This is a genomic window from Mycolicibacterium obuense (assembly GCF_055397605.1).
In genome coordinates this window covers 453,203-510,873 of record NZ_AP043663.1, presented here as the reverse complement: position 1 = coordinate 510,873, position 57,671 = coordinate 453,203, and the positions used below count along the sequence as shown (strand labels likewise).

The 57,671-nt window shown below is 68.0% G+C and carries 48 protein-coding genes and 1 tRNA gene (1 of these 49 cut by a window edge); 23 read left to right on the top strand and 26 right to left on the bottom strand.

Annotation, left to right across the window (positions count from 1 at the left end; all coding sequences use genetic code 11):
- Window positions 1-20 precede the first annotated feature (20 nt).
- Genes ACZ50N_RS02355 through ACZ50N_RS02345 form a run of 3 tightly spaced genes read left to right on the top strand, consistent with a single transcriptional unit; the run spans window position 21 to window position 2,816 of the window.
- Complete coding sequence (locus ACZ50N_RS02355; protein ID WP_046364426.1) at window positions 21-692, top strand: GAP family protein; 672 nt, start codon at window positions 21-23, stop codon at window positions 690-692.
- Window positions 693-728: 36 nt separating this feature from the next.
- The gene (locus tag ACZ50N_RS02350; RefSeq protein WP_464474531.1) at window positions 729-1,889 is read left to right on the top strand and encodes an FAD-binding oxidoreductase; all 1,161 of its coding nucleotides are present in this window, start codon (window positions 729-731) and stop codon (window positions 1,887-1,889) included.
- Between the two features lie 24 nt (window positions 1,890-1,913).
- The gene (locus ACZ50N_RS02345) at window positions 1,914-2,816 is read left to right on the top strand and encodes an aldose 1-epimerase (RefSeq protein ID WP_464474530.1); all 903 of its coding nucleotides are present in this window, start codon (window positions 1,914-1,916) and stop codon (window positions 2,814-2,816) included.
- On the opposite strand, the gene ACZ50N_RS02340 is transcribed toward ACZ50N_RS02345, so the two are convergent.
- From ACZ50N_RS02340 to nthB, 7 genes are all read right to left on the bottom strand, one after another.
- Window positions 2,809-4,068: a DoxX family protein gene (locus ACZ50N_RS02340; RefSeq protein ID WP_464475748.1), complete on the bottom strand. Its 1,260-nt coding sequence runs from the start codon at window positions 4,066-4,068 to the stop codon at window positions 2,809-2,811. The two genes, ACZ50N_RS02345 and ACZ50N_RS02340, sit on opposite strands and share 8 nt — an antisense overlap.
- Before the next feature lie 68 nt (window positions 4,069-4,136).
- Complete coding sequence (locus tag ACZ50N_RS02335) at window positions 4,137-5,225, bottom strand: substrate-binding domain-containing protein (RefSeq protein WP_048424404.1); 1,089 nt, start codon at window positions 5,223-5,225, stop codon at window positions 4,137-4,139.
- Window positions 5,226-5,302: 77 nt separating this feature from the next.
- On the bottom strand, window positions 5,303-5,755 hold the full coding sequence (locus ACZ50N_RS02330) for a MarR family winged helix-turn-helix transcriptional regulator (protein WP_464474529.1): 453 nt from the start codon (window positions 5,753-5,755) through the stop codon (window positions 5,303-5,305).
- Between the two features lie 65 nt (window positions 5,756-5,820).
- Window positions 5,821-6,387 carry a DUF1097 domain-containing protein gene (locus tag ACZ50N_RS02325; protein WP_236694339.1) on the bottom strand — a complete coding sequence of 189 codons (567 nt, stop codon included), beginning with the start codon at window positions 6,385-6,387 and terminating at the stop codon, window positions 5,821-5,823.
- Window positions 6,344-6,718 carry a nitrile hydratase accessory protein gene (locus ACZ50N_RS02320; protein ID WP_048424406.1) on the bottom strand — a complete coding sequence of 125 codons (375 nt, stop codon included), beginning with the start codon at window positions 6,716-6,718 and terminating at the stop codon, window positions 6,344-6,346. The genes ACZ50N_RS02325 and ACZ50N_RS02320 overlap by 44 nt, the downstream gene beginning before the upstream one ends.
- Before the next feature lies 1 nt (window position 6,719).
- On the bottom strand, window positions 6,720-7,316 hold the full coding sequence (gene nthA, locus ACZ50N_RS02315) for a nitrile hydratase subunit alpha (protein ID WP_048424428.1): 597 nt from the start codon (window positions 7,314-7,316) through the stop codon (window positions 6,720-6,722).
- Window positions 7,317-7,339: 23 nt separating this feature from the next.
- A complete protein-coding gene (gene nthB, locus ACZ50N_RS02310) occupies window positions 7,340-8,038 on the bottom strand; it encodes a nitrile hydratase subunit beta (protein ID WP_048424407.1) in 699 nt (232 codons plus the stop codon).
- 251 nt (window positions 8,039-8,289) lie between these two features.
- Between nthB and ACZ50N_RS02305 the strand changes: the two genes are divergently transcribed.
- From ACZ50N_RS02305 to ACZ50N_RS02295, 3 genes are read left to right on the top strand one after another with little or no spacing between them, the layout of a single operon-like run.
- Window positions 8,290-8,505, top strand: a complete 216-nt coding sequence (locus ACZ50N_RS02305) for a CbtB domain-containing protein (protein WP_048424408.1) — start codon at window positions 8,290-8,292, stop codon at window positions 8,503-8,505.
- A gap of 13 nt (window positions 8,506-8,518) precedes the next feature.
- On the top strand, window positions 8,519-9,277 hold the full coding sequence (locus ACZ50N_RS02300; protein WP_464474528.1) for a CbtA family protein: 759 nt from the start codon (window positions 8,519-8,521) through the stop codon (window positions 9,275-9,277).
- On the top strand, window positions 9,264-10,265 hold the full coding sequence (locus ACZ50N_RS02295) for an acetamidase/formamidase family protein (protein WP_048424410.1): 1,002 nt from the start codon (window positions 9,264-9,266) through the stop codon (window positions 10,263-10,265). The genes ACZ50N_RS02300 and ACZ50N_RS02295 overlap by 14 nt, the downstream gene beginning before the upstream one ends.
- A 3-nt stretch (window positions 10,266-10,268) precedes the next feature.
- Here the strand turns inward: ACZ50N_RS02295 and ACZ50N_RS02290 are convergent, their stop codons facing one another.
- From ACZ50N_RS02290 to dnaK, 4 genes are read right to left on the bottom strand one after another with little or no spacing between them, the layout of a single operon-like run.
- Window positions 10,269-10,658: a heat shock protein transcriptional repressor HspR gene (locus ACZ50N_RS02290; RefSeq protein ID WP_110798010.1), complete on the bottom strand. Its 390-nt coding sequence runs from the start codon at window positions 10,656-10,658 to the stop codon at window positions 10,269-10,271.
- Complete coding sequence (gene dnaJ / locus ACZ50N_RS02285; protein ID WP_048424411.1) at window positions 10,640-11,818, bottom strand: molecular chaperone DnaJ; 1,179 nt, start codon at window positions 11,816-11,818, stop codon at window positions 10,640-10,642. Before dnaJ ends, ACZ50N_RS02290 begins: the two co-directional genes overlap by 19 nt.
- A 39-nt stretch (window positions 11,819-11,857) precedes the next feature.
- Window positions 11,858-12,457: a nucleotide exchange factor GrpE gene (gene grpE / locus ACZ50N_RS02280; RefSeq protein ID WP_464474527.1), complete on the bottom strand. Its 600-nt coding sequence runs from the start codon at window positions 12,455-12,457 to the stop codon at window positions 11,858-11,860.
- Window positions 12,454-14,319 (bottom strand): molecular chaperone DnaK, encoded by a 1,866-nt coding sequence (gene dnaK, locus ACZ50N_RS02275; RefSeq protein WP_046364440.1) that lies wholly within the window; start codon window positions 14,317-14,319, stop codon window positions 12,454-12,456. The genes grpE and dnaK overlap by 4 nt, the downstream gene beginning before the upstream one ends.
- Window positions 14,320-14,595: 276 nt before the next feature.
- Between dnaK and ACZ50N_RS02270 the strand changes: the two genes are divergently transcribed.
- From ACZ50N_RS02270 to ACZ50N_RS02235, 8 genes are read left to right on the top strand one after another with little or no spacing between them, the layout of a single operon-like run.
- Window positions 14,596-15,135 carry a hypothetical protein gene (locus ACZ50N_RS02270; RefSeq protein ID WP_048424414.1) on the top strand — a complete coding sequence of 180 codons (540 nt, stop codon included), beginning with the start codon at window positions 14,596-14,598 and terminating at the stop codon, window positions 15,133-15,135.
- A 27-nt stretch (window positions 15,136-15,162) separates the two neighbouring features.
- Entirely contained in the window at window positions 15,163-16,539 is a 1,377-nt protein-coding gene (locus ACZ50N_RS02265) for a mycothione reductase (RefSeq protein ID WP_464474526.1), read from the top strand.
- On the top strand, window positions 16,536-17,933 hold the full coding sequence (gene zwf / locus ACZ50N_RS02260) for a glucose-6-phosphate dehydrogenase (protein WP_464474525.1): 1,398 nt from the start codon (window positions 16,536-16,538) through the stop codon (window positions 17,931-17,933). The genes ACZ50N_RS02265 and zwf overlap by 4 nt, the downstream gene beginning before the upstream one ends.
- Window positions 17,926-19,719: a glycoside hydrolase family 15 protein gene (locus ACZ50N_RS02255; RefSeq protein WP_464474524.1), complete on the top strand. Its 1,794-nt coding sequence runs from the start codon at window positions 17,926-17,928 to the stop codon at window positions 19,717-19,719. Before zwf ends, ACZ50N_RS02255 begins: the two co-directional genes overlap by 8 nt.
- Window positions 19,720-19,733: 14 nt before the next feature.
- Entirely contained in the window at window positions 19,734-20,357 is a 624-nt protein-coding gene (locus ACZ50N_RS02250; RefSeq protein WP_046364445.1) for a TIGR03085 family metal-binding protein, read from the top strand.
- A 15-nt stretch (window positions 20,358-20,372) separates the two neighbouring features.
- Window positions 20,373-21,305, top strand: coding sequence for an LLM class F420-dependent oxidoreductase (locus ACZ50N_RS02245; protein WP_046364446.1), 933 nt, complete (start codon window positions 20,373-20,375; stop codon window positions 21,303-21,305).
- 40 nt (window positions 21,306-21,345) lie between these two features.
- Window positions 21,346-21,798 (top strand): hypothetical protein, encoded by a 453-nt coding sequence (locus ACZ50N_RS02240; RefSeq protein ID WP_318257639.1) that lies wholly within the window; start codon window positions 21,346-21,348, stop codon window positions 21,796-21,798.
- A 25-nt stretch (window positions 21,799-21,823) separates the two neighbouring features.
- Entirely contained in the window at window positions 21,824-22,336 is a 513-nt protein-coding gene (locus tag ACZ50N_RS02235; protein ID WP_073682073.1) for a hypothetical protein, read from the top strand.
- Here ACZ50N_RS02235 and ACZ50N_RS02230 read toward each other — a convergent pair.
- The 5 genes from ACZ50N_RS02230 to ACZ50N_RS02210 form a co-directional block, all read right to left on the bottom strand.
- Complete coding sequence (locus ACZ50N_RS02230; RefSeq protein WP_464474523.1) at window positions 22,272-24,065, bottom strand: Hsp70 family protein; 1,794 nt, start codon at window positions 24,063-24,065, stop codon at window positions 22,272-22,274. The genes ACZ50N_RS02235 and ACZ50N_RS02230 overlap by 65 nt on opposite strands.
- A 49-nt stretch (window positions 24,066-24,114) precedes the next feature.
- The gene (locus ACZ50N_RS02225) at window positions 24,115-25,596 is read right to left on the bottom strand and encodes a dynamin family protein (protein ID WP_048424468.1); all 1,482 of its coding nucleotides are present in this window, start codon (window positions 25,594-25,596) and stop codon (window positions 24,115-24,117) included.
- A 28-nt stretch (window positions 25,597-25,624) separates the two neighbouring features.
- A complete protein-coding gene (iniA, locus tag ACZ50N_RS02220) occupies window positions 25,625-27,454 on the bottom strand; it encodes an isoniazid-induced dynamin-like GTPase IniA (RefSeq protein WP_464469584.1) in 1,830 nt (609 codons plus the stop codon).
- A gap of 90 nt (window positions 27,455-27,544) precedes the next feature.
- Complete coding sequence (locus ACZ50N_RS02215) at window positions 27,545-28,633, bottom strand: IniB N-terminal domain-containing protein (protein ID WP_464474522.1); 1,089 nt, start codon at window positions 28,631-28,633, stop codon at window positions 27,545-27,547.
- Between the two features lie 244 nt (window positions 28,634-28,877).
- A complete protein-coding gene (locus ACZ50N_RS02210; protein WP_073685524.1) occupies window positions 28,878-29,423 on the bottom strand; it encodes an Rv0340 family IniB-related protein in 546 nt (181 codons plus the stop codon).
- 237 nt (window positions 29,424-29,660) lie between these two features.
- Here ACZ50N_RS02210 and ACZ50N_RS02205 point away from each other — a divergent pair, with 237 nt between their 5' ends.
- From ACZ50N_RS02205 to ACZ50N_RS02185, 5 genes are all read left to right on the top strand, one after another.
- Entirely contained in the window at window positions 29,661-31,454 is a 1,794-nt protein-coding gene (locus tag ACZ50N_RS02205) for an Hsp70 family protein (RefSeq protein WP_464474521.1), read from the top strand.
- Between the two features lie 8 nt (window positions 31,455-31,462).
- Window positions 31,463-34,003 carry an isoniazid response ATPase/transcriptional regulator IniR gene (gene iniR, locus ACZ50N_RS02200; RefSeq protein WP_464474520.1) on the top strand — a complete coding sequence of 847 codons (2,541 nt, stop codon included), beginning with the start codon at window positions 31,463-31,465 and terminating at the stop codon, window positions 34,001-34,003.
- Between the two features lie 133 nt (window positions 34,004-34,136).
- The gene (locus ACZ50N_RS02195; protein WP_464475747.1) at window positions 34,137-37,226 is read left to right on the top strand and encodes a heterodisulfide reductase-related iron-sulfur binding cluster; all 3,090 of its coding nucleotides are present in this window, start codon (window positions 34,137-34,139) and stop codon (window positions 37,224-37,226) included.
- Window positions 37,227-37,377: 151 nt separating this feature from the next.
- Window positions 37,378-38,283, top strand: coding sequence for a nucleoside hydrolase (locus ACZ50N_RS02190; RefSeq protein WP_464474519.1), 906 nt, complete (start codon window positions 37,378-37,380; stop codon window positions 38,281-38,283).
- A 45-nt stretch (window positions 38,284-38,328) separates the two neighbouring features.
- Complete coding sequence (locus ACZ50N_RS02185; protein ID WP_166429144.1) at window positions 38,329-39,597, top strand: pyridoxal phosphate-dependent aminotransferase; 1,269 nt, start codon at window positions 38,329-38,331, stop codon at window positions 39,595-39,597.
- Here ACZ50N_RS02185 and ACZ50N_RS02180 read toward each other — a convergent pair.
- Complete coding sequence (locus tag ACZ50N_RS02180; RefSeq protein WP_464474518.1) at window positions 39,581-40,252, bottom strand: DUF4304 domain-containing protein; 672 nt, start codon at window positions 40,250-40,252, stop codon at window positions 39,581-39,583. The genes ACZ50N_RS02185 and ACZ50N_RS02180 overlap by 17 nt on opposite strands.
- Window positions 40,253-40,371: 119 nt before the next feature.
- Between ACZ50N_RS02180 and ACZ50N_RS02175 the strand changes: the two genes are divergently transcribed.
- On the top strand, window positions 40,372-41,604 hold the full coding sequence (locus ACZ50N_RS02175) for a YibE/F family protein (protein WP_464474517.1): 1,233 nt from the start codon (window positions 40,372-40,374) through the stop codon (window positions 41,602-41,604).
- Here ACZ50N_RS02175 and ACZ50N_RS02170 read toward each other — a convergent pair.
- From ACZ50N_RS02170 to dcd, 9 genes are all read right to left on the bottom strand, one after another.
- Window positions 41,601-43,784, bottom strand: coding sequence for an NHL repeat-containing protein (locus tag ACZ50N_RS02170; protein WP_464474516.1), 2,184 nt, complete (start codon window positions 43,782-43,784; stop codon window positions 41,601-41,603). The two genes, ACZ50N_RS02175 and ACZ50N_RS02170, sit on opposite strands and share 4 nt — an antisense overlap.
- A gap of 32 nt (window positions 43,785-43,816) precedes the next feature.
- Entirely contained in the window at window positions 43,817-45,994 is a 2,178-nt protein-coding gene (locus ACZ50N_RS02165; RefSeq protein WP_464474515.1) for an NHL repeat-containing protein, read from the bottom strand.
- 81 nt (window positions 45,995-46,075) lie between these two features.
- Window positions 46,076-46,939, bottom strand: a complete 864-nt coding sequence (gene rfbA, locus ACZ50N_RS02160; protein WP_046365596.1) for a glucose-1-phosphate thymidylyltransferase RfbA — start codon at window positions 46,937-46,939, stop codon at window positions 46,076-46,078.
- Window positions 46,939-47,295: a nuclear transport factor 2 family protein gene (locus ACZ50N_RS02155; protein ID WP_046365595.1), complete on the bottom strand. Its 357-nt coding sequence runs from the start codon at window positions 47,293-47,295 to the stop codon at window positions 46,939-46,941. The genes rfbA and ACZ50N_RS02155 overlap by 1 nt, the downstream gene beginning before the upstream one ends.
- 19 nt (window positions 47,296-47,314) lie before the next feature.
- Complete coding sequence (locus ACZ50N_RS02150) at window positions 47,315-48,061, bottom strand: maleylpyruvate isomerase family mycothiol-dependent enzyme (RefSeq protein ID WP_048424461.1); 747 nt, start codon at window positions 48,059-48,061, stop codon at window positions 47,315-47,317.
- A gap of 4 nt (window positions 48,062-48,065) precedes the next feature.
- On the bottom strand, window positions 48,066-49,388 hold the full coding sequence (locus ACZ50N_RS02145; RefSeq protein ID WP_464474514.1) for a cytochrome P450: 1,323 nt from the start codon (window positions 49,386-49,388) through the stop codon (window positions 48,066-48,068).
- A 9-nt stretch (window positions 49,389-49,397) separates the two neighbouring features.
- Entirely contained in the window at window positions 49,398-50,723 is a 1,326-nt protein-coding gene (locus ACZ50N_RS02140) for a UDP-glucose dehydrogenase family protein (RefSeq protein ID WP_464474513.1), read from the bottom strand.
- A 165-nt stretch (window positions 50,724-50,888) separates the two neighbouring features.
- Entirely contained in the window at window positions 50,889-52,529 is a 1,641-nt protein-coding gene (locus ACZ50N_RS02135; protein WP_048424458.1) for a DUF7159 family protein, read from the bottom strand.
- A 205-nt stretch (window positions 52,530-52,734) separates the two neighbouring features.
- Window positions 52,735-53,307 carry a dCTP deaminase gene (gene dcd / locus ACZ50N_RS02130; protein ID WP_046366617.1) on the bottom strand — a complete coding sequence of 191 codons (573 nt, stop codon included), beginning with the start codon at window positions 53,305-53,307 and terminating at the stop codon, window positions 52,735-52,737.
- Window positions 53,308-53,757: 450 nt separating this feature from the next.
- Between dcd and ACZ50N_RS02125 the strand changes: the two genes are divergently transcribed.
- The 3 genes from ACZ50N_RS02125 to ACZ50N_RS02115 all read left to right on the top strand — a co-directional run.
- Complete coding sequence (locus ACZ50N_RS02125) at window positions 53,758-56,850, top strand: cadherin-like domain-containing protein (protein ID WP_464474512.1); 3,093 nt, start codon at window positions 53,758-53,760, stop codon at window positions 56,848-56,850.
- 74 nt (window positions 56,851-56,924) lie between these two features.
- Window positions 56,925-56,998: transfer RNA gene (locus ACZ50N_RS02120), tRNA-Gly, on the top strand.
- A 270-nt stretch (window positions 56,999-57,268) separates the two neighbouring features.
- On the top strand, window positions 57,269-57,671 hold the start of the coding sequence (locus ACZ50N_RS02115) for a hypothetical protein (RefSeq protein WP_464474511.1). Its footprint extends 4,082 nt past the window's final position; 403 of the gene's 4,485 nt are visible here — the first part of the coding sequence; it begins with the start codon at window positions 57,269-57,271; its stop codon lies off the right edge, out of view.

Genomic DNA, 57,671 nt, shown 5'->3' with positions numbered 1-57,671 from the left:
CGGCGGGGCTTTGCTATTTTTTGCCGGTGTCGTGGGGATCCGTGCTGGCCGAGCTCGTCCCGTTGGGCCTCGTCGTCGCGCTCTCCCCGCTGACGATCATCCCCGCGGTCCTGGTGTTGCAGACCCCGCGCCCCCGGCCCACCGGGCTGGCCTTCCTCCTCGGCTGGATAGTCGGGCTCGCGGCGCTGACCTCGGTGTTCCTCGAGCTGTCGAACCTGATCGGCGGTATCGGCACCAAGCCCCCGGGCTGGGCCTCCTGGCTGCGGATCGTCGTCGGCGCTGCGCTGATCGCCCTCGGCGGGTACCGCTGGATCAACCGCGCGAAGTCCGAGCACATGCCCGGCTGGATGACCCGGATGAGTTCCCTGACCCCACCCAAGGCCGCAGCGACCGCGCTCGCCCTGACCGTCGTCAACCCCAAGGTGCTGTTCCTGTGCGCCGCAGCCGGTTTGGCGATCGGCTCGGCAGGCATCGACGTCCCGACCGTGTGGATCGCCGAGGCCTGGTACGTGCTGGTCGCCGGGTGCACGGTGGCGTTGCCGGTGCTGGCCTACGCCGTGTCCGGGCAGCGGCTCGATCCGGCCCTGGCCAGGGTTCGGGCCTGGCTGGAGCGTCAACACGCAGCCCTGGTCGCCGCCATCTTCATCGTGATCGGAATCCTGGTGCTCTACAAGGGCATTCACGGCCTGTAAGGTGACCCGGCCGCAGGTGACCTAGGATCGTGCGGCGTGGGCCTGGAAGATCGCGAGTCGATGCACATCCTTCGGGATGCGCTCGACGTCGGCGACGATGCGCTGGTCGGCGACTTCTACACCCGCTGGTTCGCCACCGATCAGTCGGCGCGCGACCTCTTCCCCCCGGAGATGGCCACCCAGCGCAAGGTGTTCGGACACGCCCTGAGCTGGTTGTGTGACGAGCTGATCGCCCAGCGGGCCGAGGAACCGGTGTCGTTCCTCGCCCAGCTCGGGCGGGACCACCGCAAGTACGGCGTGACCTCCGGGCACTACGAGACCCTGCAGAGCGCGCTGCTGACGACGCTGCGCAACCACCTGGCCGACCGCTGGGACCGGCGGCTCTCCGAAGCGGTGAACGACGTCCTGTCGCTGATGGTGGGCGTGATGAGCGGCGCGGCCGACGCGGAGACCAGCCCCCCGTTCTGCGACGGCACGGTCCTCGAACACCTGCGGCCCACCCGCGACGTGTCGGTGATCCGGCTGAAGATGGATCACGCGCTGGGCTACCACCCCGGCCAGTACGTCCCCGTTCAGGTTCCACAGTGGCCGCGGCGGTGGCGTTACCTGAGCCCGTCGATCCCGGCGGATCCGGCCGGCTACGTCGAGTTCCACGTGCGGTCGGTACCCGGCGGCATGGTCAGCAGGGCCATCGTCGGAGAGGCGCGCCCCGGTGACCGCTGGCGGGTGTCCAACCCCCACGGGGCGCTCGAGGTCGACCGCGACGACGGCGACGTCCTGATGGTCGCCGGCAGCACCGGGCTGGCCCCGCTGCGGGCCCTGATCATGGACCTGACCAGGTTCGGGGAGAACCCGCGCGTGCATCTCTTCTTCGGCGCCAAGCACCCCTGTGAGCTCTACGATCTGCGCACGCTGTGGGAGATCGCGGCGACCAATCCGTGGCTGTCGGTGACACCGGTGTCGGAGTTCGACTTCGATCCGCCGTGGGCGGCGCAGTATCCGGACGTGACCCCGCCCCGCGGCCTGCACGTCCGTCAGACCGGGCGGTTACCCGAGGTGGTGACCCGCTACGGCAGCTGGGGAGACCGCCAGATACTGGTGTGCGGCCGGCCGGAGATGGTGGCCGCCACGAAGGCCGCGCTGATCGCGAAAGGCGCGCCTGCGCACCGAATTCGCCACGATCCCCTGGCGAGCTGACAGTACGTGGCAGGATCGCATGCCATGGACACGTTCGAAACCGTGACGCTTCGTGATCCGTCCTCCGCGCTGACCGCCACCTACGTTCCGGCCGCCGGGATGGTCGCCAGCTCACTGTCCGACGACGGGGTGGAACTGCTGGGCCAGCGGCGGGGTCTGCAGGCCTATGTGTCGAACCACAAGACCATGGGCATCCCGATCCTCTATCCGTGGGCCAACCGGTTGAGCAGCATGGGCTACGGAGTCGACGGCGCAGTGGTGACGTTGACGCCGGGCACGGGTGGGGTCCGCACCGACGAGCACGGGGTGCCGATCCACGGGACGTTGGCGGCATATCCGGACTGGACCGTGACGACGGCGCTGGAGTCCCAGATCACCGCCGAACTGGATTTCGCGGCGCGGCCCGCGTTGCTGACCACGTTCCCGTTCCCCCACCTGCTCACGCTGGATGCGACGCTGCGTGACCGCACACTGACCGTGACGACGACGGTGACGGCGACGACGGGTGCGCGGGTGCCGCTGTGTTTCGGGTTCCATCCGTACCTGCAGTTGCCGGGGGTGCCGCGGGCGCAGTGGCTCGTCGAGACGCCGGCGATGCGCTATCAACCCGTCAACGCCTGGGGAATCCCGACCGGACGCGTCGAAGCGGGGCCGGCGGCCTCAGAGTTGTTGGGCGACAAGTTCATCGACGAGGGTTTCGACGAGGTCGCGCCCGGCTCGGTGTTCGCGGTCTCCGGTGGGGGCCGCCGCATCGAGGTGCATTACGACGAGGGCTTCACGGCCGCACAGGTCTTCGCACCCGGTGAGGACGACGTGATCTGCTTCGAGCCGATGGCCGCACCCACCGACGCGCTGCGCCGCGGCGGGTACCGCGAGGTGGAGCCGGGCGAATCGGTCTCCGCGGTCTTCCGCATCGTCGTCAGCTGATCTGCCCGGCGAACCGCGGGTAGTCCTGCACCCAGCGGAATCCGTTGCTGTACAACGGGAACGACTGAGGATCGACTCTCTGCAGCCTCAGGGTGAGCGGGCGATCCGCGATCCGGCCGTCCAGCTCGAGCCGATCCGGGCCCTGCCGCAGGGGGCGCAGCTGCAGTCCGTCGGCCCTGATCGTGCCGTCGGGCTCGACGGAGATCGGCGCGTCGCGCAGTGCGCCGTCCACTCGTTGGTAGGTGAGCACGCCGGGGGCGTCGAACACCACACGGCGCCAATCGCTGTCCTCGACTCCGGGATCGGTGACCTCCCAGATGCCGTAGAGCTCGGGCTTCGCCCGGCCACCGCCGTAGTCCCGCCAGGCCGCCACACCGCTCACCAGGCAGCCGGCCAGCGCCCACACCCCCAGCACGGCCACCACGGCGGCGGCGAGCCGATTCCGGCGCGCGTCGGCGAACAACGGCGGCTGGGTCGCGGCCTGGGCGGGACGTTGGAGGATCAGCAGATCGGCGAGTCTGCGGGCCTGCGGCGCGAGCAGGAACATGCTCAGCAGGAGCAGGTGTGAGGACAAGATCTTGACGGGGACGTCGTAGCTCAGGTTGAGAAGGAACACCTGAGCCATCGCCATCGCGGCGAGCAGCGCGCCGAGCGTGGCCGTCCGATTCCAGAACAGCAGCAGCCCGGCCACGAGTTCGACTGTGCCGAGCGCGATCTCGTACGGCAGCGAGGTGCCGACCTGCAGCCACAGCACCGAGGCGGGGGTCAGCTCACCGAACGGCTGCAACAGCGCCGCCAGCGGCGGGGCAGGCATCTGGGTCGGGATCACCTTCGCGATGCCGTAGAACAGCAGCTGCCCGCCCAGACACAACCGGAGGAAGACGCAGAACCAGGCATGCAGGCGGGTGTAGTCCGGGCGGTGGCGATCGAGGACCGACCACACCGCCGTGGCCAGCATCGCGATCACCACGATCACGAACAGCATCACCCAGATGACGGCCTGGTCGCCGCTGCCCGAATCGCGATGCAGCACCGCGTGAACACCGAAGACGTGCTGTCCGACCCATGTCAGCGCCGGCTCGATCAGCGTCAACTGCCAGATCACCGCGTCAGCGGGCAGGATCCGGGTGAGGACCCCCGCATAGACGAAGACGATCTGCGCGAACAGCAGGCAGAACAGGCCGAAATAGACGACGCAGAACCGGAAGGCGACGCGTGTCATCAGATGCCAGGGTGTGGACACACAGTCCATCGTGGCGGGGACGGCGCCGGTGCTCAACCATGCCCGCCCCCGGCGCTGGTGGGGGTTACCCCCCGGGCTCAGGCCGCGGAGATCCGGGCGCGCACCTCGAAGTCCAGGCCCAACGCCTCGGCGACGTAGATGTCCTGGTTGAGCTGGTTGCCCGACATCGACACTTCGCCACGCGGGCTGATGTAGGTGAGGTTCTCGGCGGCCAGGGTCATCGCCGCCACGTCCAGCGAACCGGCCCGCCGCGCGAGGGCGATGAGCAACGTGATTGCCTCGTAACAGGATTCGCCGATGCTGTTGAGCGCGGGCGCCGCCGGCCCGAAGTGGCGGTAGTAGCGGGCCGCGAACTCCATCCCGGCCGCGGTGTTCAGCGCCTCGAAATAGCCTGCGGCAGCGAAGAGCCCGTCGTTGCTGTCAGATCCGCTGGCCAGAAGCATGTTCTCCTCGACGTGTGGGCTGAGCCGCGGCACCGACGCCGCCAGCCCGCAACCGGCGAACTGCCGGTTGAACGCGACGCCGTCGCCGCCGACCAGGAGAAGCACGACCCCGACCCCCGACGCACCGCTGATCTCGACCTGGCGGATCGCAGCGCTGAAGTCCTCGGTACCCAGCGGCACGTAGATCTCGTCGACCAGTGGCCGGCCCTGCGCGCGGGCGTGCCACCGGGCGGCCGCGCCGGTCTGCTTGGGCCAGATGTAGTCGTTTCCGATGACGATCCACCGGTCGACGCCGTACTCGGCGGTCATCCAGTCCATGGCGGGCAGGAGCTGGCGTGACGGCGTCTCCCCCGTCAAGAACAGCCCCGGGGTGCGCTCCCCGCCCTCGTAGAGCGGCCCGTACACGTATGGGATCCGTCCCGCCGTCACCTTCGCCAGCGCCTGCCGAACCGGCGAGATGTGCCAGCCGGTGACGGCGTCGATCATCCCGTGCGCCACCAGGGCGCCGACTTCTGCGGCCACCGCCGCGGGTGCTCGGCTGCCGTCGACCGGGATCAGCCGGACCGGCCGGCCCAGAAGACCCGCGGTGTCGTTGAGGTCGGAGATCGCCAGTTCGGCACACGCCTCGCACGAGGGACCGTAGATGCCCGCCGACCCGCTGCGTGGGATGACCAGCGCGATGTCGATGGTGTCCCGGCGCATGCCGGGAGATGACAGGTCCATCGCAGCGCCTCCTCCGTGCGCCCATCGTCGCGGTGTCGCATTACCGCGGTGTTGCGTGACTGTTCTGGTTTCGAAAATCAGCGCGTCTCGAGCGGCAGTTCGACCACCCGGGCCAGCGTGCGGATCAGACGCACGGCATCGTCCTCGCCGAACTCGTCGACCAGCATCGCCTTGACCGCCGCCTCCTGACGCGCCAGGCGTCGGACCTTCGTCTTGCCCCGCACCGACAGGTGGATCAGCACGCGGCGGCGGTCGGTCGCGTCGACGCGTCGCAACACGAACCCGCCGTCGACGAGTTTGTCCACGATCCGCGTCAGCGAGGGCGCCGGAATACCCATCGCCGTGGCGATTTCGGTCATCGTGAAGCCGTCGCCACTGCGCAGGGCGCCCAGCACACGCCAGCCCTCGAGGCTCGCGATGTCGTTGTCGAGCAGACCCTGCGACAGTGCGTCGCTCCACCAGCGTCCCAGCCGGAAGAACACCTCGGAGACGCTTTCGGTGGCGATGGACGTCGGCACGGCGCTCCTCATGTCGATTGCTTTCACGTGCTGCTTGCTTTCATGAAGCAAAATTTGTGATTCTTAGCGTAACCGGGTCAGCCCGGTGCGGCCACCGTCCGCGGTGCGGCGAGGCGTCCGATCAGCGTCGCACCCCATTCGGACGCCAGGCCGAAGCAGGCACCGACGGCTGCGGTCACGGCGGCCACCAGGGCTGGATGACCCAATCCCACTGTGGTGATGCCGTTTCCGGTCGCGGCCATCGTCCCGACGGTCATCGCGAACCCGAACACGATCGCCGGTGTCGCAGAGATCCACGGTATTCGCGACACCTGGACCATCGCAAAACTTCCGATTCCGACCGCGATCGACAGCACGAGGGCGCTGTCGCTGGCCTGCACCGAGAGCAGTGTCGCGGTCGCGATCGCGATGCCCGCCCAGTTGCACGCCACCGACTTCAGCAGACCCGACACCCCGGACCCGACGAAGAAGAACGACGCCCACGCGAGGAACAACACCCACACCGGCAGCGGCCACACCGTCGCGGTGATCAAGGTGGACACCATGCCCAGCACTCCGACGCTGATCGACAGCGCAGTGATCTTCGACATCGCCTCGCCCTCAGTGCTCGTGGGGGTGATCGTGGTCGTGGTCGTGGTCGTCATGCGCCAACTTCGCCGACTCGATGCGCACGCGCTCCTCCAGACCTGCCTCGGCGATGAAGTCCTTCTCGACGGCAAGTCGGCAGAACGCCTCTCCGAACTGGCGGTAGTACACCGACGGGTCGCAGACGTCGTCGATCCCCGACTCGCCGATCACGTCGATCAGATGCTTCTTGAACTCGTCCCAGCTGAACATGCCCGCCTGGCACATCTGCACCACGAGCCCGAAAAGCCTTCCCTGCCATGGCGCGTCGAAGACGAGCTCGCCGTTGGACCGGGGCAGCGCGGCGAGCGTGCCGGGGACGTCGAAGTCGACGATCGTGGGTGCCGACACGTCAGGCCGCCTTCGGTGAGGACAGCAGCGCGGTGCCGACCATGGAGTCGCGGCTCACCAGTGCGACGAGCTCGTCGTCGCTGAGGCCCTCGGTGCCGTCGGGACGCTGTGGGATCACCAGATACCGGATCTCGGCGCTGCTGTCCCACACGTCGACGTGGACGTCGTCGGCCAGCGTCACTCCGAATTCGGCCAGCACACTGCGCGGTTCCTTCACGACGCGGGCACGGTACTGGGGATATTTGAACCAGGCCGGCGGAATGCCCAGCAGCGTCCACGGATAGCAGGAGCACAGCGTGCACACCACGACGTTGTGTCGCTGCGCGGTGTTCTCGACCGCCACCATGTGCTCGGTCTGCAGGCCGGTGAACCCCATGTCGGCGATCGCCGCGGTCGCGTCGGCGAGCAGCCACTTCTTGTACTCCGGATCGGTCCAGGCCCGAACCACGACCTTGGCACCGTTGACGGGGCCCATGTCGTTCTCGAACGAGGCCACCACCGCATCGACCGCCTCGTGCTCGGCCAGGCCCTTCTCGACCATCAGCGACTCGAGCGCGTTCACGCGCGCTTCGACGTCACTCAACGACAGCCAATCCATCTGTGTCTCCTTGCTTCTCGTGGTCACTTACCGGCAGGTTCGAGATAGCTCTCGAACAGGTCGGCATACAGGTCGAACTCTTCGGCCGCATCGTCGCCCCACAGCTCGGTGGCGCTGAACTTCACCATGTACAGCTGATGCGGAACGTCCTTGTACTCGTGGGCGCTGGCTGCCGGGTCGTGGAAGGCGCCGTACTGCTTCGCGATCACACCGCGGGCCCGCCGCAGATAGCCGGGCAACCGGTTGTGTGTCGTGGCGCTGATGTTGCGCACCGTCACGGCATCCCCCACCTCGAACGCCGGCGGTGTGTCGGCGGGCAGGTCGTGCGGCGTGCCGGCCCACAGCACGTCGATCATCTTCTCTGCGAACGGCGACAACGTCTCCGGCTTCTGCGGATGCGGGGTCATCTCCGGAGCGCCGAGCTCGGCCATCCGCGCATCCACCTCCTCATGCGAGATGTATCCCTTGTCGTTCAGCAGCTTCTCCACCGAGAACAACCAGTGGGCGTAGTACGTGGAATCCAGATAGTCGCTCCACTTCATCAGCTCGATGCCGTGCCGTTGCTCGTCGAGGTTGAAGGCACCTTTGGCGATCGCCATCGCGGTCACCGCATGCATGCGACCTTCGAAGGGATAACGCCAGTCGGGAATTCCGGGCTCGAGGAACTCCTCGGCGATGGGTCCCACGCCATCGCGCCCACCGAGATCATGCGGACCATGCATCTGGCCGGCCTCCTTAGTTCATCTGGTCAATACTTTCACAAGAAACTATGTGCATGCCGTTGCCGGTTTCGCAATCGCTCCGGAGCAGCCGTTACAGCGCCTTAACCTGAATCCCCGCTGCGGTTAAATCTGTGTATCGCAGTGGGTGGATGATCGCTTTCGGGTTGACGCCGACCAGCCCCTCTTCTCAGACTGGCGGTCGTCAGCAATATTTTCATCACGGAAGCTTTTCCGAGAACAAGGGACTCCATATGACCACACCGACCGTTGCGTCCACTCGCGCAGGAGCGCTCGACACCTCCCGAGCGGAAGGGGCGCTCTGGCTCACCGCGACCACCGTCCTGGCACTGATCGCCTACTACTTCCTCGGCTATGACCAAGGGGCGGTGTCCGTGTTCGGCTCCGACACCCACGTGCACGAATTCCTGCACGACGCCAGGCATCTGCTCGGCTTCCCCTGCCACTAGAGAGGTCGCGACCATGGAGAAACGCATCATCGGGCTGGGGATCGCCGGCGGGTTCGCCGCGGGCATCGTCTCTTTCGCGTTCGCGCGGTGGCAGCTCGCACCGCTGATCACCGCCGCCGTCGACTACGAGGAGCAACGCTCCCACGCCGCAGAGGCACTGGGCGGCGCCCACGCGCACGAACACGAGGTGTTCAGCCGTGCCGTGCAGGAGAACGTCGGCTCGGCCGTGGGCACCGTTGCCTTCGGCGTGATCATGGGTGCACTGTTCGCCGTAGCGCTGGCCATGGTCCTGGCTTCCTTGCGCGGCCGGCACGCCAGCCTGTCGCTGGTCGCCGCGTCCACTGCAGCCGCAGGTTTCGTCAGCGTCGCCATGGTGCCTTTCCTGGCCTACCCCGCCAATCCCCCGGGCGTCGGATTGTCGGAGACCGCGGGTGACCGCACGACGGCATACCTGCTCATGATCGCCGCGTCGCTCGCGACGGCGGCCGCTGCCGTGATTGTCGGACTGCGCCTGGCACAACGGATCGGCGGGGCGAGCGCCGCTGCAGCCTCGATCGCCGGCTATCTCGCGGTCATGACCGCTGTTGCGTTCGCGCTGCCCGCCTTCCGCGAGGTGCCCCCCGAGTTCCCCGCTGAGCTGCTCGCCGACTTCCGGTTGTCGTCACTGGTCGGCCAGGCACTGATGTGGGCCACGCTCGGCGCGGTGACGTCGGTGCTTCTCCCCCGGGTGCTCGCACCTGCGACGACAGGAGCTGTCCGTGCAGGTCGTTGAATTCACGCCGAGCCGAGAGCAGTACGTCTGGACCTTCGGCGGGGCCGAGCCGGTCATGGAGGTCGATCCCGGCACCGCGCTGACGTTGTGGACCGAGGACGCGTTCGCGGGCCGGGTTACCTCCCGCGACGATCGGCCGAGCCAGGTGCTCAACCCGAAGGAGCTCAACCCGCAGACGGGGCCTTTCTACGTCCGGGGCGCCGAGCCTGGCGACACGCTGGCGCTGCATGTGGTGTCGCTGACCCCGGCGCGGGATTGGGCGGCGTCGACCACCATTCCACTCTTCGGTGCGCTGACCGGAACCGACCGCACCGCGGGTCTGCAGCCCCCGCTGCCGGAACTCACGTGGATCTACACCGTCGACCGTGCGACCGACACCGCGCTGTTCACCGCGCACCAGTCGGACTTCGAACTTCGGGTGCCGTTGGCGCCGATGCTCGGGACCGTCGGGGTCGCGCCCGCTCTGCGGGAGGTCCGCACGACGCTGGTGCCGGACTACTTCGGCGGGAACATGGACACCCCGGAGCTGCGTGCGGGCACCACGGTGTACCTCGGCGTCAACGTCGAGGGCGCCCTGTTCTCGATCGGCGACGGCCACTACCGCCAGGGCGAGGGTGAAACCTGCGGCACCGCACTGGAAGGCGCGATGGACGTGACACTCATCGTCGACCTGATCAAGGGCAACGCACCGGCATGGCCCCGGCTCGAACACGACGACGCGTTGCTGACAGTGGGGTCGGCGCGACCGCTCGAAGATGCCTGGCGGTGCAGCCAAGTGGAGATGGTGCGCTGGCTCGTCGAGCTCTACGGGCTCGGCGAGCTGGACGCCTACCAGCTGTGCAGCCAGCTGTGCCGCTCGCCGCTGGCCAACGTCGTCGACGTCAACTACAGCGCTGTCACCAAGATCGCAAAAGATCTTCTGCCCGAGTCGAATCCGTATGCGGGAATGCATTCCTCGCTGCGGTCACGGGGTGCTCTACTGCACTGAGGCTCAGCGCTGGTGACGCGGCTGCCAGACGACCAGCGCTGTGCTCTTGGGCCGAGGTTGAGCACGCAGGTGCTCGACCTCGGCGGTGAGCTCACGCAACCGCGCCTGCAACGCCTCGACCTGATTGGTCAGCTCGATGATGCGCTTGATGCCGGCCAGGTTGACGCCCTCGTCCTGCGACAGCCGCTGTACTTCGCGCAGCAGGTCGACGTCGCGTTGCGAATACCGCCGTCCCCCACCGGATGTGCGCTCCGGGCTGACCAGGCCGAGCCGGTCGTAGGTACGCAGCGTCTGCGCGTGCATACCGGCCAGCTCGGCGGCGACCGAGATCAGGAACGTCCTGGCCTGGTCATTCTGGTCTTTGCGCCCGGGGCTCACTGGGCACCGGCCCATCCCGCCCGCGGATCGAAGCCGCTGGCGCGCTCGGCTTGTGCGTAGGCCTCCAACGCTTCGGCGGCCTCACCTTCGAGATTCGACGGCACGGCCACCTTCACGGTGACCAGCAGATCGCCGTTGCCGCCGGAGCGCTTGGGCACCCCGCGACCACGCACCCGCAGGATGCGTCCGTCCGACGTGCCCTTGGGTACCCGAACCCCGACCTTGCCTTCCAGCGTCGGCACGGACAGCGTTGTGCCCAGCGCCAATTCGTGAAAAGCCACCGGCACGGTGACCGTCAGGTCGTCGCCGTTGCGACCGAACACCTTGTCCGGCCGCACATGCACGGTGACGTAGAGGTCACCCGACGGGGCACCACGTAATCCGGCCTCACCCTGGCCCGCGAGTCGAATGCGTTGTCCGTCTTCGACTCCCGGAGGGATCCGGACGTTGATGGTGCGGGTGCGGGTGGTCACGCCGGTGCCCTTGCACTCGTCGCAGGGGTGCTCGATGATCGACCCGCTGCCCCGGCATTCCGTGCACGGCTCGGAGAACCCGAAGGCCCCCTGGTTGCGGCTGATGACGCCGGCGCCGTTGCAGTTCGGGCAGACCTTGGGGCTGGTGCCCGGGCGGGCGCCGCTGCCATGGCAGTTCGTGCATGGGGCAGGACTGGTGAGCCGCAACGGCATCGCCACGCCCTTGGTCGCCTCGAGGAAACTCAGTTCGGTCTCGGTCTCGAGGTCGTTGCCCCGCCGGGGGCGGCTCGGCCGCGGCTGCTGTGCGCCTCGGCCGAACAACCCACCGAACAGGTCACCGATGTTCGCGCCGCCGGTCTGCCCGGCAGCATCGAACAGGTCGTTGAGGTTGAACTCCTGGCCATCGCCACCGCCGAACCCGCCGAATCCGCCACCGCCGGCACGCCCCCGGCCGAACCCGCCGCCCGCGAAGAGCCGACGGGTCTCGTCGTACTCCTTGCGTTTGGCGGGGTCGGTCAGCACTTCCTTGGCCTCCGAGGCGGCCTTGTACCGCTCCTCGGCCGCGGCGTTGCCGGGGTTCCGGTCGGGGTGGTTCTCGGCGAGGATCTTGCGGGCAGCCCGCTTGATCTCGTCCTGGGCGGCGTCGGAGGCGACGCCGAGCTCCTTGTAGAAGTCCTTCTCAACCCACTCACGCTGGGCCATACCGCGTCACCTCCTCACCTTCGTCGCGGTTGTCAATTCCTATGATTCTGATGGCTTTTTCGGCTCTTGGTCGGCATTCGCCGATCCGGCCGCGTCGGGGACGGTGTCGACGACGCCGACCATCGCGTGGCGGACCACGTGATCACCGACGGTGTAACCGCGACGCATGACCGTCCCGACCACCGGATGGGTGCCGTCACCCTCGTGCTGCACAGCCTCGTGCAGCGACGGGTCGAAGGCGTCGCCCTCTTCACCGAACGGCTTGAGCCCCAACCCTTCGAGGGTCGAAACCAGCTTGTCCGCAACGGCTTTGAGCGGTCCGGATTCCAAATCGCCGTGCGCGCGGGCCCGCTCGAGGTCGTCGAGCACGGGCAGCAGCTGGGTCACCACGTGGGCCTTGGCCCGCTCGGTGGCCACCTGCTGATCGCGCAGCGATCGCTTGCGGTAGTTCGCGAAATCGGCCTGGACCCGCTGCAGGTCGGCCAACAGCTCAGCGGCCTGGTCCTGCGACTCCTCGGATACGGTCGGCACCTCGTCGACGGGCCCGGAGGCCGGCTCAGGTGCGTCGCGCACCTGGCCGGTCTGCGGGTCTATCCGGCGCTTGTCGGTGACAGTGATCGGTTCCTGCTCGTCACTCACTTGCGCTCCTGATCGTCCTCAACGACCTCGGCGTCGACGACGTCATCGTTGGAGCTGGAGCTCGAGCCACCGGGGGCGTCGCCGCCCGCAGCGCCCTGCTCGGCCTGGGTGGCCTCGTAGATCGCCTGGCCCAGGGCCTGGCTCTCGGTGCCCAGCTTCTCCATCGCCGACTTGATCGCCGAGATGTCGGTGCCGGCGAGCGCGGACTTCGCTTCGGCGATGGCGCCGTCGACCTTGGTCAAGGTGTCCTCGGAGACCTTCGATCCACCTTCGGCTTCGCGCTGTTCCTTGACGAACTTCTCCGTCTGGTAGACCAGCGACTCGGCCTGGTTGCGTACGTCGGCCTCCTCGCGACGCTGACGGTCTTCGTCAGCGTGCGCCTCGGCGTCCTTGATCATCCGGTCGATCTCTTCCTTGGACAGGCCGGAGCCTTCCTGGATCTTGATCGTGTTCTCCTTGCCGGTGCCCTTGTCCTTGGCCGTGACGTGCACGATGCCGTTGGCGTCGATGTCGAAGGTGACCTCGATCTGGGGCACGCCGCGCGGGGCCGGCGGGATACCGGTCAGCTCGAAGGAGCCGAGCAGCTTGTTGTGCGAGGCGATCTCGCGCTCACCCTGGAACACCTGGATCTGCACCGAGGGCTGATTGTCATCAGCCGTGGTGAACGTCTCCGACCGCTTGGTCGGGATCGTGGTGTTGCGCTCGATGAGCTTGGTCATCACGCCGCCCTTGGTCTCGATACCGAGGCTCAGCGGGGTGACGTCCAGCAGCAGCACGTCCTTGACCTCGCCCTTGAGCACGCCGGCCTGCAGCGCAGCGCCCACGGCGACGACCTCGTCGGGGTTGACGCCCTTGTTGGGCTCCCGGCCGCCGGTCATCTCCTTGACGAGCTCGGACACCGCGGGCATGCGGGTCGAACCGCCGACCAGCACGACGTGGTCGATGTCGCCGACGGCGATGCCGGCGTCCTTGATCACCTGCTGGAACGGCTTGCGGGTGCGATCCAGCAGATCCTGGGTGATGCGCTGGAACTCCGCACGCGTGAGCTGCTCGTCGAGGAACAGCGGGTTCTTGTCCGCGTCGACGGTGATGTAGGGCAGGTTGATCGAGGTGCTCTGGCTCGAGCTGAGCTCGATCTTGGCCTTCTCGGCCGCTTCACGCAGCCGCTGCATGGCCATCTTGTCCTTGGTCAGGTCGATGCCCGCGGTGCTCTTGAACTTGTCGACGAGCCATTCGACGATCCGGTCGTCCCAGTCGTCGCCACCGAGGTGGTTGTCACCGGAGGTCGCGCGGACCTCGACGACACCTTCGCCGATCTCCAGCAGGGACACGTCGAACGTGCCGCCGCCGAGGTCGAACACCAGGATGGTCTGCTCTTTCTCGCCCTTGTCCAGGCCGTAGGCCAGCGCGGCCGCGGTCGGCTCGTTGACGATGCGCAGCACGTTGAGGCCGGCGATCTGGCCGGCTTCCTTGGTGGCCTGACGCTGGGCGTCGTTGAAGTACGCGGGCACAGTGATCACCGCGTCGGCGATGTCCTCGCCGAGGTAGGACTCGGCGTCGCGCTTGAGCTTCATGAGCACGCGGGCGCTGATCTCCTGCGCGGTGTAGTTCTTGCCGTCGATCTCGACGGTCCAGTCGGAGCCCATGTGACGCTTCACCGAACGGATCGTCCGGTCGACGTTGGTCACCGCCTGGTTCTTGGCGGGCTGACCGACCAGCACCTCGCCGTTGCGCGCGAACGCCACGACCGACGGGGTGGTGCGGGAGCCCTCGGAGTTCGCGACGACGACGGGGTCGCCACCCTCCAGAACTGCGACGACGGAGTTGGTGGTCCCGAGGTCGATGCCGACCGCACGAGCCATAGTTACTGCCTCCTGATTAGACGAAACGTGTGTACTGAGTGCACCGGGCTCAAGCCTGCTCCTTCAAGGCTTAGCCTGTCAAGCAGAACTTGAGCCGATGTCACTCAACTGTCGAACCGGTCAACGGGTCGTCGGCGGGATTTGTTCCCGGGGCGCCGCGAGAGTGCACCCAGCGTCGTCCCGAGGCACTTTCCACTACTGCCAGGGCACTTTCGCGGGCCCGCGACCGCGAGTCACTCCCGTCACACGCATCACACACTGCGTACCCTGGGCCAGGTGAACACGCGGCTGGTGGCGGCAGGCTTGTTGGCCGTCGCCGCGCTCACCGGCTGCCAGTCGTCGATCGACGGCACCGCGACCCGCAGCCCGGACACCGGTATCGAACCGGACTTCCCCACCCCGCGGCCCACCCGCTCGACACCGCCGCCGAGCACTCCGCCACCTGCGCCGCCGTCGACCACCACCCGCGCACCATCGGGCGAGGTGCTCAGCCCGCAGAACGGCTACGTCTTCATCCAGACCAAGTCCGGCAAGACCCGCTGCCAACTGGACGAGCAGGAAGTCGGCTGCGAATCGGCCTTCACCAATGCGCCCGAGGTCGAGGGCGAGCCGGCCAACGGCGTGCGCTTGACCGCCGACGGCCGGGTCAGCTGGGTGCTCGGCAACCTCGGCGCGATTCCCGCCGTCACGCTGGACTACAGCACCTACTCGGCGCTCGGCTGGACCATCGATGCCACCGAGGACGGCACCACCTTCACCAACGACGGCACCGGGCACGGCATGACGATCAGCACCGAAGGCGTCTCGAGTTTCTAGAACTGCCCCGCCGGGAACAGGCGGTGGGTGCACTCACACGACCTCGTCATCATCGGGGCCGGCTCGGGCAACATGGTCATCGACGATCAGTTCGCCGATCTGGACGTCGCGATCATCGACGACCGCAAGTTTGGCGGTACCTGCGTGAATTACGGCTGCATCCCGTCGAAGATGCTGTCCTACACCGCTCAGGTCGCCGACACCGTCGGCGCAGCTGGGCATTTCGATATCGACGCCGGCAACGCGCACATGCGATGGCCGGACGTGCGGAATCGCGTCTTCAGCAGAACCGACGCGCTCGCCGATGAGGGCGAACAAGGCCGCCGCGACAGCGATTTCATCACCGTCTACCACGGGCAGGCGCGCTTCACGGGTCCGCGCCGGTTGGAGATCGCGACCGACGACGGCACCGTCGAGATCGAGGCCGAGCGAATCGTGATCGCGGCGGGAAGCCGCCCGGTGGTGCCCGACGCTGTCGCGGATTCGGGGCTGCCCTACGAGACCTCCGACACGGTGATGCGACGCGACACGCCACCTGAGCATCTCGCGGTGCTCGGCGGCGGCTACATCGCCGCCGAACTCGCCCATGTCTTCGCCGCCGCAGGCAGCCGGATCACGATCATCGAGAAGTCGGGACGTCTTCTGGGCGGACCGCAGGACGACGCCGTGCGTGACGTGTACACCGACCTGATGCGCAACACCTACGACGTGAGGTGCGGCACTGAGCTCACCGGGATCTCCGGCAGCCCAGGCGATCTCAGCATCGAGCTCGACGACGGCACGTCGGTGAAGGCCGACGCGCTGCTGGTGGCCGCGGGACGGCGCCCCAACAGCGACCGCCTCGATGTCGAGAAGGCGGGCATCGACACCCACGACGACGGGCGCATCGCCGTGGACAGCTACTGCCGTACCTCCGCCGAGGGAATCTTCGCCCTCGGCGATGTCAGCACCCCGATCCCCCTCAAACACGTCGCCAATCGCGAGGCCGGCGTCGTCAAACACAATCTGCTGCACCCCGACGACCTCCGCGAGATCAGTCACGATCTCGTGCCGTCGGCAGTGTTCACCAACCCGCAGATCGCCTCAGTCGGCCGGACCGAAGACGACTGCCGGCGCGACGGACTCGACTTCTCCGTCGGCGTCGCCGAATACTCCGACGTGGCCTACGGATGGGCCATGCAAGACACGACCGGGTTGTGCAAGGTGCTCGCCGAACCCGGCGGCGCGATCCTGGGCGCCCACCTGATCGGCGGCCAGGCTGCCAGCCTGATCCAGATCTTCGTCGTCGCCATGAATTTCGGCATCACGGCGCAGGACCTGGCCGGCCGGCCGTACTGGATCCACCCGGCGCTCACCGAAGTCGTCGAGAACGCACTGTTGAACCTCCAGGAGTCCGCCACATGACCGTCGCCCCCTTCGTCCTGGTGCTCTTCGGCGCCCGCGGCGACCTCGCCCGCCGCATGCTGTTCCCCAGCATCTACCGGCTCGCCGCCGCCGGGCACTTCCCCGATGACTACGCGATCATCGGATCGGGACGCAGCGCACCCGACAGCCTCGATGACTTCCGCGAGTCGGTCCGCACCGGACTGTCCGAGTCGATCGACGAGCTCGACGCAGAGGTCGTCGAGAAGCTGTTGCAGCGCCTGTCTTTTCAGACCTCCAATGCCGACGACGGCGCGGATCTTGCGTCGGCGGTGACCGCGGCCAAGTCCGATGTCGGCGCCGACGCCCAGACCGTGATCTACCTGTCGGTGCCGCCTACGGCGATGGAGCCCATGATCGCGATGCTGGGCCGCGAAGGGCTCGCCACGGACGCCCGGATGATCATCGAGAAGCCGTTCGGCACCGACCTCGACAGTTCGCGCGCGCTCGATGCCACGGTGTCATCGGTCACTGACGAGAGCTCGGTGTACCGCATCGATCATTTCCTGGGCAAGGAGGCCGTGCAGAACATCCTCGCTCTGCGTTTCGCCAATGCCATCATCGAATCCGCTTGGAACAGAGAGCATGTCGAGTCCGTGCAGATCGATGTGCCCGAGGATCTCGGGCTGGAGGGCAGGGGGAGCTTCTACGAGTCCACCGGGTGTTTCCGTGACATGGTGACCACTCATCTGTGCCAGGTGCTCGGGTTCGTCGCGATGGAACGGCCGGAGACCGTGGACGCCGACGCTCTGCGGGAAGCCAAGGCCGCGGTGTTCCAAGCGATGCGCCCGCTCGACCCAGACCGGGTGGTGTTCGGGCAGTTCGACGGCTACCGCGACGACGACGATGTCGCCGACGATTCGCAGGTCGAGACTTTCGTGGCACTCGAAGCCTTCGTCGACAACGAGCGTTGGCGCGACGTACCGTTCTACCTCCGCACCGGAAAGGCATTGGCGGACAATCGACGTAGCGTCACGGTGACGTTCCGCACACCGCCGTCCCCATTCGACGGTGACGCACCGGAGCCTGATCAGCTCGGCCTCGAACTGGGCCAAACACCATCGGCCACAGTGGTTCTCAACGTCAAGCGTCCTGGCCCGGACACCGTCGTCGAACCGCTGCGATCGCAGCTCGACCTGGCCCGCTCCGAGCACGAGGACGACGCGCTCGAGGCGTACGAGCGGCTGATCCTCGATGTCATGCGCGGCGATCAGACCCTGTTCGCCCGCGGCGACGAGGTGGACCGGCTCTGGCAGGTGTGTCAACCCGTCCTCGACAATCCGCCGCCGGTGCAGCCCTATGAGCAGGGGTCGTGGGGACCGGAATCCGCGCTGACGCTGCCCGGTCCTCGCGGGTGGCGGCTACCCGATGCCTGATGGCCCGTCGATCGCGCAGCACGGACTGATCGGCGATCTGCGGACCTGCGCGCTGGTCGCCACCGATGGCACCATCGACTGGTTCTGCGCGCCGAGGTTCGACTCCGGCAGTGTCTTCGGCGCGATCCTCGACACCGACGCCGGCGGCAGCTGGACGCTGACACCCGTCTGCGACACCGCCGGGTCACACCAGTTCTATCTGCCCGAATCGGCCACGCTGATCACCCGTTTCCTGACCGAGCACGGGGTGATCGAGATACACGACTTCATGCCGGTATTGCGGCCGGGAGATACCGAGCACCGACAGCGTCTGGTGCGCCGGATCGTCGCGGTGCGAGGCACCACGACCGTGCGGATGGCCCTCGACGCGCGGCCGGACTACGGCAGAGCGCGGTTCGCGGTGACATCGCGCGCCGGCAGGGTCGATTTCCGCTCCGACCAGTTGGCGATGACGTTGACCTCGAGTACCGATGTCACCGTGGACGACGGGGTGGTCAGTGCCGAGTTCACGGTGCGCACCGGCGAGGTGACGGAGTTCGTACTGGAGGTGCTCGACAGCCCCGATGCCGACGCCGATGACGCTCAGGAGGTTGACGCCTTGTTCGAGGCGACTGCCCAGTTCTGGCGGACCTGGCTCGCGACGTCACGCTACCGGGGCCGCTGGCGCGAGATGGTGGAGCGCTCGGCGATCACGCTGAAGCTGCTCACTCACGAGCCGTCCGGTGCGATCATCGCGGCGCCCACCACCAGCCTGCCGGAAACCATTGGCGGAGAGCGCAACTGGGACTATCGCTATGTGTGGATGCGGGACGCGGGGTTCAGCCTGTACGCACTACTGCGCCTGGGCTTCAACGACGAGGCCAACGCCTTCATCGAATGGCTGTCTCGACGGCTGGGCCGCGGCGAGCGGGAAGCCGATGGCCTGGGGCCGCTGCGGGTCCTCTACGACATCGACGGCAACGCACCCGAGGAGATCGAACTCGACCATCTCCGTGGGCATCTGGACTCGAAGCCGGTACGGGTAGGCAACGCCGCAGCCGAACAACTCCAACTCGACATCTATGGCGATCTGATCGATTCGGTGTACCTGTTCAACAAATACGGGGCCGGGATCAGTCACGACGCCTGGTCTGACGTCAGCTATGTCATCGGCTGGGTGGTCGACAACTGGCAGCGCGACGACGCCGGGATGTGGGAGGTCCGCGACGGCGACAAGGCGAACACCACCTCGAGGCTGATGTGCTGGGTCGCGCTGGAACGCGCCATCCGCATCGCCCGGCAGCGCGGTCTGCCCGCCGACCTGGTGACCTGGTCGCGAGTTCGTGACGAGATCTACGAACGGATCATGACGGCCTGCTGGAACGCCGATCTCGAGACGTTCACCCGGTTCGAGGACGATGACACCCTCGATGCTGGTGTGCTCCTGATGCCGATGGTCAAGTTCATCTCGCCGATCGATCCGCGGTTCCTGTCCACTCTCGCCGCCATCGAACGCCAGCTGGTCACCGACAGCCTGGTCTTCCGTTACGACGACAGCGACGGCCTCGACGGAAAAGAGGGCACGTTCTCGTTGTGCACCTTCTGGTACGTCGAGGCACTCACTCGGGCAGGGCGATTACGGGACGCTCAGCTGGCGCTGGAGAAGATGTTCACCTACGCCAACCACGTGGGTCTCTACGCTGAACAGGTGAGCGCCACCGGCGATCAGGTCGGCAACTTCCCGCAGGCCTTCACCCACCTGTCGTTGATCAGCGCCGCGATCAACCTCGATCGCGCGCTCGGCTGAAAGGAACCGCACCCATGACCGTCGCCCAGCGGGAACGCGCCGCCCTGGTGTCCACGTTCCGCACGCTCACGCCGGACTCCCCCACCCTGTGCGACGGGTGGGACGCCCGTGACCTGGCCGCCCACCTCGTCGTGCGGGAACGTCGCCTCGACGCCGCACCGGGCATCCTCATTCCCGCGCTGGCCGGGTACACCGACCGGGTGCAGAAGCAGGTGTCGGCGGCGACGGACTGGGACGCCCTGGTCGATCAGGTGGCTGAAGGGCCGCCGCTGTACTCACCGTTCAAGCTGCTCGATCCGATCGCCAACGTCGCGGAGATGTTCATCCACAACGAGGACGCTCGCCGAGCACAGCCGGGCTGGGAGCCACGGCCGCTCGACGATCAGACCGTCGCCGCGCTGCGCCGTCCGGTCGCGATGATGTCGCGGATGACGCTGCGACGTGCCCCCGCCACTGTGGTCCTGCAGACACCCCAGGGTGAGCGGCTCGCGACGGCGGGACGCGGCCCGACGCTGACCGTCATCGGGGACCCCGGCGAGCTGTTGCTGTTCATCACGGGCCGCGACGAGGCCCAGGTCGAGTTCGACGGCCCACCCGAGCTGGTGGCCGAGGTGAAGGCCGCCCGCGGCGGCCTGTGACGCAAGGAGAAACCCATGGACTTCCGCATCTTCGTCGAACCCCAGCAGGGCGCCACGTACGCCGACCAGCTCGCCGTCGCGCAGACGGCCGAGAGCGCGGGCTACTCCGCCTTCTTCCGATCCGACCACTACGTCGCGATGAGCGGCGACGGGCTGCCCGGCCCCACCGACTCCTGGGTGACGCTCGCGGGCCTGGCCCGCGAGACGTCGACCATTCGCCTCGGCACCATGGTCACCTCGGCGACGTTCCGGCACCCGGGACCGCTGGCCATCTCGGTCGCCCAGGTCGACGAGATGAGCGGCGGCCGTGTCGAATTCGGTATCGGCGCGGGCTGGTTCGAAGCCGAGCACAAGGCGTATGCGATCCCGTTCCCGCCGCTGGGCGAGCGGTTCGACCGGCTGACCGAGCAGCTGGAGATCTTCACCGGGCTGTGGACCACCGAGACCGGCCAGACCTTCGACTACGCCGGCACCCACTACGACATCACCGACTCCCCCGCGCTGCCCAAGCCCGTGCAGTCGCCCCACCCGCCGATCATCATCGGCGGCGGCGGCGCCAAACGGACTCCGGCGCTGGCGGCGCGCTTCGCCGCGGAGTTCAACATCCCGTTCGTCCCGCTGGACACGCTGAGCACGCAGTTCGCCCGGGTGGCCGACGCGGTCGAGGCGGCGGGCCGGCCCGCCGATTCGATCGTCTACTCGGCGGCCTTCGTGCTGTGCGCGGGCCGCGATGACGACGAGATCGCGCGCCGCGCCTCCGCCATCGGCCGCGAGGTCGACGAACTGCGGTCGAACTCCCCCACGGTCGGCACCCCCGACGAGATCGTCGACAAGCTCGGACCGTTCGTCGAGGCCGGCGTGCAGCGGGTGTACCTGCAGCTCCTCGACATGTCCGACCTCGACCACGTCGATTTCTTCGCCGAGGCCATCGCACCCCAGCTCGGCTGACTCAGCGGACCCAACCGGCCCGCGGTTACTATCGGTGGCCGTGACCAGGCCGGATCGAGACGAGGGCGCGCATCGCGATCCGTCGGACGTCCCGTGGCACAACCGGACCTCGACGCTGCTCGGCGTCAGCGTCGTGGCGCTGGCGGTCATCGCGGCGCTCATCGCCGGCGGACTGTGGCTCGGCCGCCAGTTCACCGAGCCCGAGCAGGCGCCGCTGAACTATGTCGACCCCACGTTCACGAGCAACTCCGCACCGGCATCGTCGACACCGACCACCACCGAGACGATCACCAGCACCAGCCCACCGATGACCACCGACATCAACCCGGAGTCGACGACGCCCACCACGACAGATTCGGAGACGCCGAGCACGTCACGGACGCCGCGCACCTCGCGTACCCGCGACGATGACGGCGAGGGGGACGGGGACACCACGACGACGCGCAAACGGCCCAGAACCAACGTGACACGCACGCTCTACCCGGGCACGTAGCGGCGAGAGCCTACTATCGGCATTCGTGGCGCGATACGGATCCGGTGACGACGAGAACTACTACTCCGACGACGATGCGACCCAGGTCAGCAACTACGGGCAGGGCGGCTATCCGGACGACTATCAGGCTGGCTACGACCAGCCCACACCGTGGTACCGCAAACCCGCCGCGCTGGTGGCGTTCGGCGCGCTGGGCGCGGTCATCATCGCGCTGATCATCTTCGGGCTCGCCAAGGCCATCACCGGGGATGCGCCGTCGGAGCCGAGCACGTCGCTGACACCGTTGACCTCGAGTTCGGCGCCGGCCCTCACGTCGAGTTCGACGGCCGGCGAGACGACCGAGACCACCACCGAGACCACGACGCCGACCACCACGACCACGACGCCGACCACGACTGAGACCACCGCACCGACGACCACCACGACAACGACGACTCAGCCGTCGACGACGGTGAGCACCAGCACGAGCACCGTCACGCAGACGGAGACTCAGACGCAGACGGTGACGCAGTCGTCGGCTCCGCCACCGGCGCCGTAGTGGTCGCGGGCGCCTCGCTGATGGGCGCCTGAGTAGTGGTCACGGGCGCCGCGCTGGTGGGTGCCTCGCTGGTGGGTGCCTGAGTCGTTGTCGGCTGCGCAGACGACGACGGTGCCGGCTCCGGCGTGGACGACGGCGCCGGCGTGGGGCTGGGCTTCGGCGTGGGTGCAGGGAACGTGAACTGCGGCAACGGAAGTCGCGGCCACACCGGCGCGGGCGCCACGGGAGCAGGCGCAGCGGGAGCCGGCGCAGCGGGCGCCGGAGCCGGAGCAGGTGCGGGCGCAGCGGGAGCCGGCGCGGGGGCGGCCTGCTTGGCGACCACCTGACCCTGGGGCGCCGCCGGCGCGGGGGCGGCCTGGACCGCGACGGGCTGAGGTGCGGGCGCCGCAGCGTCGACGGTCTGCGTGGCAGCGTCGGCCTGCGGCGCCTCCGCGGGTGGCGCCGCCGCCGGTTCGAGCGCGTGCATGGCGACGGGCGTGCTGATCCCCGATGCCGGTGAGGTCTCGTCGCTGCGGGCGATCTGGCTGGTGAGCATCACCGCCGCCGTCGCGATCGCTGCGACGCACGCCGCGCCGGCCAGCCACACCGGGGCAGCCACGCGTTTCTTCGCCGGGGTCTCCTCGGCGCCGTGGCCGAATTGCACGACTGGGCGCGCCGCACCCGTGTCCGCTACCGCCTCGGTGTCCGCTGCCGACATGGCGAATTCGGTCTCGACCGCGTCGTCCTCCTCGGCCGACCAGGCCAGCGCAGGCACGGCAGGCGCCAGCATGGTCGCGGCGGCCGGGACCGCGACGGTCGCGGCCTGCTGCTCGACACTGCGCAGCGCCAACAGCTCGGCGCCCGTGGCTGCGGCGATCTGCGGATGCACGGTGGTGCGCAGCGGGGCGCGCAGTGCGTCGGAAAGTCGTTGTGTCACCAGCGGAATGCGAGCCCCACCGCCGACGGTGACCACGGCCGTCGGTGTGACCCGAGCACGGTTCAGCACGTCGACGATCGTCACCACCAGGCGATCGAGCGGCTCGGCGATCAGCGCCTCGAGCTCACCGCGCGTCACGCGGACAGGGCCGCGAGCGCCGGCCACAGCGGTTGCGGTCAACTGAGACAGCCGTTCTTTGGCGGCCCGGCTCTCCGCGCGCAGATCCAGCAGCGAGGCCACCGCGGAGGTGCCCGCCGGGTCGAGCTCCAGGCCGTCGATGACGTGGCGCAGCAGCGCCTGGTCCACGAGGTCGCCGGAGAACTCGTCGCAGCGCACGGTCGGTCCGATCGGAGCAAAGCCCGCGCCGGCGTCGGCGAGGGTGATGCTCGTGCCGCCGGCGCCGAGGTCGACCAGCAAGACCACGCCGCGCGCCGGCAGGCCGGGGCCGGCGGCGACGGCCGTCAGGGCCGCGGTGGCCTCGGATACGACGTGCAGGTGCGGTGCGACGGCGCGCAGTGCGGCGACCGCCCCGTCGGACCAGTGTCCGGGCACCGCGACCGCGCCCAGCTGCGGCCGGTATCGCGGGGAGGCCTGCCGGGTGGCCGCTTCGATCGCGGCGGCGGCCAGACCGTCGGCGCGGTGCGCGGAACCGTCCCCGGCCAGCATCGGCACCGGGTCGCCGACGCGGTCGACGAACCCGGTCACCGTGACGCCGGGCCGGATCGTCACCGCCGCGGGCCGGACGATCGGCCGGCCGCCCGTCACGGCGACGAGGTTCGCCGATCCCAGCGAAATCCCCACAGAAGAGCGCATACCTGTTAGTCGTTCGGCGCAGCCGAAACGTTAGGCGCACGACGAGATGTCAGGAATACCCGGCGACCAGCGCTTCGGCACTGCGCACCGCGGCCCGGCAGGCCCGCGTCGTGAACGGATCGTTGAGCGGATGTTCGGCGCGGCGACGCCAGCGTTGGGCTGCGGCGAACGCGGCCCTGGGACCGTCGTCGGCCGTCTCCGGCGTCAGCCCCAACCGGCTCGCGGGGTCGGCGCCCGAGCCGCCGATCAACCGTCGCAGTGAGGCCATCTCGTCGGGGTTCAGCGTGGTCGGGCGGGATCGCAGCGCACTGAGCAGCCGCAGCTCCTCGAAGGCGTGCGTGTCCGCCAGCAGCGGCTCGATGTCGGCGAGGATGTGCGGCGTCGCGGGGATCGGATTGCGGGTGACGATCTCCCGCAGCGTCAGCAGCGCGGTGTGCGCTTTGAGCAAGTCAGAACGCTGCGCGAACTGCTGGTCGATCACCTCGCGCAGCGCGACCAGCCCGCTGCGGTCCAGCAGCTCGTCGGCCAGGGCCACCGAGTCGCTGACCCCGGCGCGCAGCACCGCGATCGAGATCCGGATGCCGAACATCCCGAACCGGTCGAGCAGCGCGGCGCGGGTGGCGGCGTCCACCGGCAGGGTGGTGTCCTCGCGGACGAACCGGTCGACCGACAGCATCGCCTTCGTCAGCTCGGTCGAGTCGACGCCGGCGAGCTTCTCCAGCGCGACGAACTCGCTCTGCCGCAGGGTCCGCGCGGTCAGCGCGAGCAGGCCCGACACCGGGACCACGGCCTGGCAGATGCCGGTGCGGTCCATCTCGGCGGTGAAGCGCTGGGCCACGTCGCGGGCGGACATCATCGCGTCGATGCGGCCGGCCCCGATCTCGTCGGCCCGCGACGCCACCCCGATGACGCCGAGCGCGCCGGCCGAGCCGCCGACCAGGTCACCGATTTGCTGGAGCAGCGCGATGTCGGCGGCGTTGAGGGTGCGCAGCAGAAACACGACGGCGTCGACGCGCGGTATCCCGTCGGCGGGGACCAAAAGCCGCAACGTGCGCGCGGACACGTCGCGGGACAGCGACGACGTGCCCGGGGTGTCGATGATCGTCGCGTCGATCAGCTCGGCGGCCGGCCATTCGACGTCGAGGTCGACGACGTCCTCCGGGTCCAGGCGGGCCAGGTCGAAGGTCAGGCCACGGTCGGTCGGGTCCCGCGTGATCGGCACGTTGGAGCGGTGCCCGTCGCGGTGGTTGGCGCTCACCCGCGGCGTGGGTCCGTGCCGGAACCAGGTGACGATGCGGGTGGCCTCGGTCGCGTCGGTGGGGGCGATGGTGTCCCCGACAAGAGCATTGACCAGCGTCGATTTACCGGCTTTGAGGGTGCCGGCGAGCGCGATCCGCATCGGCTGGTTGAGCCGGTGTCCGACGCGGGCGAGCTCGTGATGCAGCGCGGGACGGTCGCGGTAGGCAGGGTCGGCGCGGTAGGCGGCGATGGTGCCGCCGAGGATTGCCCGCACGCGGTCGCTGGTGCTCAGTGCCGTCCCGTCCTGCTCGCCCGACTGTTTAGCTCTTCGAGCTTAGTGACCCTTCCGCGGCGAGCTTGTCGGCGTGCTCGACGACCTGGCGCAGGATGTTGAGCTGCCGTTCCAGTTCTTTGACCCGGCCGGCGTGTTCGGTCTCGGCCACCTTCGCCGCGGCCAGCGTCGCCTGCAGGGATTCGTTCAGTGAGCGGCTGGTCTGGTTGGCGATGTCGCGGTAGTGGTCGCGCAGCTGGCGCTGGATCGCCTTGAGCCGGTCGCGGGACTCCTTGCCGACGACGAACGCGACGTCGTCGACGAACCGGCGCACGTTGCTCTTGGCCTCGCTGCGCACCCGCAGCATCCGGTTCTCCATGTCCTCCTTGTACGCCTTGCGGCCGAGGACGAAGCCGGCGCCGAGCGACAGCGGGTTGAACATGCCCAGCCCGGCGAACGAGGTCAGCATGCCGAACATCAGCACGCCGCCGTAGGAGCCGCGCATGCCGGTGACGACCTTGTGGCCGAACTTGATCGGCTTGGCTTCGAGGTGGGCCAACGAGGAGAACTCGGCAAACTCCGCACCCATCGCGCGCGGATCCAGGTCGGGCATCCGCACCGCGTCGAGCCCGGCCTCGGAGAACGTGCGAGCCACCTCGGCGGCCAGCGCCTCCGCGCGCCGGTAGGCCCAGACGAAGTTGTCGCCGACCGCGGTGGCCACCGCATCTTCGAGTTCGGCGCCGATCTCCGCCCACTGCAACGTCGGGTCGCCGGCGTCGATCACCGCTTCGGTGTGGAACGTGATGGTCCGAAACCGTTGCCGCAGATCGTGATCCACATCGGCGGTCAGGTCGGCGATCCCGTCGGAGAGCACCTGCTGCCACAGCGCGGTCTGCTGCAACGCATCCTGGGCCTCCTGCTTGCGCGCCTCCAGATCGGCGGTCAGCTTCTCCCGGGTGTGCGGGTCGTTGAGCGCGGACAGTTCGGCCTGCGCGGCGAGCATCAGATGTTCTGCGGCGGCGCGGATGTCGCCGAGCGCGTGGTCGCGGACGCGGTCCTTCTGCCGTCCCAGTACCTCCTCGGACAGGAACTTCACGATCGCCGGGAAGTTGGATTCCTCGTTGAGTTCCTTGTCGTTGAGCGCCACGGCGTGGCTGCGCAGCACCGACGACGCGGGAATCAGCGGTGTGGAGACCCCGGCACGGCGCAGGTGTGCGGCGTTGGCGTCGACCACCTGCCGCCAGTGCGGGTACAGATCGGTTTTGGTCGCCACGATCACCGCGACGGGACAGACCTCGAGCGCCTGGCGCAGGAACGTCATCTCGGGCTCGGTGAACTCGGCGCTGGTGTCGCTGATCAGCAGCATCGCGTCGGCGTCGGGCAGCAGCCCCAGCGTGGCCGACAGGTGCGGCTGCCCGTGCCCGCCCACGCCGGGGGTGTCGACGAACGCGAGGCCCCCTTTGAGCAGCGGGCTCGGCGCCGTCACCTCGATGCGCAGCACCTCGCGGCCACGGGCCGCCGGAGCCCGGCGCAGATCGCTGCCCAGGTCGGTGACGGGGATCTCGACCAGCTCGGGCTCGTCGCCGTCCGGGCGCCCGACCACGAGGCGGGCGGACGCCGGCTCGCCGTAGGACACCACGGTGGGCAGCACGGTCGACTCGTCGTCGCCGACGCGGGCCACCGGCATGTTGAGCAGCGAGTTCAGCAGCTGACTCTTGCCCTGTTTGAGCTGGCCGGCGATCACGACCCGGATCTGCGGGTCCTCGACGCGGGCCTTCGCCCGGGAGAGCCGGGCGACCAGGTCACCGCGCTGACGGGTCTCGGCGATCGTCCTGGTGTGGTCGAGGAGTTCGATCAGCACGCGGGTCGGTTGGGTCATGACGGCCCCTCCTTCGCCTTCGCTCTGGGTGTCAACGGTAAACGCCGAGCTGGCGGGGACCGGTGCGGTCCCCGCCAGCGGGTGGGTGGATCAGAACACGTCGAGCGGGGCGACCGCGTTGTGCGAGGCCACGTCGTTGTGAGACGCGACGTCCGGGTTGTGGGAGGCGATGTCGGTGTGCGACGAGAGCCCGGTGTCGTTGCCCGAGAACAGCGAGGTGTCGGTGTGGTTGCCCGATCCGATCGCGGTCTCGTTTCCCGAGCCGATGTTCGACTCGTAGCTCGAGGAGTGGTCCTCGATCGACGTGTCGTGCGAGGTCTCGGTGTGCACCGACGTGTTGGTGGACTCATCCACCGAGTTGTGGCTTCCGGAGTCGCCACCGATGGTGGTCTGCGTGCCGCTGTTGGCGTGGCTGTCGGAGACGATGATCGAGCCGGCGTTGCCGCCGTCGCCACCGGCGGAGTTGCCGCTGCCGATGCCGAGCAGGCTGCCGCCGTGCGAGCCGCCGCCGTTTCCGCCGGACAGGTCGTTGTCCTTGATCACGGCGCCGGAGTTGCCCGAGACCACGTCACCGCCGGCGTGCTGGCTGTTGTCCTCGATCTCGTTGCCGCGGCCCACCGCGACGTGCGAGCCCGACCCGGCGAGGATGTCGCCGTTGTTGACGTCGTTGTTGTTGCCGAGCACGGCGCCGTCGCCGCTGACGATGTCGCCCTTGTTGTCGCCGTCGACGACGACGCCGCCGTTGGTGGCGGTGTTGGTGCTCTTGTCACCGAGGGTGATGTCGCCGAAGCCGAGGTTGAAGGCGCCGTTCTGGGCGTTCGCGCCGGCATCCTGGTTCGGGCTCGCGAGCGGGATGTTGTTGTGGCTGGCCAGGTCGGTGTTCGTGTTCGGGGCGAAGGTGTTCTGCGGGGCCCAGGAGGTCTGGGGGGAGAACGGCGAGGCGAAGTTGGAGGCCAGCTGGTGGTGGTCGGCCACGGCACGCTGCAGGCCGACGATCGGGTCGCCGCCGCCGAGTGCGTATCCGGCCGGTGCGGCGGTGGCGGCGACAGAGGCGAGCTGGGCGGCGGTGACGTTCGGCAGGCCGGCGTCGCGCAGCGCGCCGTCGGGGTCGATGACGAACGACGCGGCCGACGCGGGGCTGCGGAACAGGTCGAGGATGAAGTCGATCAAACTCGTCATGGGAGTGCCTTTCGGGATGTCTCACCGGACTGCCCGGCGATCTGGAGACCACGTTATGGGCCGCGCGACCTCCCGGAAACGGGGCTGACACCCGCCACTGCAAGACCCCGATGCGGGATTCTCCTCGTCCCCCGTTAGGGGATTAGGGGCTGCGCCGGGGCTCCTGGGGAACGCCCTGTCTGCGCAGCTCACACATGCAAAAAGCCCGCGCAGGCGGGGCTGCGCGGGCTCTTCGGGGGACGGATCAGTGGAACAGATCGATATCAGGCAGGTGGTTCACCGGATGGACGTCATTGGTATCGCCGACAGCGTGGGTCCAGTGCTCCTGCGCGACCGGCTCGGCCAGCGCCAGGTGATCGGCTCCCGGGTTGTCGAACTGCACCGACGGCACGTCAGGCAGGGATTCCGCCGTCGAGGCGAGATCCAACGGTTCGTCGAGGTGGTCGACGATGGCGGGCACGGAATGGTCGGCGTCGATCGCGGTGCTGATGGTCGGGACGTGGTCGTCGAACGCGTCGAAGGCGGCGGTGGCAGCTCCGCTGGACCAGACGTTGGCGGTGTCGATTCCGGTGTCGATCCCGTGCTCGGCGCCCAGTGCGTCCCAGCTGTGAACGGGTGCCGCCATCGACAGCGACTCCGAGACAACAGGCAGGAGGTTCTGCACATCAGCGCTGGTCACATCGGTGAGGTGGGCGTCGGCGAGAGCCTGCGCCGGATCGGCGGCATAGGCAGCTGCCGCAGCTGGGTCGCGAACCAGCGACACCACGAAATCGACCAGTGAGTTCGCCACGTCCGGACCTTCCCTCGCATCTTTCTCGAAGCAGTGCGTGCACCGATGCTATCGGCGAGAGCGGTCTCGGCGGATCGGTGCTGTGCCCACCTCGCCGCCGGGGCCATTAGGGGATGTCCCGTTAGGGGCGGGCACGACACTAGGGGCGCTTGCCCGGCAAGCGGAGGTCCCACCACTAAGGTGGGGTGCGGTCCAGCGACACAGGACCGGACAGGGCCGAGGAGGGACTGCACCGCCATGACCGAACCACTGGGGTTGTCGATCGGGATGACGAACCTGGTGGCCGCGCGCGTCGGGCGGCCACCGGTGACGCGCCGGTCGATCCTGACCGTCTATCCCGACCGCGCCCCGGAGGTCGGGGTCCCGACCGACGGAGCGCACCCAGGACTGGTGTTGAGCGGCTTCGTCGACCGAGTCGGCGATCCGGTCCCTCTGGTGGCTGCCGACGGCTCGGCCCATCGCGGCGAGGTCGTGCTCGCCGAGGCACTGGCCGCGATGGCGCGCCTGGTCGACGGCGGTTCCCCGGTCGCCATCGCCGTGCCCGCCCACTGGGGGCCGGGAACGCTGGGCGCCCTGCGCGGTGCGCTGCGGTCCCGTCCGATCCTCGCCCCCGACGGCGTGCCCGCCGCCCTCATTCCCGACGCCTCCGCGGCGCTGGCCGCGTTGCAGGCCGCGCCGGGTCTGCCCGACCAGGGCGTGGTGGTCCTGGTCGATCTCGGCGGCAGTGGAACCAGCGTCACCCTCGCCGACGCGGGAGCGAACCTCGACCTGGTCGGCCAGACGGTGCGGTATCCGGACTTCTCCGGTGACGCGGTCGATCAACTCCTGCTCGATCACGTGCTGTCCGGTATCGCCGACGCCAACGATGCGGACCCGGCGGGTACTGCCGCGGTCGGCTCGCTGGCCCGACTGCGCGACGAGTGCCGTCAGGCCAAGGAGCGGCTGTCGGAGCAGACCGCGACGGTGGTGCCCGCCGAGTTGCCCGGCGTCCGGTCCGACATTCGGGTCACCCGCCCTGAACTCGAGCAGCTGATCGCCGAGCCCCTCGGCGGTCTTCTCGCCGTCATCGACGATGCTCTCCAGCGTGCCGCCGTCCCGACGGCCGGCATCGCAGCCATCGCGACCGTCGGCGGTGGGGCCGCGATACCGCTTGTCACACAACGACTTTCAGAACATCTCCGAGCACCGGTGATCACCACGCCGGAGTCGGCGCTCAACGTCGCGGCAGGTGCGGCCCTGGTGGCGAACCAGAGCCTGGATGCGCAGGCCGCCACCGGGCTCGCCCCCGCCGCCGGGGAGCCGACCGCGATGGCGCCGGCGGCGTGGGCCGCGGGCGCAGCCGGTTTGGCCGCGGGTCAGGCCGCTGACGACGGGGCCGCGTCGGCGACGTTCCGCGCCCTCGCGTGGTCGCAGGACGACGATCCGGGTAGCGAACCCGTGCCCTACACCGGCGCGGAGTACGTGTCCTCCCCGGAGCCGGCGCGGCCGCCGGTGGCCTTCGCGCCAGAAGACGGCCCGTACGACGAGCCCGCGCCGCTGCCCTGGTACAAGCGTCCGCCGCTGCTGTTCGGCATCGCGGCAGCCGCGGCTCTGCTGGCGGCCGGCGGACTGGCCATCACTTTGACCAGCTCGGACGGAGATCCAGGCACGGTCACCGAGACCGCGACACCGCCCGCGGAGTCGTCGCCCGTGGAGCTGCCGCCGCCGGTCACCACGGTGACGATCGGCTCGGACGGCATCGCGACCACGACCGTCAGCCAGCCCCCGCCGCCACCGCCGCCGTCGACCACGGACACCACCGCGCCGTCGTCGACGACCACGACGACGGCACCGACCACCACGACGACGACGAGCACCACGACGACCACCACTGCGCCGACGACCACGACGACGCGCACCACGACCACCCGTCCGACGACGACGCAGCCGCCGCCCACGACGACGGCACCACCGGTGACCACGACGGCCGCACCGCCCACCACGGAGGCGCCGCCGGTCGTCACGACGGTCGTCCCGGACGCCGGCGCCTGACCTCGGCGATGACCGGTCCGGGGGTTCGGCTCACCGATCTGCCACCGGCGGCGCGAGAGGTGGTCGGCGCAGTCGAGCGCGACCCTCAGGCAGCCACGAAGCTGCTGGTCACCGGAGGTATCGGGACAGGTAAGTCGACCGTACTGGCGGCACTGCGGCACTCACTGCGCACCGCAGGCCGCCCGGTGCTGTCCCGGCCGCCCCGTCCGGGGGACAGCGAGGGCGCGGCGGTGCTCGTCGACGACGCCGATCTGCTCGACGGCGACGACATCGAACAGCTCAGCGAGCTCGTCGCTGATCCCGACGCGACTGTGGTGATCGGTGCGCAGCCTCTGGCGCATCACCTGGCACTGCGTCGCCTGTTCCTCGCGCTCGAGCGCGAGAACCTTCCCATCGCGCTCGGTCCGCTGTCACCGGTCGACGTCGGCAGGACCACCGCCGCCGCTCTCGGCGAGCCCGCTGCGCCGGAACTGGTCCGAATGCTCGTCGGAGCCACCGCCGGCCTGCCGTTTCTGCTGGGACCTGCGATCCGCGCGGTGAATCAGGGTGTCCCCGCCGTGCGCCAGGCCGCCCGGTTCGGGCTGATCGAACGCCTCCGGCGTTTCGACGAACCGCTGCTCGACACCCTGCTCATCTCGTCGCTGGCCGGCGACCTCGGCCCCGATGACATCGCGGCCGGCTTGGCCACAACGGCCGATGCCGCCCGCGCGGCCGTCGATCGGGCTCGCGCCAGCGGGCTCCTCGACCCGTCGCTTCCCCCCGGATTCGTGCGCGAGGTCCACGACGCCGTCGCCTCCATCGCCGGCGCGGCGCGCCACCACGACATCGAGGTGTCGGTTCTGGCGTCGCAGGTCGCGTCGTCGACGTTGACGCCGGAGCTCGCGCTGCGGCTGGCGGAGCACGGGTTGCGCGACGAGCGACTGGCAGCGGCGCTGACCGAGCTGGCCGGCCAGGACGCCGCCGCACCCGCACGCGCGGTGCGCCTCTATCGGGCGGCGGCACGGGCGGGCAGCTCGGTGCCCGGTGCCCACCTGGCGGATGCGCTCGCGTTGACGGGTGATTGTGCGACGGCGGCGCGCCTCGCCGATGACATGCTGACGGCCCCCGACGCCGCGGACCGGGCGGCCGCAGTCCGCATCGCGGCGAGCATTGCGCTGCACGACGGCAACTCGGCGCAGGCCCGCGATCTGTTCGCCTGGCTCGGACCGACCACCGACGGCCACGACGACGCCAACGTCGGTGCTGCAGCGACGATCTCCGCGATGGCGGCGGGTGACGGGCCTGCCGCTCGAGCCGGCACCCGGGGCATCCCGACGGGACCGCCGACCTCGGTGGCCCGGGCGGCCCGCGCAGTAAGCGACGGCCTGGTCCTGACGCTCGACGCGCCCTATCCTGTGGCGCTCACCCGCCTGAGCCAGGCCATCGGCACCGAGGCGAGCCCGTCTCTCGTCACCCCCGACACCCCGGCCGCCTTGGTCACTCTGGCCGCGCTGCACGGCGGCGATCCGGTGCGCGCCCGTTCGGTGATCGGACGTGCGGTCCGTGACGGGGCACCGGAGGGGACCGGCGACGAGGTCACCGGTGCGATCTTCGTCACGCACCGGCATCGCCTGCTGCAGGGCTGGACTCTGATGCAGGACGGCCATCTGCAGGCGGCCGGGGCCGCGGTCGCCGCACTGTCCGGCAGGCAGCTGCATCGTCGCGACGCACTGTGGGCGGCGGCGCTGCACACGGCCATCGCCCGCCGCGGCGGTGACACCGGCGCCATGCAGCAGCACTGGTACGCGGCGATGGAGGTGCTCGCCGAGTGCGCGCCGGATCTGTTCTCGCTCCTGCCGCTGGGCGAACTCTGGATGGCCGCCGCCCGGATGCGTCAGGTCGACCGGCTGCGTCACGCCGTCGACCAGGCCTTCGAGGTGCTGGCCGGACTCGGCGATCCGGTGCTGTGGTCGGTTCCCCTGCACTGGGCAGGCGTGCACGCCGGCATTCTCGCCAATTCCCCCGCTGACGTGGCACCGCACGGCCAGGCGCTGACCGCTGCCGCTGCGCACTCGCCGCTGGCGAAAGTGCTGGCCACCGCCGGACGGACGTGGCTGCGGGTGCTCGCCGACGCGGTCGACGTCGACGAGGTCGCAGCCGCGGCGCGCGGGCTGGCGCACGTCGGCCAGACCTCTGATGCGACGCGACTGGCCGGACAAGCCGCGCTGCACACGACCGATCCCCGGGTGTCGCAGGCGATGCTGCAACTGGCCCGCGATCTCAAGCAGGCGGTCGCAGCACCGGAGGCGGTGATCGACGTCGCCGACGCGCCCACGCCCGCCCGGCCCACGACCGTGCGGGCACGGCCCGCCGCGGCGCTGTCTGAGCGCGAGCGGGAGGTGGCCGAGTTGCTGCTGCAGGGGCTGCCCTACCGCGACATCGGGGCCCAGCTGTTCATCTCGGCGAAAACTGTGGAGCATCACGTCGCCCGGATCCGGCGTCGACTGGGGGCCGAATCGCGCTCGGAGATGCTGTCCATGCTGCGCGTGATGTTGGCCCCCGCTTCCTGACCAACCGGTAGTTAGGGCGACCTTCGTAGCGCCGATTCCGCGCATGATGCGACTATGAGCTGGCAGCGAGCTAAGTTACTTGTCAGTAACATGGTCTAAGTTACCCACTGGTAACCAGAACCGGAGGATGCGCGTGGAAACCCAGATGCTGATCAGGATCATCGTCGGGGCGCTGATGATCGTCGTCGTCGGGCTGTTGGCGGTCAAACGCGTGCTGTGGCTGACCAAGCTGATCCGATCCGGACAGCCGCTCAGCGAGGGCAACAATCGCAAAGACAACCTCGGCAAGCGCATCACCACGCAGTTCGAAGAGGTGTTCGGCCAGACCCGCCTGCTGCGGTGGTCGGTGCCCGGCATCGCGCACTTCTTCACCATGTGGGGCTTCTTCGTCCTGGCCACCGTCTACCTGGAAGCGTTCGGGCTGCTGGTCGTCCACGACTTCCACATCCCGATCGTCGGCCGCTGGGACGTGCTGGGCTTCCTGCAGGACTTCTTCGCCGTCGCCGTGCTGGCCGGCATCATCACGTTCTCGATCATCCGCATCGTCCGCGAGCCCAAGAAGCACGGCCGCGATTCCCGGTTCTACGGATCGCACACCGGTGGCGCCTGGCTGATCCTGTTCATGATCTTCAACGTCATCTGGACCTACGCGCTGGTCCGCGGCGCCGCGGTGGTCACCGGCAACCTGCCCTACGGCAACGGCGCGTTCTTCTCCCAGCTGATGGGCGCGATCCTGCGGCCGCTGGGCGTGCCGGCCAACGAGTGGATCGAGACGCTGGCGCTGCTCGCGCACATCGCGATCATGCTGGTGTTCCTGTTGATCGTGCTGCACTCCAAGCACCTGCACATCGGCCTTGCGCCGATCAACGTCACGTTCAAGCGCATGCCGAACGGGCTGGGCCCGCTGCTGCCGGTCGAATCCAAGGGCGAGCTCGTCGACTTCGAGGATCCCGCCGAGGACGCTGTGCTGGGCCGCGGCAAGATCGAGGATTTCACCTGGAAGGGCTACCTCGACATGACCACCTGCACGGAGTGCGGGCGTTGTCAGTCGCAGTGCCCGGCGTGGAACACCGGTAAGCCGCTCTCCCCCAAGCTCGTGATCATGAACCTGCGCGACCACATGTTCGCGAAGGCGCCGTACTTCCTCGACGGCAAGGAATCGCCGCTGCAGAACACGCCCGAAGGTGGACTGGGCGAAGAGGTTCGCGGCGAGAAGGAGAGCGAGAAGCACTCCCACGAGCACGTCCCGGAGTCGGGATTCGAGCGCATCCCCGCCGACTCACCGCTGCAGGCGACCCGCCCGCTGGTCGGCACCCTCGAGCAGGGCGGCGTGATCGACCCCGACGTGCTGTGGTCCTGCACCACCTGCGGCGCGTGCGTCGAGCAGTGCCCGGTGGACATCGAGCACATCGACCACATCGTCGACATGCGCCGCTACCAGGTGATGATGGAGTCCGAGTTCCCCGCCGAGCTCAGCGGCCTCTACAAGAACCTGGAGAACAAGGGCAATCCCTGGGGCCAGAACGCCAAGGACCGCACCAACTGGATCGACGAGGTCGACTTCGATGTGCCGGTGTTCGGCAAGGACGTCGAGTCGTTCGCCGGTTACGAGTACCTGTTCTGGGTCGGCTGCGCCGGCGCCTACGAGGACCGGGCCAAGAAGACCACCAAGGCCGTCGCCGAGCTGCTGGCCACCGCCGGAGTGAAGTACCTGGTGCTGGGCGAAGGCGAGACCTGCAACGGCGACTCCGCACGCCGCTCCGGCAACGAGTTCTTGTTCCAGCAGTTGGCGGCGCAGAACGTCGAGACCCTCAACGGGCTGTTCGAGGGCGTCGAGCGGGTGGACCGCAAGGTCGTCGTGACCTGCCCGCACTGCTTCAACACGCTGGGCCGCGAGTACCCGCAGGTCGGCGGCAACTACACGGTGCTCCACCACACCCAGCTGCTGAACCGGCTGGTGCGGGACAAGAAGCTGATCCCGGTCAAGCAGGCCGATGGTGGGATGGACATCACCTACCACGACCCCTGCTACCTGGGCCGCCACAACAAGGAGTACTCGGCGCCGCGTGAGCTGATCGGCGCGTCGGGCGCGAAGCTGACCGAGATGCCCCGCCATGCCGAGCGCGGCCTGTGCTGCGGCGCCGGTGGTGCCCGCATGTGGATGGAAGAGCACATCGGCAAGCGCGTCAACGTCGAACGCTCCGAGGAGGCCGTCGACACCGGCGCATCGGCGATCGCGACCGGCTGCCCGTTCTGTCGCGTGATGATGACCGACGGTGTCGACGACGTGACGTCGACGCGCAGCCTGGAGAAGACGCCGGAAGTTCTCGACGTCGCGCAGCTGCTGCTGGGCTCGCTCGACAAGACCGGCGTCACGCTGCCCGAGAAGGGCACCGCGGCCAAGGAAGCCGAGCAGCGCGCGGCTCGCGTCGAGGCGTCGGCCCCCGCCGAGGTCGTCGAGGAGAAGGCGCCCGAGGCGCCCGCACCTGCCGAAGCGAAAACCGACACCGCACCGGCAGAAGCAAAGCCCGTCGAAGCCAAGGGACTGGGCATTGCCGGCGGGGCCAAGCGCCCCGGAGCGAAGAAGGCTGCCCCGGCCGCGGCGTCGACGACCGCTCCCGCTGAGGAAAAGCCGACCGAGGCGGCCGCCCCGGTCAAGGGCCTCGGCATCGCGGGCGGCGCCAAACGTCCGGGCGCCAAGAAGGCCGCGGCGCCTGCCGCCGAGAAGCCGGCCGAGGCGACCGCGGAGGCTCCTTCCGAGGCGCCTGCCAAGGCGGAGCCTGAGGTCAAGGGCCTGGGCATCGCCTCCGGAGCCCGCCGCCCGGGCGCGAAGAAGGCTGCCGCTGCCCCCGCCGCGTCTGCCCCGCCCGCCGCGCCCGCCGAGACACCGGCCGAGGCCCCGGCTCCTGCCGCCGAGACACCGGCCGCGCCCGAGCCTGAGGTCAAGGGCCTGGGTATCGCGCCGGGCGCCCGTCGCCCCGGAGCGAAGAAGGCACCCGCCGCTGCGGCTCCCGCTGCTGCGCCGAAGGCCGAACCGGCACCGGAGCCGGAGCCCGTCGCGGCTGAGCCGGAGCCCGCACCTGCACCTGAGCCGCCGGGCAACGGCAGCAGCAACGGCTCGAGCAATGGTTCCGGCAGCGGCGAAGCCCGCATCGTCGGTGACGAGCCGCCGGTGAAGGGCCTCGGCATCGCCAAGGGTGCCCGCCGCCCCGGCCGCAAGTAACTCCTCGAACGTGGGCCTTGTGTACGGATATTCATCAGATCCCGTACACAGGGCCCACGTTCGTCAAGCGGTAGTCCTGCTCGCGTTGGCGGCCTTGGCGTTTTCGGCCCTCACTTCCCCACCGCACGCCAGGGCCGCGCAGGACACGTGCGTGCTGATCGACACCGATCTCGACATCGACGACATGATGTCCATGCCGATGGTCGTCGGCAATCGGCACGTCGCAGCGGTCGTCACCACCGAGGGTTTCACGACGCCGGAGCTGGGCGCGGCAGCGACCAGTCGGCTGCTGGCAGAACCCGGACAGCGCACGATCCCCGTGATCGTCGGTGCCGGTATCGGTCGATCCGACGCCGACATCGCCTCCAGCTTCGGGGATTTCGTGCTCGTCTTCCGCCAGCTGATGGATCGGCTCAACAACTTCCTACCGGCCCCGTTACCGCCGACTCCGCGGCAGACCGACTATGTGCGGCAGGTCGTCGACGCAGTTGCGGGCTGTCAGCGGATCGATGTGCTGCTTCTCGGCGCCTTCACGTCGTTCGTGGATTACGGGCCTGCGATCAGGGCGAGGATCGGGCGCGTGGTGATCTCGGGCCGTCCGGTGAACGCCGACAGCGATCTCGAAGCCGTCGAGTCCTTCAACTGCAGCTACGACAGACGTTCGTGCGCAGAGGTTTTCCACGACCAACTGCCCGGGCTGACGCACAGTTTCGTCGATGTGCCGCGCAGTGACTGCGATCTGACGCCCAATCGTGCGGGGTGCGAGGGCACCGTCTACGGCCCGACGCTGGAGATGGCGCGATCACTGGGGCCGACCGGTCTGCCGAACACGCTCAAGCAGATCATGCTCAACCATCCGAATTCGTGGGCCATCGACACCTGGGAGAACTCGGGCTACGGCGGCCGGTCGCTGTTCTGGGATCAGTCGGCCGCCTTGGAACTGCTCGCACCGGAGCTGTTCGGTGACGTCGGCCCATATCGGGAAACGACGCTGAGCCCTGGGGACTTCCAACGCACGTGGGTGGACTTCACCAACCGTGCGGCGTCATACGCCTAGTGGATGTCGGAAATCTGCTGGACAGAGCGTGGGAGGATCGAACGCATGAGTACGCATCAGGTGCCCTGGCAGACCGGAAGTGGCCAGCACGCGCGTCAACGCGAGTTCACGCAGTCGTCCAAGCTGCAGGACGTCCTCTACGAGATCCGCGGGCCCGTACACGAGCACGCCGCACGGCTGGAGTCCGAGGGCCACCGCATCCTCAAGCTCAACATCGGCAATCCCGCGCCGTTCGGCTTCGAGGCGCCCGACGTCATCATGCGCGACATCATCGCCGCCCTCCCCTACGCGCAGGGCTACTCGGATTCGAAGGGCATCGTCAGCGCCCGCCGCGCCGTGTTCACCCGGTACGAGCTCGTCGACGGATTCCCCCGCTTCGACATCGACGATGTGTTCCTCGGCAACGGTGCCTCCGAGCTGATCCAGATGGTGTTGCAGGCGCTGCTCGACAACGGCGATCAGGTGCTGATCCCCGCGCCCGACTATCCGCTCTGGACCGCCTGCACGTCGCTGGCCGGCGGCACCCCCGTGCACTACCTGTGCGACGAGACGCAGGGCTGGAATCCCGACGTCGCCGATATCGAGTCGAAGATCACCGACCGCACGAAGGCGATCGTGGTCATCAACCCGAACAACCCGACCGGCGCCGTGTACAGCCGCGAGACCCTGGAGCAGATCGCCGAGCTGGCGCGCAAGCATCAACTGCTGCTGCTCTCCGACGAGATCTACGACAAGATCCTCTACGACGACGCCAAGCACATCTCGATGGCGTCAGTCGCACCCGATGTGCTGACGCTGACCTTCAACGGGTTGTCGAAGGCGTACCGGGTTGCCGGCTACCGGTCGGGATGGTTGGTGATCACCGGCCCCAAGGAGAACGCCGGCAGCTTCATCGAGGGCATCAGCCTGCTGGCGAACATGCGACTGTGCCCGAATGTGCCTGCCCAGCACGCGATTCAGGTCGCGCTGGGTGGCCATCAGAGCATCGACGATCTGGTGTTGCCCGGCGGCCGGCTGCTCGAGCAGCGCGACGTCGCGTGGGGCAAGCTCAACGACATCCCCGGTGTGTCCTGCGTCAAGCCTCAGGGCGCTCTGTATGCGTTCCCGCGGCTGGACCCGGAGGTGTACGAGATCCACGACGACGAGCAGTTGGTGCTCGATCTGCTGTTGCAGGAAAAGATCCTCGTCGTGCAGGGCACCGGATTCAATTGGCCCACACCGGATCACCTCCGCATCGTGACACTGCCCTGGGCGCGCGATCTGTCCAACGCCATCGAGCGGCTGGGTAACTTCCTGGTCAGCTATCGGCAGTGACCGGGCCCAGGACGCCGCGCTCGTTCAGCGTCGACGCCCACCGTCCCGTCTCCGCCCTGATCTCACGGCTGAAGTTCGACCACCGTTCCTGATGGCCGAAACAGTCCCGCAGAGTCGCCACATAACCGGTCAACGTGTCGATGTCGTCGATCGCGGCGAGGTAGCAGCACGTGGTCTCGTAGGCGATGAGCAGGTTGTTGGTGACGGCGTATCGGACCAACGCCGCTGTGGAGTCGATCTTTTCGAGCGCGTCGAGTAACATTCCGAGTCCCCGGCACAGCTGCTCGGTGAACGCCGTCATGTCCGTGTCCGGGCGTATCCGCAATTCGTAGGGCAGCTCAGGCACCAGGGATTCCCAGCGACGCTGCAGCAGGCACCTGTTCGCGCGGGTCCTCGGCCGGCCCTGTCCGGCACACGCCGAATCGATCTCGGCCGATGCCACCCCGACGTTGACGAAGAAGCCATGCCAGCGCACAGACCCGTTGTGCCAGTTCTCCTGGAAGCCGATCACGTCGTCGAGGGCTCCCCGTCGACGGCGGAACTCGTTGTCGATTCTGACGAAGCCGCGTGCCCTGAGGAAGCGCGCGACCTCTGTCGAGAGCATCGACTCATACGCGCGCTTCATCGCCACCGTGTTGTTGTCTCGTCGAGTCACGTCCACCCCCGGTCAGATCGATTGACAAGAACACTAAGCCGGTCGAAGGGGGCTGTTCCGCAGCAATTTCGGCGGCAGGCCAGGTGGCCCACCCAGCCGCACCGCCTACTCTGTCGAAGGTGGCGCACTCGCATTCCCATTCGCACTCGCTGGGTGGTCCGTCGCCACTGGGGCCCCTGGCCGCGAAGATCGTCGTCGCCCTCCTCGCGCTCAGCGGTGTCGCGGTGGTGATCGGGTTGGTGCTGCTGTGGCCCGGCAGCCAGAAGGCGGACATCCCGCTGCCGTTCCAGAACAGTGCCGGCGGTGCGGTCACCACGGAGGCGGGCCACGTCGTCTCGAGCCGGACCGCGACCTGTGGCAGCCCCTCGGCCGGCGCCGTGCTCACCGCCGATCCGCTCCCGGCGCCCGGTGAGGGAGCCCAGTGCGTGCAGACGCTCGTCGACATCGATTCCGGGCCGAACCAGGGCGCGACGACGCTGCTCGAATTCAGCGGCGGTCCCGGGCAACCGCATCTCGCCGTCGGCGACGACATCCGCGTCAGCCGCCAGGTCGACGACGCCGGGACTACGAGTTACGCGTTCTTCGACTACGAGAGGACGTGGCCGCTGACGGCGCTGGCCGCGGTGTTCGCCGTCGTGATCGTCGCGGTCGCGGGGTGGCGTGGGCTGCGTGCGCTGGTCGGCATCGTGATCGCTTTCGGGGTGCTGGTGGTGTTCCTGCTGCCGGCGTTGCGTGACGGAGCGCCCGCGATTCCGGTCGCGGTGGTGGCGTCGGCGGCCATCCTGTTCGCGGTCATCTATCTCGCGCACGGGGTCAGCCTGCGCACCAGTGCGGCACTGCTGGGCACGCTGTCCTCACTGCTGCTCGCCGCGCTGCTGTCCTGGGCCGCAATCGAAGTGGCCCACCTGACAGGATTGTCGGAGGACCAGAACAACGAGGTCGCCGCGTATTTGGGCAACGTGTCGATCACCGGATTGCTGTTGGCGGGCTTCATCATCGGTTCCCTCGGCGTGCTCAACGACGTCACGATCACTCAGGCGTCGGCCGTCTTCGAACTCGCCGGGGTCGAATCTGCCGGCCGCCGTGCCGTTTTCGTGGGCGCGATGCGGGTGGGTCGCGATCACATCGCCAGCACCGTGTACACGCTGGTGCTCGCCTACGCGGGCAGTGCGTTGCCGCTGCTGCTGTTGTTCAGCGTGGCCAACCGATCGCTGGGCGACGTGCTCACCAGTGAGAGCGTGGCGATCGAGATCGCCCGGTCGGCGGTCGGCGGCATCGCGTTGGCCCTGTCGGTGCCGCTGACGACCGGTATCGCGGCGGTGCTGGCCACGCCGAACCGTGCCGCGAGCTAGACGACGGGCGCGATGGTGTGCACGGTGGTGAAGCCGTCGGCGCTGACCGTGGTGACGTAGACGGTGCCGTCGGGGCCGACGACGGGGATGGCCGTCGGGCGCGTGCCGTCGTCGAGGTCGAGCACCTTGGTCACTCCGGTCGTGGTGAATGCGTACACCGCTGGGTCGTCGGGGGCGTTGCTCGCGACGTACCCGGTGCCGTCGGACCCGAAGACCATGTACTTCTGGGGATACACCGGGTAACCGGTTTCCACCGGATGTGTCAGTACCAGCGTCACACCTGTCAGACCTGCGGCATCGAACCCCACGAACTGAGCGCCGGCTGCCGGATCGTTGCGCAACATCAGATACCCGCTGCCGTCGGGGGCGAACTGGACGTCGGTCGAACTCCCGAGTAGCGGGCCATGCAGGGCGGGCGAGAACGTGTCGTTGGACAGCGTGAGCAAGATCTCCGCAGTAGCGGCAGCGCCGAGGTCCCTCACTTGATTGATCTGATAGGCCGCACCGTCGGGACCGAAGAAGACCTCACCCGGCACGGTGCCCTCGGGCAGCTCGATGGTGCGGTTGACCGAACCGTCAGGGTTGAGCACCGCAAGATAATTCGCGCCGTTGGCGGTGTAGGTGACGTACCCAAGATCGTCGGTCTGTTCTCCCGCGCCGAGGATTCGGTCGAAGGAACCCAATGACGGTGCGACACCAGGCAGTTGTACGGTGCTGCGGCTGGTGCCGTCGGGACTGATGACGACGACCGGTGTGCTGGCCGGGTCCTTGATCGTCGCGTAGACAGTGCCGTCCGCACCGACCTGGAGGCTGCGAAGGCGTGCGTCGATGATCCTCGGCGTGGTGATCGCGGTCGGGTTGATCTTGTAGATCGAGGTGGAACCCTCACCCTGGTCGACGTTCCCGGGATAGGTGACGGTCGCGAGGTAGATGCCGTCGTTCTTCACGGTGTAGATGCTCGGCAGACCCGCCACGGTACGTATCGTGCCGTCGCCGTCGCGCAACGTATAGATGCGGGTCGTCTTGCCGCCGAACAGCGTTCGGACTGCGACGGGCAAGTAGATGTATCCGTCCTCGCCGCGGATCGGTTCCATGCCGTCAGCGCCACCGGGCAGCAGGAATGTCTTGGTCTTCCCGTCTGGGCCGATGGCACGCAGCGTCCGACTGCCGAACTGGGACGACACCAGATATGCACTGCCGTCGTTCGCCAGCGTCACGCTCGTATTGGAGGCGTACGTCCGCACCGTGTTAGTCGGCGAGACGCGGACCGTGCGGTAATCGATGTTGCCGATGGGGCTGAATATGAAGGGGATGTTCGTGTCGAAGTACAGCGAACCGTCGACCCCCACCTGCGGCCTTCCGCTGGTGAATCCGGCGACTGTCGCGATCTTCGTGACCTCGCCCTGGCCGTTCACCGACCACAGCGTGGAGCGGGTGGCGCGGTCGTTGGTCGTGACGACCACCAGCGAGCCATCCGTCCTTGAGACCGGGATCGACGAGCCCGATGTGCCGGCGATCGCATCGCTGGTGGTGATCACGTGACCGTCGCTGTCGACGACGCTGACCCGGATTCCATCCGCGTCGCGCGTGACCTGATAGATAGTGCCTGTCGAGCCGACGACCACGGGTCCCTGTGGCATGCCGCGGATCTCGGTGTCGGCGGGGTCGGCCACTACGGATCGGCTCGCCTGCACAACACTGGACGTCGCCGCTGCTGCGGCCCTGTCGGCCCGGCGCTCCTCGACCTGCTGCCGGGCGGTCGCGAGCATCGTCAGAAGCAGCGGCGCCGCCGCGGGTGGTTCGGAGTCGTCGTCCCGGGGTGTTGCGGTCCGCGGCGTGAACAGCGGCTTGAACAGCCGGCTGCCGGCTGGCGTCTCGACGTCCTTCTTTGCCTCCGCGTCGTCGTCTTTCGGCGCTGCAACAGATTTCTGCGAGTCGTCAGAGCTTTCACTCTCGGTGGTCTTCGTCGTCGCGGCACGCTTGGCGCCAAAGCCCCGCTTTTTTGCGGACTTCTCAGCAGGCTTGTCCGCCGAGGCTTTCGAGGGACCGGCAGTCGCACTCACCGAGGGAGTGTCGTCGGTGTCCGCCCACGCCACGGTCGGCACCGCGGCGATCGCCGATCCGATGCCCAGCGCCACGGCAAGCCCCCCGACGCGGCCGACGTACTTCTCGAACCCCATGCGCCCTCCGATTGTGTTGTGGTGGTTCATGTTCAGACTGCGTTCGGCGGCGCGATGGTCCGCACGATGGTGAAGCCGTCGGCGGTACCGGTGGTGACGTACACCGTGCCGTCGGGTCCGATGACGGCACCGGAGGCCGGTGGCGTACCGGCGAGGTCGAGGACCTTGGTCACCCCGGCCTTGGTGAGTGCATACACCGCAGGGCCGTCGGGATCGTCGGTGGCGATATAGGCGGTGCCGTCAGCAGCGAATGCCAGCGCCTGATCGGGACTGATCTTGTTACGGAACTGACGGCTGTCCATGACTGTGAGAACCGTCCCCGTCAACCCTGACGCGTCGAAGCCGACGATCTTCACTCCAACCCCAGAATCCGGACGGACCAACAGGTATCCGCTGCCATCGGGGCCGAATTGAATGCTGCGCGAGGAGTCGTAATCCGACCCTGGGTTGAGAAGGGGCGAGAACGTGTCGTTCGACAGGGTCAACAGCACCCGCGACTGATAGGTAGTGCCCGGATCCTGCGTGTAGTTCAGGAGATACGCCGCTCCGTCAGGGCCGTAGAACACGGAGCCCGGCGTCGTGCCGGCCGGGAGTTCGATGGTGCGATCGATGGACCCGTCGGGGTTCAGCACGGCGAGGTAGCTGGCGCCGTTGGACATGTAGGTGAAGTAGCCGTGGTCGGTGGCCTGCTCGGCGTCTCCCTCGGACACCGCCGGGTCGGCGAGCAGGTCGATGGTGGTGCGGCTCGTGCCGTTCGGGCTGATGATGACGACCGGAAGACCGTCAGGATTCTCGAGCAACGCGTAGATCGTGCCGTCTGCCGCCACCTGGAGACGCCCATCGTAGAAGCGCTTGAGGCGCGCCGCGATGATCCGCGGATCACCGACGGCCGTCGGTAGGACCTTGTAGATGTACGTGGTACCTTCGTCGCCGACGTCATAGTTGCCCGGGAAGGTGGACGTGACGATGTAGACGCCGTCGTTCTTCACGACAGCTTGTTGCAGCTGTCCCGTCAAGGTTTTCGTGGAGACCTGCGTGCCGTGCATCGTGTACAGCTGAGTTTCCTGGCCAGCGAACAGCTTCTGGACAGTGACGGGCAAGTAGACATAGCCGTCGTCATCGACGATCGGGTAGCCGTAACCGACCCGCCCCGGCAGCAGGATCGTCCTGGTCGTGCCGTCGGCCCCGAATACCCGCAGCGTTCGATTGTTCGACTGGGTGGACGTCAGATAGGCGCTGCCGTCCGGCGCCAAGGTCACGTTCGTCGACGTCGCGAATGTCCGCACGGCATTCGTCGGCGAGACTCGGAACGTGCGGTAACCGATGTTCCCGATGGGGCTGAAGATGAACGGAATCGTGGTGGCGAAGTACAGCGAACCGTCGGCTCCCACGTCCGGTGTGCGGGTGGTCCCCCTGACCGTCACGATCTTCGCGACCTCACCCTGACTGTTCACCGACCACAGGGTCGACCGGGTCTCGCGCTCGTTGGCTGTGATGACCACCACCGTGCCGTCCGGCCGAGCGACCGCGGTCGAACCACCGAATGGTGCACCGGGAAACGCGTCGCTGGTGGTGATCACGTGACCGTCCTGGTCGACGATGCTGACCCGGGTTCCGTCCGCATCGGTGGTGACCTGATAGATCGTCCCGGTGGAGCCGACAACCACCGGCCCCTTCGGCACCCCGCGGATCTCGGTGTCGGCGGGATCTGCGTCGGCGGCGGGGCTGGCCTGCACGGCACTCGACGTTGCCGCCGCAGCGGCCCTGTCGGCCCGGCGCTCCTCGACGTGCTGGCGGGCCGTCGCGAGCATCGTCAACAGCAGTGGCGCAGCCGCGGGCTTCGAATCGTCGTTCCGGTCATCCTTCTGGGCAGCTGCCCGCGGGGTGAACAGCGGCGTGACCAGCCTGCGCTTGGCGGGCGCTTCTGCGTCAGAGTCCTGATCCACCGACGTGACAACCGGTTTCGCCCCGTCGGCGTCGGTGTCGGTGTCCTTGGTCGACGGAGCCCGTTTCGAACCCCGCGCACGCTTCGTGACCGATCTGTCAGCCCGCGTATCCGCCGACGCCTTCGACGCGCCGGCGGGCGCACTCACCGACGGGGTGTCGTCGGAATCTGCCCACGCCACCCCCGGCACCGCCGCGATCGCCGAGCCGATCCCCAGAGCGACGGCCAATCCCCCGACACGACCGACGTACTTCTCCCACCCCATGAGCCCCCCTCGGCGTCAAATATGACAGCAAAGTTACGGGCAATACGGACGTATGGCAATCAAAAATTTCCGCGAGTCGGGTCAGCGGTCGAGCAGCTCCAGCAGATAAGCGCCGTATCCGGACTTCAGGAGTTTATTTGCGCGCGCGGCTAATTCGTCGTCGCTGATGAAGCCGACCCGCCACGCCACCTCTTCGGGCACGCTGATCTTGAGGCCCTGCCGGCGTTCGATCGTGCGGACGTAATCGCTCGCGTCAAGCAACGAGTCGAACGTGCCGGTGTCGAGCCATGCCGTGCCGCGGGCCAGCACCTCGACGTTGAGCCGGCCCTGCTCGAGGTACCGCTGATTGATCTCGGTGATCTCGTACTCTCCGCGTGCGGATTTGCGCAGCGAGCGCGCGATCTCGATGACGTCGTTGTCGTAGAAGTACAGGCCCGGCACCGCGTAGTGCGACTTCGGTGTCGCCGGTTTCTCCTGCAGCGACAACGCCGTCCCGTCGGCCGCGAACTCGACGACGCCGTAGGCCGACGGGTCGGCCACCCAGTACGCGAAGATCGCTCCACCTTCGACGGTGTGAAAGCGTCGCAAGCTGGTGCCCAGCCCCGGGCCGTAGAAGATGTTGTCGCCCAACACAAGTGCCACTGAGTCGTCGCCGACGTGATCGGAGCAGATCACGAAAGCCTGTGCCAGACCTTCGGGTTCGTCCTGAACGGCGTAGCTGAGGTTGATGCCGAAGTCCGACCCGTCGCCGAGCAGTCGACGAAACGCGGGCGCGTCCTCGCGGGTGGTGACGACGGCGATGTCACGGATGCCCGCCATCATCAGAGTGGACAGCGGATAGTAGATCAGCGGCTTGTCGTAGACGGGAAGCAGCTGCTTGCTGGCCCCCATCGTGATCGGATACAGCCGCGTGCCCGAACCGCCGGCCAGGATGATGCCGCGCATCAGCCGGTGAGGTCTGCTTCGGTGAGTTCTGTGGCGGCCAGCGCGGCGGCCAGATCGTCATGCCGGAACACCGATGTCACGTGATCGGCGACCACCCTGAAGGCCGACGCCGCCGAGCCCGAACCATCGACCTTCTCCTCGACCACGACGACGCCGTCGTGCACGTAGATGCGGCCGGGTTCGATCGTGCGGCCCAACCCTTGGGCCCAGTCACGCAACGCGCCATGGCCCTGTGCCGCGCCGTGAGCGTCGCCGATCTCGATGTCGTCGCTCGACAACGACAGCAGGGTGTCGACGTCACCGGCGTTGAGGGCGTCGTGCCAGGCGAGAACGGTCGCCATCTCCGAAGTGGTCATGATCGAAAGCTTAGGCCGCTCAGAACGGCGTGCGGTCCAGCCACCCGTCCCAGACGGCGGTGTCGCCGTGCACCTCGAGCCCGGCATCGGCGGTGCTGATGCGGCGCACCGTGGCCAGCAGCAGATCCTTCGCCGGTCCACGCAGCGCGACATCGCCCTTCCCGTGGTCGTGAGACCACCACACACCTTCCTCGTCGTGGACGATCATCCACTCCCCCGTCGGCCCCAGTTCCTCGTCGGTGGCGTGCAGGTGTATGGAACGACCCCGGTCCAGTGCCGGCGGCCGCCGCCGGTCTTCCGTCACCCGGTCGATCCACTCGCTGAGCGCATCGGCGGCCAGCTCCGGTGACAGCTCAAACGGGACGCCGAGCGCCAGAGCGGCGTCGGCGCGGTGCACGGTGGCCTCGTGGAGCCGCCGCCGTATCCACCAGCCCGCCGGCCGGGGCCCGACGAATGTCCACACGCGGGTCTCGGGGCCGACGCGGTCGATCGCGTTGCTGATCAGTTCGGCCCCCGCGATCAGCCAGTCCGCCGCCGCATCGGGATCGTCCGGCGGTTTGCCGTCGCGTACGTCCCTCGGATCGAGCTCCTGGTTGCGGCGCTCGAGGATAATCTGTGCGGCCCAACGGTTTCCGCGTCCGACATGGCGGAACAACTGTTTGAGGTTCCAGTCCCCGCAGGTCGGCACCGGCGTCGCCGGGTCTCCCGTCCGGATCAGATCGCCGAAAGCTCGAGTCTGCTCGAGCAGAGCTGCTCGGAAGTCCACCTCTTCACGCTAGCGCGGTGCGCGCGCTCCCAAGCGTGATCGGCAATGTTGACCACCCGCGCAGTACACGGGTGTCCCGCCGCTGGGCTGTGCCGGCGAGTTGCGCACCGGGGTAGCGCTCGAAGAAGGTCCGCAACCCCACTCCACCTTCGGTGCGGGCCAACGCGGCGCCGAGGCAGAAGTGCCGTCCGCCGGAGAAGGACAGGTGCTTGCCCGCATTCTCGCGTTCGATGTCGAACCGGTGCGGATCGGTGAAAACCTTGGGATCGCGATTCGCCCCGGCGAGGTGGAGGATGATCAGCTCGCCCCGCCTGATGCGGGTGCCGGCGATGTCGACGTCTCTGCGGGCGAAGCGGGCGCTCATCTGCACCGGTGAGTCGAGTCGGAGGATCTCTTCGACGGCAGTCGGCCACAGCTCGGGGCGGGCCGCCAGCGTCTCGAGGTGGCCGGGTGTCTGCAGCAGCATCCGGATGCCGTTGCCGAGCAGGTTCACCGTCGTCTCGAACCCCGCAGCCAGGACGAGGCCGGCGGTGGCCAGCAGTTCCCGCTGCGAGAGCTGGGCGCCCGCCTCGGCCTGGGCGCTGGCCTGGATGAGCTGGCTCATCAGGTCGTCGCCGGGGTTGCGGCGCAGCTCGTCGAGGTGGTGGATGAGCCACTCGTTGAACCCGACGAGACCTTCGTGGACGCTCTGGTACTGCTTCCAGGACAGGCCGATGTCCAGGCTCGGGGCGGCGAGTTCGCCGAACTTCAGGATCTGCTGCCGGTCCGCCTCGGGCACACCCAGGATGTCGCTGATCACGGCGACCGGCAGCTGGGCGCAGTAGGCGTCGACGACGTCGACGACACCGCTTCTCCCCTCCAAACGGTCGAGGAGCTGGTCCGCCGTGTCCTGCACGCGATTATGGAGCGCGGCAACCGCGCGGGTGGTGAACACCGACGACACCATCTTGCGGCACCGGGTGTGGTCGGGCGGCTCGATCGACAGCAGTGACGGCGGCTCGATCGGGTGCAGCAGCCCGGTGCTTGTCTTCTCGTTGATGCGTTGCAGTACCGCCGGCAGGCCGGCGCCGAGACTCATGACGTGGAAGTCGTCGGACCGCAGCACCTCGTTGGCGACGGCGTGGTCGAACGTCATCAGCGCCGTGCGGGAGCGTACGACGGGGCCGCGGGCGCGCATCTCGTCGGCGAACGCCGCCGGATCGGCCCGCACTGCGGGGTCGGCGATCAGCCGCGCCTGCGGATCCCCACGCCGCGCGCCGACTGTGGACAGGCCACGGACGATGCCGTGCAGAACCAGCCATCGGAGCCGATGTCGGAATCGGGACATCACCCGAGCTTAGCCAGCCGGTCGACCCAACGCATGGAGCTGCCAGCCGGCCTGCCGCCACCGCTGTGCGTCGAGGCAATTACGGCCGTCGACAACGACTTTGGTGCGCACGGTGCCGGCGAGCTCTTCGGGGTCCAGGTCGACGAACTCGGCCCACTCGGTCAGCACCAGCACGGCGTCGGCGCGGTCGCAGGCCTCGGCGACCGACGTCGCATAGGTCAGGGTCGGGAAGAGCCGGCGGGAGTTCTCCATCGCCTTGGGGTCGTAGACGGACACGGTTGCACCGTTGAGCTGGAGCAATCCGGCCACGTTCAAAGCGGGCGAATCCCGGACGTCGTCGGACTCGGGTTTGAACGCTGCACCCAAAACAGCGACGTTCGCGCCGAGCAGAGAGCCGCCGCACGCGGTGGTGGCGAGTTCGACCATGCGGGTGCGGCGGCGCATGTTGATGCTGTCTACCTCGCGAAGGAACGTCAGCGCTTGGTTGGCGCCGAGTTCGCCGGCACGGGCCATGAACGCCCGGATGTCCTTGGGCAGGCAGCCACCTCCGAAACCCAAGCCCGCGTTGAGGAATCGTCGTCCGATACGCGCGTCGTAACCCAGTGCATCGGCCAGCGTCGTCACGTCGGCGCCTGCGGCTTCGCAGACTTCGGAGATCGCGTTGATGAACGAGATCTTCGTGGCGAGAAACGCATTGGCGGAGACCTTGACCAGCTCCGCAGTCTGCAGATCCGTCAGCAGGAACGGCACCCCGTCATCGAGCAGCGGCGCATACATCGCCCGGATGGCATCCTCGGCCAGCCGCGAATCCTTCTGCACACCAACGACGATCCGATCGGGATGCAGTGTGTCGTGGACGGCGAACCCTTCCCGCAGGAACTCGGGATTCCACGCGATCTCGACAGAGATCCCCTCCGGGCTCAGCTCAGCGGCGCGCTCGACGAGATCGGCGGCGGTGCCGACGGGCACGGTGGACTTCCCGACGATCACCGCGGGGCGGCGCAGCTGCGGCACGAGCGCATCGATCACGGCGTACACGTGTCGCAGGTCCGCGGCGTATTCGCCCTTCTTCTGCGGTGTTCCGACGCCGAGGAAGTGGATGTCGGCGAAGTCAGCGGCTTCGGCGTAGTCGGTGGTGAAGCGCAATCGACCCGTATCGAGGTTGCGGCGCAACATCTCCGGCAGCCCCGGCTCGTAGAACGGGACGTCACCACTGGCCAGCTTCGCGATCTTGCCGGGATCGATGTCGACGCCGATCACCTCGTGGCCGAGTTCGGCCATCCCGACGGCGTGGGTGGCGCCGAGATACCCGGTACCGAAGACAGTGCATCGCATAGTGCCTCTGTAGCTACCCGGAATGAGGCGATCGGAACGTGACACTGGCCGCGAGATCAACGGGAGGTGACGGTCCCGTGCTGCCACAGCGCACTCAGGGTCGTGACCCGCGGCTGGTCACAGCCGCGGATGCACGTTCGCGTGCGACAGGCGGTCGGCCGGCTGTCAGCCGCGGCCACCACCGGGTGCGCAGAAGATCAGGAAGCACTTCTCCCCGCCGGAGGAGCCGCTACCCGAGCTACCGCGCGACGACGAACCCGAGTCACCCGAGCCGCCGTAGCCACCCGAGCCGCCATACCCGCCCGAGCTGCCATAACCACCGGAACCGTAATCGGCACTGCTCCGACCGCTGCTCGGACCGGAGTTGGAGCCCGGCCACTGCGGCGTCTGCGGGACCTGGGGCACCTGCGGCACCTGCGGTTGAGTCACCGGCGGCGTCCACGGCGGGGTCTCCGGTTCTTCCGGCTCAGGCGCTTCCGGCTTGCTCGGCCACGTCCACGCGGGCTTCGGCGGCGAGAACACCGGCCACTGCCGCTGCGGCACGACGATGATCGGCCGCGGCACCACAACGGGCGCGGGGACCGGTGCGACGACGGGCGGCGGCGCCACCGGGACCGGCGCGGGTGCCGGGGCCGCTGGTGCGGGTGCCGGTGCTGGGGCGGCGGGAGCCGGTGCGGGTGCCTGCTCGACATAGACGGTGCGCGGCGCCTGCTGGGGCGTCTGCTGCACCGCGACCGGCACCGGCGGCTTGATGGTCTCGGCCGACGGCGGCGGATCGGCAGGCACCTGGGCGGCCTGTTCGATCGGTGCGGGCGCGGGTGCCTGGCTGCTCGGCACGATGGCGGCCTGCGCTGGGCTGGGCCGCGAGTCGACCGTCGGGCGGATGCTGACCGCGAGCGAGATGACCAGCGCGACCACGCCGATGACGAACACTGACGTCAACGCGCTGCCGACCAGGAGGAAGGGCTTGCGCCCCTCTTCGGTCTCACGCATCTCGGTGGCCGCGAACTCGTCGACCGCCTCGGCACCGACCGGCGCGAGCTGGGTCTCCGCAGCGGCGAGCCCGGCATAGACCGAACCTGCGGTAGCGCCGTCGGGATCTTGCGAGTAGGCCAACCCGACGGTCGTGGCCTCGAAGGCGGGCGCGGCGGCCGACGCGAGGGCGGCGCCCCGCGCCAGGGCCAGTTCCGCGTCGTCGGGTGCGCTGACGGGGAGGGAGACGAGGTGTTCGAGGTGAGACTTCACCGAGCTGACGTCGACACCGGAGCCGACGACGAACATGCCCTGCGGCGGGGCGTCCTGCGCGGCGACTGCGTGGGCCATCTCGGTCAGCACCGCCATGGCGTCGGCGCTGTGCAGCGAGCGGCTGAGCACCTTGACCACGGAACCGTCGTCCGTGCGGACCACCGACAGCGTCGCAGTGTCTCGATCGACGAAGAGCAGGGCGGTGGTGTCGTATCCGACCGCGCGCCCGACCGCCTGCGCGAGAGACGCGGCGGCATGGCTTTCAGCGACGAGCATGACGTCGTCGATGCCGTGCGCGGCGAGTGTGTCGCGCAGCGCGGAGGCCTCCGTGTGGTCACTCCACGTGACGCCGATGGATTTGAGGTGATGCCCGCCGGATTCCGCGCTTTCCTTGGTGCCCTGGATGGCGGCGACGACTTGCTCGGCGACATTTGCCGAAGCGTCGGCGGACGTGACGTCGAAGACGTCGTGATCAACGGTGACGCCGTCCGCCTTTTCGCCTTCCACCAGCACCATGCGGACCGTCGTAGGTGTCATCGACACACCAAGAACGATGTCCACTCGACCCCTCCAAATATTTGCTGCAGCCTGGTCGTTGCACGGGCTCACCTGCAGATTGAACGCCGACAACTAGTACTTCATCGGCGTGACCAGCCACGGCGTTACACGCGTCGCGGTTAGCTGTACGACGGTGATGCGCGGCCGGCACGCCAGTGCTTATGACATTACTAGCCGTGCAGAGATTCCCGCCCGGCCTCGACTCGGGTCAGTTCGACCGGAGGAAGTTCTGATAGGACCGCGACGGCGTGGGGCCCCGCTGGCCCTGGTACTTGGAGCCGACCTTGTCGCTGCCGTACGGATGCTCGGCCGGGCTGGTGAGCCGCAGGAGGCAGAGCTGGCCGATCTTCATGCCGGGCCACAGAGTGATCGGCAGATTCGCGACGTTCGACAGCTCGAGTGTGATGTGGCCGGAGAACCCCGGGTCGATGAAGCCGGCGGTCGAGTGCGTGAGCAGGCCGAGGCGACCGAGCGAGGACTTGCCTTCCAATCGGCCGGCGAGGTCGTCGGGCAGCGTGCAGCGCTCGAGCGTCGCGCCGAGGACGAACTCACCGGGGTGCAGCACGAAAGGCTCCCCCTCTTTGGGCTCGACGAGGGTGGTGAGGTCGTCCTGCCGCAGCGCGGGGTCGATGTGGGTGTACCGGGTGTTGTTGAACACGCGGAAGAGGGTGTCGAGCCGGACGTCGACGCTGGACGGCTGAATCAGACTGTCGTCGAACGGATCGACGCCGAGTCTTCCGGCGTGGATCTCGGCCCGAATGTCGCGGTCGGAGAGCAGCACGGGACGAGCGTAACGGCGGTACTCGGTGCGGCGGCAGGCGGCGGCGCCTCGACGGAAGGGGTCGCCTCCGCGCAGGCTTTCCATCGCATTCACAGCAAATATTACGTCTATACCGATATTTCTTGCAGATTCACTTACGTAGCCGTCAACGCGTGTTAGCTTGCTGCTCGTCACCAGTTTTGCTATCGGGGATGGTCGCGTAGCGCGGCGACTGGTGTCTCTCTTCTATCCCGCGTGTCGTTGTGGTGCGCTGCTGCCCGGGCTGCGACCGTGTCGACACGTTCCACCGTTGTGCCTCAAATACCAACGCCGGGCTGATAATTGGGGGAAATTCTGATGGATGCTCGGACAACTTCTCTGCGCCCACGTGTAGCCGCGTCGGTGCTCGCACACGGAACGCATGTAGGTCGCATCGGCGGGTTAGCTGTGGCACTGGGAGTCGGGTTTGCGATGGCCAGTGGCGCGACCGGCGTCGCCTGGGCCGACCAGGACTCTGCGTCGGGCAGTTCGTCCTCGGACAACCAGTCGGTGTCGCGACCGGATGCAGCGCCGTCGGACACCTCTCCGTCCCGCGGCAAGAAGAAGACCACCAAGAAGGACAGCTCCGCGGTGAACGGAGACACCGCGGAGCCTGAGGATGCGCCGTCGCGCAGCCACCGGCGTGCCACGGCGCCGAAGTCGGACAAACCGGCACGTTCGACCACAGAGGACGCCGGCGAAGAGCCCACCGTCGAGCGGGCCGACACACCCGCCGCCGTCGAAAAGCCTGCACAGTCGGCCGCGCCGACGCGCGTCAGCACATCGCGACCGGCACGAAAGGTCGTCACCTCGACGACAATGGTGACCGCACCCCCTGTAGAGACCGCGAACGACACGAAAGCCACCGTCGAGCTGGACCAACCTGCCGAGCCGGGTGGTCCTGCGACGCCCGATGCGCCTGCCGGCACCGGAATGTGGACGCTGTTGAGCGCCGCGAGCCGGGAATCGCGCCGGACACTGTTCAACCGACGGCCCGTCCTGGACAACCAGCAGGTCGACGTCACGTTGGACGAGTACGACGACGTCAGTGTTCCGATCTCGTTCGGCGGCACCGACCCCGACGACGATCCCCTGACGTACCGGGTGGCGCGCGGCAAGTGGTTCGGACCCAAGCACGGCACCGTCACGGTCGATCAGGCCACCGGGACGTTCACCTACGACGCCGACAACGAGTTCGCGCTCACCGGCGGCCGAGACAGGTTCCTGGTCAGGGTTTCCGATTACGACAGCGACGACTTCCATCTCCACGGCCTGTTCAGCGGGCATGGGAAATTCGCGTTCGTGACGGTCGTCGTCGCCCCGACGGACCGGGCGCCGGTGGCCGGCAACGACAGCGTGACGGTCGACGAGGACGGCCTGCTGGTCATCAAGCCGTCGGACCTGCTGGCCAACGACTCCGACGCCGACGGTGACGACCTCACCGTCGAGGGTTACACCCAGCCCGAACACGGCGATCTGTGGATCAATCGCGATGGCACCATCAGCTACGACCCCGACGACGACTTCAACGGCACCGACACCTTCACCTACACCGTCAGCGACGGGACGAAGACCGCGACCGCCACGGTCAGCGTGACCGTCAACCCGGTCAACGACGCCCCCGTCGCCAACAACGACACCGTCGCCGTGGACGAGGACGGCCTGCTCATCGTCAACCCTGCAGATCTGCTGGCCAACGACACCGACATCGACCGCGACAACCTCAGCATCGACGGCTACACCCAGCCCGAACACGGCACTCTGTGGATCAACCGCGACGGCACCATCAGCTACAACCCCGACGACGACTTCAACGGCACCGACACCTTCACCTACACCGTCACCGACGGCACCGAAACCGCCACGGCCACAGTCACGGTCACCGTCAACGCGGTCAACGACGCCCCCGTCGCGGTCGACGACACCGTCGCGGTCGACGAGGATGGCCTGCTCATCGTCAACCCGGCCGACCTGCTGGCCAACGACACCGACATCGACGGTGACGACCTCACCGTCGAGGGCTACACCCAGCCCGAACACGGCAATCTGTGGATCAACCGCGACGGGACCATCAGCTACAACCCCGATGCGGACTTCAACGGGACCGACACCTTCACCTACACGGTCAGCGATGGCACCCAAAGCGTCACCGCCACAGTCACCGTCACTGTCAACGCCGTCGACGACGCACCGGTTGCCACCGACGACACGCTGGAGGCCACGGAAGACACCCCGCTGACATTCTCACCAGTGACGCTGTTGGGCAACGACACTGACGTCGACAGCGACACGCTGACGGTGGTGATCGGAGCGGCGCCGACCAACGGCACTCTTGTACAGAACGCCGACGGCACCTACACCTACACGCCCAACGCCGACTTCAACGGCACGGATTCGTTCACCTATTCGGTGTCCGACGGGAGTTCGACCAGCGCGCTGGCGACGGTGACGATCAACGTCGCGGCCGTCGACGACGGACCGGTAGCTGCCAACGACTCGCTGAGCGCCACGGAGGACAACCCGTTGACGTTCACTCCGGGAGCGTTGTTGGGCAACGATGCCAGCACCTCGGGCGGGACATTGAATGTCGACTCGTTCACCCAGCCGGCCAACGGAACGCTGGTACTCAATGCGAACGGCACGTTCACCTACACGCCCAATGCCAACTTCTTCGGCGTCGACACCTTCACCTACACGGCGACGGACGGCACCTTGACGAGCGGCTCGGCGACGGTGAGCGTGAACGTCGCCGGGGTCGACGACGCCCCGGTGATCACGGGCGTGAACGTCGGCGCGGCCGATCCTTCGTCGGCAGAGGTGCGGGGCTCGATCACCGCGACGGACCCTGACGGTGGGACCATCACCTATAGCGCACCGACGACCACGCAGTACGGCACCGTGACGATCGATCCGAACACGGGGGCATTCGTGTACACACCGAACGAGGACTCCCGAGAAGGTGGCGGTGGGAATGGCGGAACCATCACACTCACCGATCCCGCGCAGGTCACCCAGGGCACGTTCGACAGCGTCCAAGGCGGGCTCTTCGCCGTCTCGCAACTCCCCGAGCGCGGTGCCACACGGAATTACATCGCGACGTTCTTCACGGCCACCGCCACACAGACGTACACGTTCGGCCAGAGCCAGGCGCCGGTGGACACCGTGATGATCGTCTACAGCGGAACGTTCGACCCCAGTTCGCCGCAGACCGGCGCTCTCGTGCTGAACGACGACTCTCAGATACACGCCGTCCCGGTCACCGGCTGTGGCGGCAACGGCAGCCTGTGCCCCGAAGTGACCCTCAACTTGGTCGCGGGTCAGCGGGTCTCGATCGTTGTCACCACGTACGGGTATGACGAACCGCTTGGTCTGCCGCAGAGCTTCTATGCGACCGGCCCGGGTGGGTTCAGCACGAAGCCGCAGGAGGACACGTTCGTCGTCACCGCCACTGATTCGAGCGGCGCGACGTCGACGACCTCGGTGACGGTGCCGATCGCACCGCTGCCTGCGGTGTCCGCGCTCTGACGCAGCGACCTCGCCTGGTGTGAGTGCACACCAGGCGAGGTTTTGCGCGTGTTAGCCTTGCCCTTCGAAACACGGCCGATGTAGTTCAATGGCAGAACATCAGCTTCCCAAGCTGAATACGCGGGTTCGATTCCCGTCATCGGCTCCACGTCTCAGCAGGTCAACTAGGTATCGTTAGGAAGCAGTTCCAGTACCCCCAATTATTGGCCGCCTTTTGACCGTGGCCAAGCGAAACGACCGCCTATGAGTCATTTGCTCGCGACTAACGTAACAGTCCCCCCTTTGGGCATGAGATCGACGACCTTGACCCCGACACCTGCCACTAGCATCGCCGTCATCAGGTCGTCGGCTCTGCCTCTCCTTATACGGCCTCAGGGACGAACAAGCAGGCGCTTGAGCTAGATAGACTTCATGTCCTATGACGGCGATGAAGGGCGGCGAGGCAGACAAGCTCGGCAATCGCTATGAGCACCTTTGGACCGCTCTGCGGTTCGCGGATCTTTTAGACGGCACGGCCAGTCGCATCAGACTTGAGCCACCCTCAATTGACGGAACCGGCATAGAATTTGAAATTGACACCGAAGGCGCCACTTGGGGAGAGCAAGCAAAAGATTCTTCGCAGAATTGGACGATCAACCGACTCAACACCGAGAAAATTTTAGCCGCCGCGAAACTTCAGGATGGTCTTGGCCGTAATTTCCGCTTCGTAGCGTCGGCGCACGCCCTGAGTTTTCAAACGTTGGCCGAACGATCGCGCGCGACGAAAGATTTGGCGGAGTTCGAGGCCGTGCTTACAAAAGAACTTACTCCCGAATTCGATG

What these genes read in the sequence shown, in the direction of transcription:
- ACZ50N_RS02345 (WP_464474530.1), top strand. Translation starts at nt 1,914, where the DNA reads ATGGACACGTTCGAAACCGTGACGCTTCGTGATCCGTCCTCCGCGCTG.
- ACZ50N_RS02340 (WP_464475748.1), bottom strand. Translation starts at nt 4,068, where the DNA reads ATGGACTGTGTGTCCACACCCTGGCATCTGATGACACGCGTCGCCTTC.
- ACZ50N_RS02335 (WP_048424404.1), bottom strand. Translation starts at nt 5,225, where the DNA reads ATGGACCTGTCATCTCCCGGCATGCGCCGGGACACCATCGACATCGCG.
- ACZ50N_RS02330 (WP_464474529.1), bottom strand. Translation starts at nt 5,755, where the DNA reads ATGAGGAGCGCCGTGCCGACGTCCATCGCCACCGAAAGCGTCTCCGAG.
- ACZ50N_RS02325 (WP_236694339.1), bottom strand. Translation starts at nt 6,387, where the DNA reads ATGACGACCACGACCACGACCACGATCACCCCCACGAGCACTGAGGGC.
- nthA (WP_048424428.1), bottom strand. Translation starts at nt 7,316, where the DNA reads ATGGATTGGCTGTCGTTGAGTGACGTCGAAGCGCGCGTGAACGCGCTC.
- nthB (WP_048424407.1), bottom strand. Translation starts at nt 8,038, where the DNA reads ATGCATGGTCCGCATGATCTCGGTGGGCGCGATGGCGTGGGACCCATC.
- ACZ50N_RS02305 (WP_048424408.1), top strand. Translation starts at nt 8,290, where the DNA reads ATGACCACACCGACCGTTGCGTCCACTCGCGCAGGAGCGCTCGACACC.
- ACZ50N_RS02300 (WP_464474528.1), top strand. Translation starts at nt 8,519, where the DNA reads ATGGAGAAACGCATCATCGGGCTGGGGATCGCCGGCGGGTTCGCCGCG.
- ACZ50N_RS02290 (WP_110798010.1), bottom strand. Translation starts at nt 10,658, where the DNA reads ATGGGCCGGTGCCCAGTGAGCCCCGGGCGCAAAGACCAGAATGACCAG.
- dnaJ (WP_048424411.1), bottom strand. Translation starts at nt 11,818, where the DNA reads ATGGCCCAGCGTGAGTGGGTTGAGAAGGACTTCTACAAGGAGCTCGGC.
- dnaK (WP_046364440.1), bottom strand. Translation starts at nt 14,319, where the DNA reads ATGGCTCGTGCGGTCGGCATCGACCTCGGGACCACCAACTCCGTCGTC.
- zwf (WP_464474525.1), top strand. Translation starts at nt 16,536, where the DNA reads ATGACCGTCGCCCCCTTCGTCCTGGTGCTCTTCGGCGCCCGCGGCGAC.
- ACZ50N_RS02255 (WP_464474524.1), top strand. Translation starts at nt 17,926, where the DNA reads ATGCCTGATGGCCCGTCGATCGCGCAGCACGGACTGATCGGCGATCTG.
- ACZ50N_RS02250 (WP_046364445.1), top strand. Translation starts at nt 19,734, where the DNA reads ATGACCGTCGCCCAGCGGGAACGCGCCGCCCTGGTGTCCACGTTCCGC.
- ACZ50N_RS02245 (WP_046364446.1), top strand. Translation starts at nt 20,373, where the DNA reads ATGGACTTCCGCATCTTCGTCGAACCCCAGCAGGGCGCCACGTACGCC.
- ACZ50N_RS02230 (WP_464474523.1), bottom strand. Translation starts at nt 24,065, where the DNA reads ATGCGCTCTTCTGTGGGGATTTCGCTGGGATCGGCGAACCTCGTCGCC.
- iniA (WP_464469584.1), bottom strand. Translation starts at nt 27,454, where the DNA reads ATGACCCAACCGACCCGCGTGCTGATCGAACTCCTCGACCACACCAGG.
- ACZ50N_RS02215 (WP_464474522.1), bottom strand. Translation starts at nt 28,633, where the DNA reads ATGACGAGTTTGATCGACTTCATCCTCGACCTGTTCCGCAGCCCCGCG.
- ACZ50N_RS02205 (WP_464474521.1), top strand. Translation starts at nt 29,661, where the DNA reads ATGACCGAACCACTGGGGTTGTCGATCGGGATGACGAACCTGGTGGCC.
- iniR (WP_464474520.1), top strand. Translation starts at nt 31,463, where the DNA reads ATGACCGGTCCGGGGGTTCGGCTCACCGATCTGCCACCGGCGGCGCGA.
- ACZ50N_RS02185 (WP_166429144.1), top strand. Translation starts at nt 38,329, where the DNA reads ATGAGTACGCATCAGGTGCCCTGGCAGACCGGAAGTGGCCAGCACGCG.
- ACZ50N_RS02170 (WP_464474516.1), bottom strand. Translation starts at nt 43,784, where the DNA reads ATGGGGTTCGAGAAGTACGTCGGCCGCGTCGGGGGGCTTGCCGTGGCG.
- ACZ50N_RS02165 (WP_464474515.1), bottom strand. Translation starts at nt 45,994, where the DNA reads ATGGGGTGGGAGAAGTACGTCGGTCGTGTCGGGGGATTGGCCGTCGCT.
- rfbA (WP_046365596.1), bottom strand. Translation starts at nt 46,939, where the DNA reads ATGCGCGGCATCATCCTGGCCGGCGGTTCGGGCACGCGGCTGTATCCG.
- ACZ50N_RS02155 (WP_046365595.1), bottom strand. Translation starts at nt 47,295, where the DNA reads ATGACCACTTCGGAGATGGCGACCGTTCTCGCCTGGCACGACGCCCTC.
- ACZ50N_RS02145 (WP_464474514.1), bottom strand. Translation starts at nt 49,388, where the DNA reads ATGTCCCGATTCCGACATCGGCTCCGATGGCTGGTTCTGCACGGCATC.
- ACZ50N_RS02140 (WP_464474513.1), bottom strand. Translation starts at nt 50,723, where the DNA reads ATGCGATGCACTGTCTTCGGTACCGGGTATCTCGGCGCCACCCACGCC.
- ACZ50N_RS02125 (WP_464474512.1), top strand. Translation starts at nt 53,758, where the DNA reads ATGGCCAGTGGCGCGACCGGCGTCGCCTGGGCCGACCAGGACTCTGCG.